Annotated in this window: 54 protein-coding genes and 1 tRNA gene (1 of these 55 running past the window's edge); 35 read left to right on the top strand and 20 right to left on the bottom strand. The window is 48.9% G+C overall.

Features of this window, described 5'->3' with window-relative positions; genetic code table 11:
• Nucleotides 1-600: 600 nt before the first annotated feature.
• Entirely contained in the window at nt 601-813 is a 213-nt protein-coding gene (locus B147_RS0109905) for a hypothetical protein (RefSeq protein ID WP_020587047.1), read from the bottom strand.
• 20 nt (nt 814-833) lie between these two features.
• On the bottom strand, nt 834-1,880 hold the full coding sequence (locus B147_RS0109910) for an ADP-ribosylglycohydrolase family protein (RefSeq protein ID WP_020587048.1): 1,047 nt from the start codon (nt 1,878-1,880) through the stop codon (nt 834-836).
• Between the two features lie 508 nt (nt 1,881-2,388).
• Here B147_RS0109910 and B147_RS0109920 point away from each other — a divergent pair.
• From B147_RS0109920 to B147_RS0109930, 3 genes are read left to right on the top strand one after another with little or no spacing between them, the layout of a single operon-like run.
• A complete protein-coding gene (locus B147_RS0109920; protein WP_020587050.1) occupies nt 2,389-4,074 on the top strand; it encodes an L-lactate permease in 1,686 nt (561 codons plus the stop codon).
• Nucleotides 4,075-4,084: 10 nt separating this feature from the next.
• On the top strand, nt 4,085-5,470 hold the full coding sequence (locus tag B147_RS0109925) for an FAD-binding oxidoreductase (protein WP_020587051.1): 1,386 nt from the start codon (nt 4,085-4,087) through the stop codon (nt 5,468-5,470).
• Between the two features lies 1 nt (nt 5,471).
• Complete coding sequence (locus B147_RS0109930; RefSeq protein WP_020587052.1) at nt 5,472-6,794, top strand: (Fe-S)-binding protein; 1,323 nt, start codon at nt 5,472-5,474, stop codon at nt 6,792-6,794.
• Between the two features lie 109 nt (nt 6,795-6,903).
• On the opposite strand, the gene B147_RS0109935 is transcribed toward B147_RS0109930, so the two are convergent.
• The gene (locus B147_RS0109935) at nt 6,904-8,370 is read right to left on the bottom strand and encodes a transglycosylase SLT domain-containing protein (RefSeq protein ID WP_245568988.1); all 1,467 of its coding nucleotides are present in this window, start codon (nt 8,368-8,370) and stop codon (nt 6,904-6,906) included.
• Nucleotides 8,371-8,634: 264 nt separating this feature from the next.
• Nucleotides 8,635-9,090, bottom strand: a complete 456-nt coding sequence (locus B147_RS0109940) for a hypothetical protein (RefSeq protein WP_157237838.1) — start codon at nt 9,088-9,090, stop codon at nt 8,635-8,637.
• Nucleotides 9,091-9,346: 256 nt separating this feature from the next.
• Here B147_RS0109940 and tsaA point away from each other — a divergent pair, with 256 nt between their 5' ends.
• Nucleotides 9,347-9,772 carry a tRNA (N6-threonylcarbamoyladenosine(37)-N6)-methyltransferase TrmO gene (gene tsaA / locus B147_RS0109945; RefSeq protein ID WP_020587055.1) on the top strand — a complete coding sequence of 142 codons (426 nt, stop codon included), beginning with the start codon at nt 9,347-9,349 and terminating at the stop codon, nt 9,770-9,772.
• 291 nt (nt 9,773-10,063) lie between these two features.
• Nucleotides 10,064-13,840 carry a hydantoinase B/oxoprolinase family protein gene (locus B147_RS0109950; protein ID WP_020587056.1) on the top strand — a complete coding sequence of 1,259 codons (3,777 nt, stop codon included), beginning with the start codon at nt 10,064-10,066 and terminating at the stop codon, nt 13,838-13,840.
• 22 nt (nt 13,841-13,862) lie between these two features.
• Here B147_RS0109950 and B147_RS0109955 read toward each other — a convergent pair whose 3' ends face one another.
• The 4 genes from B147_RS0109955 to eno all read right to left on the bottom strand — a co-directional run bounded on the left by B147_RS0109955 (nt 13,863) and on the right by eno (nt 17,982).
• Nucleotides 13,863-14,333, bottom strand: a complete 471-nt coding sequence (locus B147_RS0109955; protein WP_020587057.1) for an Lrp/AsnC family transcriptional regulator — start codon at nt 14,331-14,333, stop codon at nt 13,863-13,865.
• 27 nt (nt 14,334-14,360) lie between these two features.
• On the bottom strand, nt 14,361-14,975 hold the full coding sequence (locus tag B147_RS0109960) for an alpha/beta hydrolase (RefSeq protein ID WP_020587058.1): 615 nt from the start codon (nt 14,973-14,975) through the stop codon (nt 14,361-14,363).
• Nucleotides 14,972-16,609: a CTP synthase gene (locus B147_RS0109965; RefSeq protein ID WP_020587059.1), complete on the bottom strand. Its 1,638-nt coding sequence runs from the start codon at nt 16,607-16,609 to the stop codon at nt 14,972-14,974. The genes B147_RS0109960 and B147_RS0109965 overlap by 4 nt, the downstream gene beginning before the upstream one ends.
• A 95-nt stretch (nt 16,610-16,704) precedes the next feature.
• Nucleotides 16,705-17,982: a phosphopyruvate hydratase gene (eno, locus tag B147_RS0109970; RefSeq protein WP_020587060.1), complete on the bottom strand. Its 1,278-nt coding sequence runs from the start codon at nt 17,980-17,982 to the stop codon at nt 16,705-16,707.
• 427 nt (nt 17,983-18,409) lie between these two features.
• Here eno and B147_RS0109975 point away from each other — a divergent pair, with 427 nt between their 5' ends.
• The 6 genes from B147_RS0109975 to B147_RS0110000 all read left to right on the top strand — a co-directional run bounded on the left by B147_RS0109975 (nt 18,410) and on the right by B147_RS0110000 (nt 22,992).
• Nucleotides 18,410-19,078, top strand: coding sequence for an adenylate kinase (locus tag B147_RS0109975; protein WP_020587061.1), 669 nt, complete (start codon nt 18,410-18,412; stop codon nt 19,076-19,078).
• Nucleotides 19,079-19,320: 242 nt separating this feature from the next.
• Entirely contained in the window at nt 19,321-19,530 is a 210-nt protein-coding gene (gene rpsU, locus B147_RS31150) for a 30S ribosomal protein S21 (RefSeq protein ID WP_085931433.1), read from the top strand.
• A gap of 64 nt (nt 19,531-19,594) precedes the next feature.
• Nucleotides 19,595-20,902 (top strand): bifunctional folylpolyglutamate synthase/dihydrofolate synthase, encoded by a 1,308-nt coding sequence (locus B147_RS0109985; protein WP_020587063.1) that lies wholly within the window; start codon nt 19,595-19,597, stop codon nt 20,900-20,902.
• A 27-nt stretch (nt 20,903-20,929) separates the two neighbouring features.
• Nucleotides 20,930-21,005 (top strand) — tRNA-Arg (locus B147_RS0109990).
• Between the two features lie 15 nt (nt 21,006-21,020).
• A complete protein-coding gene (locus tag B147_RS0109995) occupies nt 21,021-22,274 on the top strand; it encodes a glycosyltransferase family 4 protein (RefSeq protein ID WP_020587064.1) in 1,254 nt (417 codons plus the stop codon).
• Nucleotides 22,255-22,992 carry a class I SAM-dependent methyltransferase gene (locus B147_RS0110000; protein WP_020587065.1) on the top strand — a complete coding sequence of 246 codons (738 nt, stop codon included), beginning with the start codon at nt 22,255-22,257 and terminating at the stop codon, nt 22,990-22,992. The genes B147_RS0109995 and B147_RS0110000 overlap by 20 nt, the downstream gene beginning before the upstream one ends.
• Here B147_RS0110000 and B147_RS0110005 read toward each other — a convergent pair.
• Nucleotides 22,964-23,497, bottom strand: a complete 534-nt coding sequence (locus tag B147_RS0110005) for an acyloxyacyl hydrolase (RefSeq protein WP_020587066.1) — start codon at nt 23,495-23,497, stop codon at nt 22,964-22,966. The genes B147_RS0110000 and B147_RS0110005 overlap by 29 nt on opposite strands.
• Nucleotides 23,498-23,824: 327 nt before the next feature.
• Between B147_RS0110005 and B147_RS0110010 the strand changes: the two genes are divergently transcribed.
• The 15 genes from B147_RS0110010 to B147_RS0110080 all read left to right on the top strand — a co-directional run bounded on the left by B147_RS0110010 (nt 23,825) and on the right by B147_RS0110080 (nt 36,655).
• The gene (locus B147_RS0110010) at nt 23,825-24,334 is read left to right on the top strand and encodes an RsbRD N-terminal domain-containing protein (RefSeq protein ID WP_020587067.1); all 510 of its coding nucleotides are present in this window, start codon (nt 23,825-23,827) and stop codon (nt 24,332-24,334) included.
• A gap of 54 nt (nt 24,335-24,388) precedes the next feature.
• Complete coding sequence (gene dsrM / locus B147_RS0110015) at nt 24,389-25,396, top strand: sulfate reduction electron transfer complex DsrMKJOP subunit DsrM (protein ID WP_020587068.1); 1,008 nt, start codon at nt 24,389-24,391, stop codon at nt 25,394-25,396.
• A 3-nt stretch (nt 25,397-25,399) separates the two neighbouring features.
• Nucleotides 25,400-27,058: a sulfate reduction electron transfer complex DsrMKJOP subunit DsrK gene (gene dsrK / locus B147_RS0110020; RefSeq protein ID WP_020587069.1), complete on the top strand. Its 1,659-nt coding sequence runs from the start codon at nt 25,400-25,402 to the stop codon at nt 27,056-27,058.
• Nucleotide 27,059: 1 nt separating this feature from the next.
• Complete coding sequence (gene dsrJ / locus B147_RS0110025) at nt 27,060-27,455, top strand: sulfate reduction electron transfer complex DsrMKJOP subunit DsrJ (protein ID WP_020587070.1); 396 nt, start codon at nt 27,060-27,062, stop codon at nt 27,453-27,455.
• Nucleotides 27,452-28,276 carry a sulfate reduction electron transfer complex DsrMKJOP subunit DsrO gene (gene dsrO / locus B147_RS0110030; RefSeq protein ID WP_020587071.1) on the top strand — a complete coding sequence of 275 codons (825 nt, stop codon included), beginning with the start codon at nt 27,452-27,454 and terminating at the stop codon, nt 28,274-28,276. Before dsrJ ends, dsrO begins: the two co-directional genes overlap by 4 nt.
• Nucleotides 28,277-28,287: 11 nt before the next feature.
• Entirely contained in the window at nt 28,288-29,445 is a 1,158-nt protein-coding gene (dsrP, locus tag B147_RS0110035) for a sulfate reduction electron transfer complex DsrMKJOP subunit DsrP (protein ID WP_020587072.1), read from the top strand.
• Between the two features lie 126 nt (nt 29,446-29,571).
• A complete protein-coding gene (locus tag B147_RS0110040; protein WP_020587073.1) occupies nt 29,572-31,269 on the top strand; it encodes a hypothetical protein in 1,698 nt (565 codons plus the stop codon).
• Nucleotides 31,270-31,400: 131 nt separating this feature from the next.
• A complete protein-coding gene (locus B147_RS0110045; RefSeq protein WP_020587074.1) occupies nt 31,401-31,751 on the top strand; it encodes a zinc ribbon domain-containing protein YjdM in 351 nt (116 codons plus the stop codon).
• A 102-nt stretch (nt 31,752-31,853) separates the two neighbouring features.
• Nucleotides 31,854-32,165, top strand: a complete 312-nt coding sequence (gene rplU / locus B147_RS0110050) for a 50S ribosomal protein L21 (protein ID WP_020587075.1) — start codon at nt 31,854-31,856, stop codon at nt 32,163-32,165.
• A 53-nt stretch (nt 32,166-32,218) separates the two neighbouring features.
• The gene (gene rpmA, locus B147_RS0110055; protein WP_020587076.1) at nt 32,219-32,473 is read left to right on the top strand and encodes a 50S ribosomal protein L27; all 255 of its coding nucleotides are present in this window, start codon (nt 32,219-32,221) and stop codon (nt 32,471-32,473) included.
• On the top strand, nt 32,470-33,483 hold the full coding sequence (gene obgE, locus B147_RS0110060; protein WP_020587077.1) for a GTPase ObgE: 1,014 nt from the start codon (nt 32,470-32,472) through the stop codon (nt 33,481-33,483). Before rpmA ends, obgE begins: the two co-directional genes overlap by 4 nt.
• 31 nt (nt 33,484-33,514) lie before the next feature.
• Entirely contained in the window at nt 33,515-34,159 is a 645-nt protein-coding gene (gene nadD / locus B147_RS0110065) for a nicotinate-nucleotide adenylyltransferase (RefSeq protein ID WP_020587078.1), read from the top strand.
• On the top strand, nt 34,156-34,548 hold the full coding sequence (gene rsfS, locus B147_RS0110070) for a ribosome silencing factor (RefSeq protein WP_020587079.1): 393 nt from the start codon (nt 34,156-34,158) through the stop codon (nt 34,546-34,548). The genes nadD and rsfS overlap by 4 nt, the downstream gene beginning before the upstream one ends.
• On the top strand, nt 34,538-36,082 hold the full coding sequence (gene gpmI, locus B147_RS0110075) for a 2,3-bisphosphoglycerate-independent phosphoglycerate mutase (RefSeq protein ID WP_020587080.1): 1,545 nt from the start codon (nt 34,538-34,540) through the stop codon (nt 36,080-36,082). Before rsfS ends, gpmI begins: the two co-directional genes overlap by 11 nt.
• A gap of 60 nt (nt 36,083-36,142) precedes the next feature.
• Nucleotides 36,143-36,655, top strand: a complete 513-nt coding sequence (locus B147_RS0110080) for a type I restriction enzyme HsdR N-terminal domain-containing protein (protein ID WP_020587081.1) — start codon at nt 36,143-36,145, stop codon at nt 36,653-36,655.
• Between the two features lie 206 nt (nt 36,656-36,861).
• On the opposite strand, the gene B147_RS0110085 is transcribed toward B147_RS0110080, so the two are convergent.
• From B147_RS0110085 to B147_RS0110125, 9 genes are all read right to left on the bottom strand, one after another.
• Complete coding sequence (locus tag B147_RS0110085) at nt 36,862-37,539, bottom strand: zinc ribbon domain-containing protein (RefSeq protein WP_020587082.1); 678 nt, start codon at nt 37,537-37,539, stop codon at nt 36,862-36,864.
• Between the two features lie 114 nt (nt 37,540-37,653).
• On the bottom strand, nt 37,654-39,678 hold the full coding sequence (locus tag B147_RS0110090; RefSeq protein WP_020587083.1) for a pyruvate carboxylase subunit B: 2,025 nt from the start codon (nt 39,676-39,678) through the stop codon (nt 37,654-37,656).
• 30 nt (nt 39,679-39,708) lie between these two features.
• Complete coding sequence (locus tag B147_RS0110095; protein ID WP_020587084.1) at nt 39,709-39,927, bottom strand: hypothetical protein; 219 nt, start codon at nt 39,925-39,927, stop codon at nt 39,709-39,711.
• A gap of 126 nt (nt 39,928-40,053) precedes the next feature.
• On the bottom strand, nt 40,054-41,607 hold the full coding sequence (locus tag B147_RS0110100) for an acyl-CoA carboxylase subunit beta (protein ID WP_020587085.1): 1,554 nt from the start codon (nt 41,605-41,607) through the stop codon (nt 40,054-40,056).
• Nucleotides 41,608-41,701: 94 nt separating this feature from the next.
• A complete protein-coding gene (locus B147_RS0110105; protein WP_020587086.1) occupies nt 41,702-42,451 on the bottom strand; it encodes a DUF6125 family protein in 750 nt (249 codons plus the stop codon).
• Between the two features lie 278 nt (nt 42,452-42,729).
• Nucleotides 42,730-43,575 carry a TrmB family transcriptional regulator gene (locus tag B147_RS0110110; RefSeq protein WP_020587087.1) on the bottom strand — a complete coding sequence of 282 codons (846 nt, stop codon included), beginning with the start codon at nt 43,573-43,575 and terminating at the stop codon, nt 42,730-42,732.
• A 2-nt stretch (nt 43,576-43,577) separates the two neighbouring features.
• Nucleotides 43,578-43,883, bottom strand: a complete 306-nt coding sequence (locus B147_RS0110115) for an AzlD domain-containing protein (RefSeq protein ID WP_020587088.1) — start codon at nt 43,881-43,883, stop codon at nt 43,578-43,580.
• Nucleotides 43,876-44,580 (bottom strand): AzlC family ABC transporter permease, encoded by a 705-nt coding sequence (locus tag B147_RS0110120; RefSeq protein ID WP_020587089.1) that lies wholly within the window; start codon nt 44,578-44,580, stop codon nt 43,876-43,878. Before B147_RS0110120 ends, B147_RS0110115 begins: the two co-directional genes overlap by 8 nt.
• 273 nt (nt 44,581-44,853) lie before the next feature.
• Nucleotides 44,854-46,602 carry a metallophosphoesterase family protein gene (locus tag B147_RS0110125; protein ID WP_020587090.1) on the bottom strand — a complete coding sequence of 583 codons (1,749 nt, stop codon included), beginning with the start codon at nt 46,600-46,602 and terminating at the stop codon, nt 44,854-44,856.
• Between the two features lie 565 nt (nt 46,603-47,167).
• Between B147_RS0110125 and B147_RS0110130 the strand changes: the two genes are divergently transcribed.
• The gene (locus B147_RS0110130; protein WP_026259598.1) at nt 47,168-47,485 is read left to right on the top strand and encodes a DUF5320 domain-containing protein; all 318 of its coding nucleotides are present in this window, start codon (nt 47,168-47,170) and stop codon (nt 47,483-47,485) included.
• A gap of 208 nt (nt 47,486-47,693) precedes the next feature.
• On the opposite strand, the gene B147_RS0110140 is transcribed toward B147_RS0110130, so the two are convergent.
• Together B147_RS0110140 and B147_RS31745 are read right to left on the bottom strand one after the other, a co-directional pair.
• Nucleotides 47,694-49,607, bottom strand: coding sequence for a tetratricopeptide repeat protein (locus tag B147_RS0110140; RefSeq protein ID WP_020587093.1), 1,914 nt, complete (start codon nt 49,605-49,607; stop codon nt 47,694-47,696).
• Nucleotides 49,608-49,865: 258 nt separating this feature from the next.
• The gene (locus tag B147_RS31745) at nt 49,866-50,111 is read right to left on the bottom strand and encodes a hypothetical protein (RefSeq protein WP_020587094.1); all 246 of its coding nucleotides are present in this window, start codon (nt 50,109-50,111) and stop codon (nt 49,866-49,868) included.
• Here B147_RS31745 and B147_RS0110150 point away from each other — a divergent pair.
• From B147_RS0110150 to B147_RS0110185, 8 genes are all read left to right on the top strand, one after another.
• Nucleotides 50,098-50,868 (top strand): nickel/cobalt transporter, encoded by a 771-nt coding sequence (locus tag B147_RS0110150; RefSeq protein WP_020587095.1) that lies wholly within the window; start codon nt 50,098-50,100, stop codon nt 50,866-50,868. The genes B147_RS31745 and B147_RS0110150 overlap by 14 nt on opposite strands.
• Before the next feature lie 194 nt (nt 50,869-51,062).
• Nucleotides 51,063-51,290, top strand: coding sequence for a FeoA family protein (locus B147_RS0110155; RefSeq protein ID WP_020587096.1), 228 nt, complete (start codon nt 51,063-51,065; stop codon nt 51,288-51,290).
• Entirely contained in the window at nt 51,283-53,775 is a 2,493-nt protein-coding gene (gene feoB, locus B147_RS0110160; RefSeq protein ID WP_020587097.1) for a ferrous iron transport protein B, read from the top strand. Before B147_RS0110155 ends, feoB begins: the two co-directional genes overlap by 8 nt.
• Before the next feature lie 43 nt (nt 53,776-53,818).
• Nucleotides 53,819-54,145, top strand: coding sequence for a hypothetical protein (locus B147_RS0110165; protein ID WP_020587098.1), 327 nt, complete (start codon nt 53,819-53,821; stop codon nt 54,143-54,145).
• Nucleotides 54,146-54,185: 40 nt separating this feature from the next.
• Nucleotides 54,186-55,004, top strand: a complete 819-nt coding sequence (locus B147_RS0110170; protein ID WP_020587099.1) for a DUF4198 domain-containing protein — start codon at nt 54,186-54,188, stop codon at nt 55,002-55,004.
• 163 nt (nt 55,005-55,167) lie between these two features.
• Nucleotides 55,168-56,112, top strand: coding sequence for an ABC transporter ATP-binding protein (locus B147_RS0110175; protein ID WP_020587100.1), 945 nt, complete (start codon nt 55,168-55,170; stop codon nt 56,110-56,112).
• Entirely contained in the window at nt 56,109-56,780 is a 672-nt protein-coding gene (locus B147_RS28075) for a hypothetical protein (RefSeq protein ID WP_020587101.1), read from the top strand. Before B147_RS0110175 ends, B147_RS28075 begins: the two co-directional genes overlap by 4 nt.
• Nucleotides 56,780-57,671: the 5' portion of a DUF4857 domain-containing protein gene (locus B147_RS0110185; protein WP_020587102.1), read on the top strand. It continues 392 nt past the right edge of the window; the window shows 892 of its 1,284 coding nt (coding positions 1-892); it begins with the start codon at nt 56,780-56,782; the stop codon falls past the right edge of the window. Before B147_RS28075 ends, B147_RS0110185 begins: the two co-directional genes overlap by 1 nt.

Here is a 57,671-nt window from a genome sequence, read left to right on the forward strand (position 1 = left end):
CGGAACGGGATTATTTTGTACGCAATGAAAGACGGCTTGATTTCCCCACTGTAAAAGCGTTGAATTTACCTATTGGCAGCGGTGCTATTGAAAGTTCAATTCGTAGGGTGGTGAATTTACGTCTGAAAGGTCCATGCACTTTTTNGTATCGGGAAAATGCAGAAAAAATGATTATGCTACGATCATACTTTAAAGCAGGGCGTTGGGATTGTTTGAAACTCATGGCAACCACGCACAATCCAATGCCGGCGGCATGACCGGGAAAATGGGAATGCGCCCTTCCCGGCCCGGTCCTTGGCCTGATATTTATCCAAAGAAAAATTATAAGGATATTAAGGAATTGATACCAAATTTTAAAAAATAAAAATTCCGGGACAGCATACCCAATTCCACGCCAAAGGCCGGAATAACGGCCATGGGCCGACCTGGTCTATCAACACCCAGGTTCAACCCACAACAAAATATGAAAGCAACTTAGCAACTTATTGGTACTTTTGTATAAAAGCTTTACCTGCAAAGTGTCAGTGATATAGTGGAGCGGTTGATAAAAAGGTAACAGACCCCCTATTATGCTCCGGCCTTCACCGGGGCGGTTTAGCTCTATATTTCAGGTTCTATCCATTCATAGTCATGTTCAAATTTTATAGCTATGGGATCGCTGGAAGAATCGTTATCCTCACCCTCTATCTCTACTATGTAAATACTACCAAATCCGTAACCAGCGTGTTCTGTAGCTTGTTTTTTTGCTTCAACCAAAGTTCTTGCGTTTGAAATAAAGGATATGCCCGTTTTATAAATAATTTTATAAGCCATTTTTTCTCTTCTTTATGTTTTTAGTGTGTTTTCTTATCATCTGCTATTTGATCAAACAAATCAACAGCAGTTTCTTCAATCAAACTTTTCAATTCAAGATTTAGAATCCAATTTTCAGGAATGACATCAATTCCATAGAGTGCCCCTAAAATATTACCAGTGATGGACCCTGTTGAATCACTGTCTCCAGAATGATTGACTGCCAGCAAAACCCCCTTTTTGAAATCGTCTCCAGCAACCAGTGAGCAATAAATACTTATACCCAGTGCTTCCTCAGCGATCCAGCCTTGTCCAATTCCCTTGATGATATCAGGTCCTGATGTTGTTTTATCCGCCAGCTCAATTGCGGTATAAATTGATCTTAACGTCTCTTCATTATTCGTGTTGCATTTCAAAATCGAAATTGAATCATCAATCGCAGTGGTAAGCGTTTCCCCTGAAATTAACCTGGAAAGGATCGAAGCAAAGGCTCCGGAAGCCAAATATCCGGTTGGATGGCCATGTGTCAGCGCAGCGCATTCACAACCTATTTGAAATGCTTTTTCCGCATCATCATATATAAGTCCCACCGGAGCCATACGCATAACCCCACCGCACCCCTTACTGTCGTTTACAGGATTGTCAATTGTGCCAAATTTACCGGATTTCAGAGCAGACAAGCAGCTGTTTCCTGGTGCTCTCAATGAAAAGAGCTCTTTATGTCCGGTTAATACCCCGTCAATAATTGAGCAGGTGCCATAAGCATTTATCAGATGTTCTTGACGACCTGTCTCTTGCGTATATAACCATCTTAAAAGCGCATGGTATACTGCCGAAATAATACCTGCCTCTCCCTGATATTCCTGTCTGACCCTGGATAGAATCAACCCTTCAGCGGTAAATAATGTCATTTGGGTATCATCCGTAATGCTGCCAGTCCGACCATATGCTTCGGAATAATCGGTCAAGCCCTCATTCCCAAATGAGGACTTGATCTGATCAAGAGACATAAATTCGATGGGTGCGCCTAAAGCGTCCCCAACAGCGCCACCAACCAGGCAGCCTTTAAAATATTCAAGCGGCTTCATGTTTCAATTCTTCTTTCAATAACTCATTTTATATAACGGCCATGGGCCGACCTAGTCTACCAGCACCCAGGCTCAACCAACCCACAACAAAGCTTGAAAAATCTGAGTAACTTACCCAGACTTTTTTATAAACAGCCATGGGTTGACCTGGTTTGTCAACTATTATTCGATACCGCTTTTAAATGGTCTTTGACGATGAAGGATATTGTCGGGCCAGTCGTTGTCCGATTTTCAAGACCGGTCGGGTTGAATAGTCCGTTTTTCCGGACTTTTGGTGGGCTTATTAAGTCGTTAAAAACGAACAAGCATCAAAATACTACATGTTTCCAAAATGTTATGAAATCCGGCACCATTTTTGTAATAGATGCACCAGGCATGCGGCAGGTGGGAATGGTTCCGCCGGATGGCCGCAGATATATTTAATGGCCCGGCGCGGTGCGTGAAACTGAACGGTACAGTACATCCAGCTCCTCGGGTCCCATATTTTCGGATAAAAAGGAGGAGTGGTTTGTCACTTAGCATATCAGCACTTATTGCGTTTATTCCCATTGCCCTGGTATTAATTTTTATGGTTGGCTTAAGATGGCCCGCCACCCGGGCCATGCCCCTGGCATGGCTGGTCTGCGCCGTGATCGGGGCAACCCTTTGGAAAATGCCGGCAGGCCTTGTGGCCGCCTCCACCCTGAGCGGATTCGGCAGCGCCGTCAACGTGCTGATCATCGTGTTCGGTGCCGTTCTCATCCTATACACCTTGAGGGAGAGCGGGGCCATGGAGACCATCTCCTACGGCTTTACCACCATTTCTGCCGACCGCCGGGTCCAGACCATTATCATCGCTTTTCTGTTCGGTGCCTTTATTGAGGGATCTGCCGGTTTCGGCACGCCTGCAGCCATTGCCGCACCTTTGCTGCTGGGCTTAGGATTTCCCGCCCTGGCCGCAGTCTGTGTCTGCCTCATGCTCAACTCCATCCCCGTCACCTTCGGCGCCGTGGGCACCCCCATCTGGTTTGGTCTTAAAAATCTCAAACCTGCAGTGGACGCGGCTGTCGGCCAGGGTGCCCCCGTGGCCTCCTTTGACGCCTTCATGCACCAGGTGGGCGTCTATTCCGCCCTGATTCATGCTGTCGCCGCCATTCTGCTGCCCCTGTTTGTGGTCTGTTTTCTCACCCGGTTTTTCGGCAAAAACAAGTCCTGGACCGAAGGTTTAGGTGTCTGGAAATTTGCCGTATTTGCCGGGCTGTGCTATGCAGTTCCCTATCTGTTCACGGCTGTTATTTTTGGTGTGGAGTTTCCTTCTTTACTGGGTGGGCTTATCGGGTTGGGGCTGGTGATCACCGGTGCCGGAAAAAAACTCTTTCTGCCCAAAGAGACCTGGGAGTTTGCCGACCGAGCCCATTGGGAAAAAGAGTGGGTGGGGGATATTGAACCGGGTTCCAACAACCTGACCCCGAAAATGAGCCAGTTGGCTGCCTGGACACCCTATATTCTCATTGCTTTGCTGCTGGTACTCACACGGCTCTCTTTTCTACCTTGTAAGGGATGGGTGACATGCTTTGTAATCTCCTTTCCCAAGATTCTGGGCTGGGAAACTGTTAATTTTACCATGAAACCGTTATACCTGCCCGGCGTGGTTCCTTTTATGCTGGTGGCGATATTGACCATATTCATACACCGGATACCCGGACCAAAGGTGGCCCTGGCCTGGAAGGATGCCATTATGAAAATGAAGAGCCCCACCATTGCACTGCTCTTTGCCGTGGCCATGGTGGAGATTCTTAAACAGTCGGGGCACGGTACGGCCGGGTATGCCTCCATGCCCCTGACCATGGCCCAGTTTGTGGCTGGGCTGTGCGGATCTTTATGGCCCATGGCAGCCTCCTATGTGGGGGCTTTGGGGGCTTTTATCACCGGGTCATGCACGGTGTCCAACCTGTTGTTTGCCGATTTCCAGTACGGCGTGGCCACCACCACCGGCGACAGCCATACCATTATTGTGGCCCTGCAGTCCGTGGGGGCGGCCATGGGCAATATGATCTGCGTGCACAACGTGGTGGCGGCATCAGCCACCGTGGGCCTGGTCGGCATGGAAGGCACCATTCTGCGCCGCACCATCATCCCCTGCCTGCTTTACGGACTTGTGGCCGGCATCATGGGAATGCTTTTTATTTACATCCTGTTTCCAGGGACTTTCTAGGAGAAGACCTATGAGCTTATCGTCATCTTTAATCAAAGAACTTCAACAAATCTGCGGAGAAAACGGGGTGATGACCTCGGAGGTTGACCGCCAGAATTATTCATACGATGCTGCGGTCCTTGAACCCACCATACCTGCCGCCGTGATCCGTCCGAACAGCAAGGAGGCCATTGGTAAAGTTATTTCTTTGTGCAACGACAGCGGCACCCCGGTGACTGTCCGGGGGGCTGGCACCAACCTGTCCGGGGGCACCATTCCGGACAAAAACGGCATTGTGCTGCTCACCAACCGGATGAACCGGATCATTGAACTCAACGAAACCGATATGCACGTCCGGGTGGAGCCTGGTGTGGTCACGGCAGATCTGGCCGCCCAAGTGGCAGCCAAGGGACTGTTTTATCCCCCGGACCCCGGCAGCCAGGCCGTCTCCACCATTGGCGGCAATGTGGCGGAAAACGCCGGTGGCCTGAGGGGATTTAAATATGGCGTAACCAAAGACTATGTCATGTCCGTGGAATTTTTCGATGCCCTGGGCCGCAAGGTCACCTCGGGGTCCAAAACCGTAAAATGCGTCACCGGATACAACCTGGCAGGATTGATGACGGCTTCCGAAGGCACCCTGGGTATATTCAGTGAAATTACCCTGAAACTGATTCCGCCGCCGGCCGCCTCCAAGGCCATGATGGCGGTATACGACAGTGTGGAGGCCGCCACCCAGACCGTGGCCGCCATCATTGCGGACAGGATAGTCCCCTGCACCCTGGAGCTCATGGATAATTTCACCATCAATGCTGTGGAGGATTTTTCCAACGTGGGCCTGCCCCGGGACGCCAAAGCCCTGCTGCTTATTGAAGTGGACGGGCATCCCGCCCAGGTGGCCGAGGACGGCGAAAAAGTTGAGCAGATCTGCAAAAAGCTTGGCGCCCGAGCCATCCAGGTGGCCCAAAATGATGCTGAAAAGGATAAGGTGTGGGAGGCCAGACGCGCCGCCCTGTCCGCCCTTGCCAGACTTAAACCCACCCTGGTCCTGGAGGACGCCACCGTACCCAGAAGCAAAATCCCGGCCATGGTCAGCGCCGTGGAAAAACTGGCCCAGAAGTATGATATCCCCATCGGCACATTCGGCCATGCCGGCGACGGCAACCTGCACCCTACCCTGTTGACGGACCGACGGGATGCTGCCCATTGGGACCGGGTGGAGCACTGTGTGGCCGACCTGTTTGATGCGGCCCTCTCTTTAGGGGGAACATTGTCCGGGGAACACGGCATCGGCATTGCCAAGGCCGGATTCATGAGAAACGAGGTGGGGCAGTCTTCCATTGACTTCTCCCGGACCATGAAAGCCGCCATTGACCCGAACAATATCCTCAACCCGGGAAAAATCATAGGACGATAAGATGCCAGAGCTAAACAAACTTGCAAAAAGTCTCAAAGAGATTGAAAACCAGCTCACGGACTGCATGAAATGCGGAATGTGCCAGGCGGTTTGCCCGGTGTTTAAACAGACCGGAGATGAGGGCGATGTGGCCCGGGGCAAAATTTTCCTTCTGGAGCGCCTGGCCGAACAGATGCTTACCGATGCCAAGGGGGCCAAAACCCGGATTGAAAAATGCCTGATGTGCGGCACCTGTGCCGCCAACTGCCCCTCGGGGGTGAAGATTCTGGAAATCTTTCTAAAAGCCCGGGCAGCGTTGACCGAATATATCGGGCTTTCTCCTGTAAAAAAACTGATTTTCAGGGGCATGCTCAAACATCCGGAGCGCATGGATGCCTTAGTTGAAACCGCATCTAAGTTCCAGAATATCGGCACATCCAAGGCCGACCCCGACCAGGGCACCCGGTGTGCCAAACTGTTGTCCGGGATAATCGGCAACAGGCATTTTCTGCCACTGGCCAAAACTCCGTTCCATAAAAAATACCCCTCGCTGAACACCCCGGCCGGACGTTCAGGGCTGAAGGTGGCCTTTTTCCCGGGATGTGTCACCGACAAGATGAACCCTGAAATCGGAGAAGCAGTGCTCAAGGTGTTCAAACATCACGGGGTGGGTGTCTTTATGCCTAAGGGCCAGGCCTGCTGCGGAATTCCCGCCCTGGCATCCGGTGAGCGGAACACCTTTGACACCCTACTGACCCACAATGCCGCCCTGTTTGCTAAAGAATCATTTGATTACCTGATCACACCCTGCGCCACCTGTACGGCCACCATTAAAAAAATCTGGCCCATGATGGCCCAAGAAAACACCATCGAAAAATTCAGGGCCGAACAGTGGGCACCCAAAACCATGGACATCAGCCAGTTTCTGGTGGATGTTCTGCAGGTGGTACCGGCACAGGATTCAGCCGCCGGCTCCGCATCCGTTGAATTCTCCGGGGGCACAGTGACTTACCACGATCCCTGCCATCTGGCCAAATCCCTGAAGGTGAAAAGCCAGCCCCGGGATCTGATCCGGGCCAATGCGGGGTGTTCCTTTGTGGAGATGGCAGGGGCAGACACCTGCTGCGGCAACGGCGGAAGTTTTAACCTGCAGAATTATGACCTGTCCAAACAGATCGGTATGGAAAAACGGCGGACCATCCTGGCCAGCGGGGCAGACACCGTTGCCACCTCCTGCCCTGCATGTATGATGCAGATCCGGGATGTGCTCTCCCAGAACCATGATGAAATAAAGGTCAGGCATGTGATTGAGATCTATGCCGATACCATTAAGAATTTTATATGATAGTCGCCAGCAACCAACTGGATTCTTTCTATATTTGTTGTGTTCCGAAGACTGGGTGTAGAGAGACCAAGGACGGCCATGGCCGTTAGTCGGTCGGCTCCGATGAATTTCACCGATAGCCAAGTGTCTCTGATTTTACCGGAGACACCTGGCTACCTGCAGCTGTTTTATGCCACAGATAATCTGAGTAAATTCTAAGACTTAATCCCCCTTCCAGGGGCGTGTCAGGCTGAATAGATCCCAGCACATCATGATTCCAATAGTAAATCAATGCAGGACTTAAATCTGCCCCCATTTGCCAAGGGCACAAAGAACAATCCGCACGAATAGTTTTGATAACCCGTTTACAAAATGTCTTAAGCGTTTCATTTTCCTGGGTGGCTAATGCCCGGGGGGTTTCGCAAACATTGCTGTTTCCATCCAGCACCCGGGTAGTCGGGGCCATACCCTTAATCTCAATCACATCACCAGGGTGCACCCCCTGCTTGACGACAAACCGATTACTGAATTTAAGCGCTTTCACGCTGGTACCAAAAACGGCGGCAATGCCGGGCAGATCATTATGGGTCTGGACAACATAACGAATTGTTTGAGGCAGCCCTTTGATTTTTGTGCCGCCGGACAGATGCGGCTCGGGATTTTTCGCCCAATCAGGATATTTTCTGATCATTTCAGCCGTCAAGGAAGAATACCCTATTTTTGTCAGCAGCATATACCCGTTGCTGCCGGCATAGGGATAAATTGATGTTGCATGTTGAAGGTCCGGATTCAGTTTATACAGGCTCGGAACCTTCTTTTTTAACGCTTTAACTGACATTGGGGACCGAAGAGTTTTGAACTCAAAGCCGGGGACCGAAAGCATGACCAATCTGTTTTGCTTAAGATATCGGTAAATCAATGCCGCAGCCAGACACTGGGGAATATACTCCCTGGAAAAAGGTCCCAAGAGGCTGTTTTGAAAAATCGGTTCGAATGTCCTTCCCGGATCGTCACCGCAGTTGAGTAATACATCCGCAACCATTTTGGTGCCGTGATGGTAACTGGCTAGGCTTAATACCGTGCTGGCAAACACCCTGCGGTTGTCCCGCAGATATTTAGCACATGCCACAGCTGATTTTTTATAATCCCTTCGCTCGTCCTGTCCATTTTCCCCGATCTTTAAGCCATAATGAACGGCGGTGGTATCCAGAAACTGGAACATTCCCAAGGCTCCGGCGTTGGACTGCGCGCCCGGACTAAAGCCGCTTTCCACAAACGGCAGGCCAAAGGCAACATCCTCGGCGATGCCGTATTTCCTGAATGCTTTTTTTATATCATACAGGTATTTTTCGCTTCGCCTGATCATCTTGTTTGATTTATCCACATTCTGAACCGTGTAGTATTTGATAAAATAGCTGACGTGCCGAACCAGTTCATCATCTACTTCAAATGCGGTTTCATCCCAGTCAGCCATCATTTCCGTCAACTGCTTTTCAACCGTATTAAGATCAAATGCAACATGTTTGAAATTCAGATTCACACGATTTTCCGCCATGACCGGGCTGCTCTGGAGCATGGCGCAAAAAATAAGTACCAAAAAAACAATGCCTGCTTTCATATTTTTAAAAAAAAGAGCGGATGATTTCATAAAAAAAGTTAGATATATTTGGGTTCATAACCTGTAGTTCTTGCCATGTCATAGCCATAAAAAGACTTTCTTCTTTATGCCGGTGGTCAGTCACGCGAAAATACGTTTCTATGCCTTGGCACTGTCGAAACAATAAACAATCCTTTAGGTTCCGTAAATGATTTCTTAACAAGGGCATTGAATCTGATGGGGTATCTTAGGGGGTAATCATGCCTAAAGATCGGCCTCATATTTATCAACATAACGGCCTTCTATTAATTCTTCTTCTCTCAAAAAATCGATAAAATTCTTTTTTATTTCTGATTTCAGATGAGAACCGATGGTAAAATCAAAAAAATTGGGGGGAGGGAACGAAAGATTAAGCATTTCATACATCTCATTAATTTGGAGGTCATCAGCATGTTCTGCAAATCTTCTATGGACCCATTTATTTGTGTTTAAATAAGAGTTATTTAATGCTTCCCATTCCGTTTTTAAATTCGCTGATTTTACATTCTTTTGATACGAAACTGAATTGATCAGCGTTTCGAAAATTTTTGCACATTGGCTATTCATATGTGACAATAAATACACATTTTTATCTCCAGGGCTGACATTAAATTTTTCCGAACTTTTTAAGGGGCGGGGTATTGGAAGATTTAAACGACTGCTCCAGACTTTCCAGAACAACTCTTTATTTTATTTCAACATCTCATACGGCAGTGTTGGATTTCAAATATTAATCACCATAAAAAAAACAACTGAATCACAGAGGCAAGTTTACGAAAAAATTATCACAAATATGATTTGAGGCACAACAAAACTTTTTTCTTTTATGAAAAAGCAGGTTGACGAACCTATAACCAGTCAAAATAATGTGCTAAGTTGACGTTTTGTTACCCCGAAAAAGAAATAAAATAACCGTAAACAAACATAGGTGGTTATAATGACAGACGATACAATCATTTCCTTCACGCCCATTGGTTTTGTTAAAACCAATGCAACAAAATTGCCCCGGCACTGGTCCGTGTCACAGGAGAAAGGCATTTTAGAGATCCATCCTGAATTTGCTCCTGCCCTGCGTGATATTGAAATCGGACAGAAAATTATGGTGCTTTTTCATTTCCACAAAAGCCCGGCATTCAATTCAAGCTATCTGTTCCAAACTCCACCCCACCGGCCCTCTTCCAGAGGCGTGTTCAGCATCTGCTCACCCATCCGGCCCAATGCCATCGGCATGAGTGTCGTTGAGGTGACAAGTAAAGATGAAGGGCGCATTGGGGTCAAACACATCGACATGATTGACGGCACGCCGATTCTGGATATCAAGCCCCTGGTCACGGGGCAGCGGGATTGCCCAAGCGCTGAATAACGGCCATGGGCCGACCTGACCTATCAACACCCAGGCTCTACCCACAACAAAATATGAAAGTAACTTAGCAACTTATAAGTACTTTCTATAACAGCCATGGGCTGACCTGACATATCAGCACCGAGGTGTAGCCCACAACAAAGTAAGAAAGTAATTCAACAACTTATTGGAACTTTCTTATAACAGCCATGGGCTGACCTGGTCCATCAGCACCCAGGCCCAGCCCACAACGAATGTTGAAAGATCTGAGTAAGTTACCCAGACTTTCTTATAAAAAAACAAGGAGTGCCCATGTCAGATCCCGCCAAATTCCGTTTTTCCGTTGACCGCGGCGGCACCTTCACGGATATCTATGCCGAAGTACCTGGGGAGCTCGGGTTCCGGGTTATCAAGCTGTTGTCCGAGGATCCCCAGAACTATCCCGACGCGCCCCGTGAGGGCATCCGGCGTATCCTGGAAGAGGTCACCGGAAAGCCCGTACCCAAAGCACAGTTCGACGCCGGTCCCATTGAGTGGATTCGCATGGGAACCACCGTAGCCACCAACGCCCTGCTGGAACGAAAAGGCGCGCCCAGCGCCCTGGTGGTAACCCGGGGATTCGGTGATGTTCTTCAAATCGGAAACCAGGACAGGCCAAAAATTTTTGATCTGGAGATCAAAAAGCCTGAGCTTTTGTACCGTGAAGTCATTGAAACGGACGAGCGCCTGAGGGTCCTGCGGGAGGATGAACACGCCTTGGCAGTGGAAGGCAAAATCGTGAAAGGGATTACCGGGGACCGCCTGGCAGTGATCCGTCCCCTGGATATAGCGGCCATGCGATCCGATCTTCAGGCTGTCTATGATCGGGGCATCCGCAGTCTGGCCGTGGTCCTCATGCACGCCTATGCCTGGCCGGAACATGAACGGATCATCGGCCGCCTGGCCCAGGATATCGGATTCACCCAGGTCTCTCTTTCCTCCCAGGTCATGCCCCGGGTAAAGCTGGTGGCCAGGGGCGACACCACCATGGTGGATGCCTACCTCAATCCGCATATTCGCACCTATCTCGACAGCTTTAAACACGGATTTAGGGACGGACTCGCCCATACCGGCCTTCTTTTCATGCAGTCCGACGGCGGTCTGGCCAGTGCCGACGGATTCACCGGCAGCCGCGCCATCCTTTCCGGGCCGGCCGGTGGGGTGGTGGGATATGCCATGACCACCTATAATTTCGAAGAAAAAAAACCTGTAATCGGATTCGACATGGGCGGCACCTCCACGGATGTCTCCAGATTCGGGGGGGAATACGAACTGGTATTTGAAACCCAAACCGCCGGAGTGCGCATCCAGGCCCCCCAGCTTCACATCAAAACCGTGGCCGCCGGCGGGGGCAGCCGCCTCTTCTTTGACAACGGCATGTTTCTGGTGGGGCCTGAATCTGCCGGGGCCCACCCGGGGCCGGTCTGCTACAGAAAAGGCGGATACCTGACGGTCACGGATGCCAATCTCGTGCTTGGTCGCATTCAACCCAAGCACTTTCCACATATTTTCGGACCCACTGAGGATCAGCCCCTGGATGTGGAAGCGGCCCGTAAGGCCATGACTGCTTTGACAGAAGAAATCAACACGTATTGTGCCGCTGCCGGGCTGCCGTCCATGACAATGGAGGAGGTTGCCCTGGGCTTCATCCGGGTGGCCAATGAGGTGATGGTCAGACCCATCCGTGAAATTTCAGTTATGCGGGGGTTTGATATCAAGGATCACGTGCTGGCCACATTCGGAGGCGCAGGTCCCCAGCATGCCTGCGCCGTTGCCCGGTCCCTGGGGATATCCAAAATTTTCATCCACCGGTTTTCCGGCATTCTCTCAGCCTACGGCATGGGCATGGCCGATGTGGTCACGGAGCGGCAGCAGCCCTCGGCCGCCGTATTATGCCCCCAGGCGCTGAAAGACGCTGAAACGGTTTTTGAGCAGCTGGAAGGAGATGCGCGCCGGGAACTGCAGGACCAGGGATTCTCTGCAGAGGCCGTTGATACCACCCGGTTTCTTAACCTGCGGTACCACGGAACAGATACGGCCATCATGATCTGCCGGCCTGAAGACCATGACTATGCTGCGGCCTTCAGGGCCGTCTACCGCAGGGAGTTTGGATTCGATCTTGCCGGTAAACAAATCCTCATCGATGATATCCGGATACGGGCCAGAGGCAAAGCAGCAGGACTGCACCGGATCAACGTTCCAAAGGCAGAAGGGACGCCGAAGGTGTTGGACACGGCCCAGTGCTGTTTTGAAGACGGCCTGCACAAGACCCGCATCTATGACCTGGAAGAACTTGCCGCCGGTCATGGCATTACCGGCCCGGCCATTCTGATTCACCAAACATCCACCATTCTCATCGAACCCGACTGCACCGCAGCCATTACCCGAAACGGCGATGTGGAAATCAAAGTCGGATCGGGCACCTGCAATCAAGTCGGCACAAAGCTTGACCCGGTCCAACTCTCCATCTTCAGCAATCTTTTCATGTCCATTGCCGAACAGATGGGGCGGATGCTCCAAAAGACGGCTATCTCCACCAATATCAAGGAGCGCCTCGATTTTTCCTGCGCCCTGTTCGGGCCCAATGGCGAACTGGTAGCCAACGCACCCCATCTGCCAGTCCATCTGGGAAGCATGAGCGACGCGGTAAAGGCGCAGATCCGGCTGCAGGGAAGCGAGCTTACACCCGGGGATGTGTTGGTATCCAACCATCCGGCAGCAGGGGGCAGTCATCTGCCCGACATTACGGTCATCACCCCCGTGTTTAAGGACGACCGGGTGATTTTCTGGGTAGCGGCCCGGGGTCATCACGCCGATATCGGCGGCATCTCACCCGGCTCCATGCCCCCCAACTCCCGTAGCCTTGAGGAGGAAGGGGCCTGCATTACCTCGTTCAAGTTGGTGGAGAACGGCATTTTTCAAGAGAAGGGCATTTCAAAACTGCTGCTTGCGCCGGGCAAACTCTCCCCGGCACCGGGGCGCCCTGCCATTTCCGGTACCCGTCTTCCGGCAGATAACATCTCTGATCTCAAGGCCCAGGTTGCCGCCAACCAAAAGGGAATCGAACTGGTGCTGGAGATGGTGGATCACTACGGTCTTGATGTGGTCCACGCATATATGAAGCATGTCCAGGATGCGGCTGAAGAGGCGGTACGCCAGAGGCTCATAGCCCTTTCCGAATCCAAAAACATGGCCGAACGAGACACGATCCGTGCCAAGGACTATCTGGATGACGGCAGCTCCATTGCCCTGGCCCTCACCATTGACCGGAAGGACGGCAGCGCTATATTTGACTTTCAAGGCACCGGACCCCAGATCTGGGGAAACTGCAATGCCCCCAAGGCCGTTACCAAATCGGCCATCCTTTACTGCCTGCGATGCCTGATTGAAAAAGACCTGCCCCTAAATCACGGCTGCCTGATCCCCATTACCGTCAAGATCCCCAAGGGCTCTCTGCTTGACCCTTCTGCCGATGCGGCGGTGGTGGGCGGCAACGTGCTGACCTCCCAGCGAATCACCGATGTGGTCCTCAAGGCATTCGGGGTGGCTGCCGCCTCCCAGGGCTGCATGAACAACTTTACCTTCGGCAATGACCGGTTCGGCTACTACGAAACCATCGCCGGCGGGGCCGGAGCCGGCCCGACCTGGCACGGCCAGACCGGGGTACAGACTCACATGACCAATACCCGCATTACCGATCCGGAGATCCTGGAACGGCGATACCCCGTACTTCTCAGGGAGTTTTCCATCCGCCGGGGGTCCGGTGGCCGGGGCCGGTTCAACGGTGGAGACGGCCTTGTGCGTGAGGTGGAATTTTTAGAGCCCCTCAATGTAGCCATCCTTTCCGAACGCCGGGTATTTGCCCCCTACGGACTGGAAGGCGGTGAATCCGGCAAAAAGGGAAGCAACCTTTTCATCAGAAAAGACGGCACTGCAATTTGTATGGGCGCTAAAAATGAAATCGCGGCGCAACCCGGCGAGCGTTTCCGTATCATGAGCCCCGGCGGCGGAGGATTCGGTGCGCCGGCAACGGATGAAAAAACAGATTAACACAATTGGAATGAATAGGATTCTAACTGTCATCCCCGGCCTCAAGGACAAAAATTTTTTTATCCTTGAGGCTGTCAATGACAATTGAGGACTGGATGCTCTGGATGCCCTGTATTTGGGTCAATTTTTGGTTCATGAATTCTGCATAGGCCTTAATGTCCTTTGCAACAACTTTAAGAATAAAATCATGGGCACCGGCAATCTGGTAGCACTCCACAACCTCATCAAGTTCCGCAAATTTTTCCTTGATCAAAGGCACCGAAGACAACTTACTCAAGCTCAGTGTAATGCTGACAATAACCATGATGGGTAATCCGACCTTTTCCGGATCCACCACCGCCGTGAAATGGGAGATCACACCGGCTGCTTCAAGGCGCTTGACCCGTTCCAGGGTGGCAGGTGCTGAAATCCCCACCATCCGGGACAACTTGGCATTGGTAATTCTCCCGTTTTCCTGGAGAATGTTCAGGATTTTCTTGTCAATCCGGTCCAATTTTCGTTTCCCCAATGCATCAAAGAGTCAGGACCGCAGGTAGTCTGAAAAAACACCACCCAACTTATCCAGGGCCCCGACATAAAAATGATCCACATCGGAAAGGACCTCTACCCGGGGGGAAATTTTCCATTTAGATAGAAGATCATGCACCAGAAAATCAGGGGCCAAATCATCATTTTCACCCGTAACAATCAGTCCTGTATTAGGCATATGTTCCACCTGGTCAAAACTCAACAAGGCTGCCGGCGGCGAGATCATTATATGATCACAGACATCAACACCGGCACTTACGACATGGGCATTTACCCATGCGCCAAAGGAGTAACCGGCAAGGAAAAGCTGATCATAGCCCTGGCCGGATAAAAAAGCCAAACAGCTTCTGACATCATCCTGTTCGCCCCGGCCATTGTCGAATGCCCCGGAACTGCCCCCGGCCCCCCTAAAATTAAAACGCAGGGTAGCAATTCCGGCAGATTGAAAGCACTCAGCCATCCGGCATATGACCGGCACATCCATATTTCCGCCATAAAGGGGATGGGGGTGGGACAGTACCACAGCTTTTTGGGTTTCCTGACGGTTTAAACATCCCTCAAGACGGATAGCGTCCGCGCCGGTGATGGTAATGAATTCTTCACTCATTTTTTATTTTTCAGGGCAGCCCTGATAAATGCTTTAAAAAGTGGATGGGGAACCATGGGTTTGGACTTGAATTCCGGATGAAACTGGCAGCCCAGAAACCACGGGTGATCTTTAAGTTCCACAATTTCCACTAGATCATGATCCGGAGATGTTCCTGAAATAACAAGTCCGGATTCCACCAGTTTATCCTTGTATTCATTATTGAACTCAAACCTGTGGCGATGCCGCTCGGAGATATTTTCAGTCTTGTAGGCATTCATGGCAAAGGTGTCTTCAACCAGAAGACAGGGATAGGCACCTAAGCGCATGGTACCGCCTTTATCCGAGGATTCATCCCGTTTCTCCACTTTACCGGTCTGTTCATCCACCCACTCTTTCATCAGGTAGATCACCGGATAGGGCGTGTCGGCATCAAACTCCTCGCTGTTGGCATCTTCGAGCCCTGCAAGATTGCGTGCAATATCAATCACGGCCATCTGCATGCCCAGACAAATACCGAAAAAAGGCACTTTATTCTTACGGGCATACCCGGCAGCAAGAATCTTTCCTTCAATCCCCCGGGAACCAAACCCGCCCGGAACCAAAACACCATCGACCTTGGACAGCACACCATCCACATTCTCCTTTGTCAGGGTGGAGGAATCCACAAATTGCAGATTTACCTTGGTGTCATTGGAGATACCGCCGTGGGTCAGTGCCTCGTTCAGGCTTTTATAACTCTCGGTCAAGTCCACATATTTGCCTACAATGGCGATGGTGACATGATACCTGGGATTTTTCAGACGCTCCACCATTTCCCGCCAGCCTTCAATGCGCGGTGCCCTCGCCCATATGTTCAATTTTTTGAGAATCATGTCCCCCAGGCCTTCTTCATTGTAAACAATGGGCACATCATAAATGCAGTCCACATCCTTGGCAGTGAATACGGCTTCAGGGCCTACATTGCAGAACAGGGCAATTTTGTTTTTAATATCCTGGGTCAAAAGGCTCTCCGTACGGCACAAAAGAATATCCGGCTGGATACCGATGCTGCGAAGCTCCTTGACGCTATGCTGGGTGGGTTTGGTTTTTACTTCACAGGCGGTTTTAATATAGGGCACCAGGGTCAGGTGAATGTAAATCACGTTGGAAGGGCCGGCATCGGCCTTGAACTGGCGGATGGCCTCAAGAAAGGGAAGGGATTCAATGTCCCCGATGGTGCCGCCGATTTCAACAATCACCACATCGGTGTTATTGGAAACCAGGCAGATGGCCCTTTTAATCTCATCCGTAATATGGGGGATTACCTGAACGGTCCCTCCCAGGTACTCGCCCCGGCGTTCTTTGGTGATTACCTGGTCATAAATTTTTCCTGTTGTAAAATTGTTGTTCTTACCAAGTTTGGCATTGGTAAACCGTTCATAATGCCCCAGGTCAAGATCGGTCTCCGCACCGTCGTCGGTGACAAACACTTCACCATGCTGGAAGGGGTTCATGGTTCCAGGGTCGACGTTTATGTAGGGATCCAGTTTCTGGATGGTTACGGTCAGCCCCCGGCTTTCCAGAAGCATACCAATGGCCGCCGACGCCAGTCCCTTGCCCAATGATGATAACACCCCGCCTGTTACAAAAATATATTTAGTTATCTCAGCCATCCAATACTTACTCCCACACTTTTTTAATCATAAAGGTGAGGCATTCATAAAAATAAACGTCTCACCTTTTGCTTACCTGACAAATGAAAAAAACATTATTTCAAAACAAACAGATCTTCCGGAAAAACCGCGCATTCAGCCAGTTCCTCTTCTATGCGGATCAGTTGATTGTATTTTGCAACACGGTCACTTCGTGACATGGATCCGGTTTTTATCTGTCCTGAATTTACGCCCACGGCAAGGTCGGCAATAAAACTGTCTTCGGTTTCACCGGATCTGTGGGACACCACGGTGGTATATCCCGAGTCCTTGGCCATCTGGATGGTATCAAGGGTTTCGGTCACAGTGCCGATCTGGTTCAGCTTAATCAGAATGGAATTGCCCACACCCCGTGCAATACCTTCTTTAAAAATATCCGGATTTGTAACAAATACATCATCGCCCACAATCTGAATCCGGTTGCCCAGACGCTGGGTCATGATTTCCCAGTTATCCCAGTCCCCTTCCGCCAGACCGTCTTCAATGGAAACCAGAGGATATTTGTCAATCAGGCTTTCATAATAGTCAATGAGTTCAGCAGGGGAAAGTTCCCTATTTTCAGAAGCAAATACATACTTGCCGTCTTTGTAGAACTCGCTGGCTGCAGCATCCAGGCCGATACCGATATCCTTGCCTGGACGATAACCGGCAGCTTCAATGGCGGTAATAATGTTTTCAATGGCCTCTTCATTGGACCCAAGGTCCGGAGCAAATCCGCCTTCGTCACCTACGCCCGTAGATAGCCCCTTGCCTTTCAGTATCTTTTTTAGATTATGAAAGGTTTCGGCGCCCATGCGGACCGCTTCAGTTATATTTGCTGCCCCAAAGGGAAGAATCATAAATTCCTGGATATCCAGGTTATTGGCGGCATGTGCACCGCCGTTGATGATATTCATCATGGGAACAGGCATAATCCGTGCATTGATGCCGCCGATATGGCGGTACAACGGAATCCCGTTGGCTGCGGCTGCAGCCCTTGCGGCGGCCATGGAGACGCCCAAAATAGCGTTGGCACCCAGCCGTGATTTGTTTTCGGTTCCGTCAATGTCGATCATGGTCCGGTCCAGTCCGGCCTGATCCATGGCATCATAACCGATGATCTCCGGTGCCAGGACTTCGTTGACATTAGCTACGGCATTGAGAACACCCTTGCCCATAAAACGGTTTTCAGCCTTGTCACGAAGCTCAAGCGCCTCCCTTGTACCCGTTGAGGCTCCGGAAGGTACGGCAGCCCGCCCCTGTGCGCCGCAGGCCAGGGTGACATCCACTTCAACCGTAGGATTCCCTCTTGAATCAATAATTTCCCTTGCCCTGACATCAATCAGTTCCGTCATTTTTTCACCCCTTATTTTATATGTGGATAAATTATTTTACGTTTACACCGAATTGTCCGAATTAAGAATTCCCCCTTTAATATCAATTTGCCGGGGTACATTCAAGGTCTTATGCCATTTTAATTTGGCAAGCTTGTGCCGGCTTTTTAATACATTTTTTCCGGTTCATTGGAAGAAAATCAAAGCATATACAGCACATAAAGGAAGGCTGCAATACCTTGACAAAAAAAGGGCAGTCCTATATTAAGATTTGCTGATACAGTGATGGGCAGATCTTAATTTTTTCATAACAAGAACGCCCTGCACCAGACCATGAAAGAACGCCATAGGCGTAATTCGTTCTTTCATTATTAAATTATCACAAATTTTTACTATGTCGGACGTGTCCCGACAGGACATGAATATAAACCAATCTCAAGGAGTGAAGATGAACATTTTATTTTTCGGCCCCAACGGCAGCGGCAAAGGCACCCAGGGAAAAATCCTGAAAGACAAATACAACATTGCCCATGTTGAATCCGGTGCGATTTTCCGCGACAACATCAAGGGTGGTACCGAACTTGGCAAAAAAGCCAAGGCGTATATCGACGCAGGCGATCTGGTGCCTGATGATATCACTATCCCCATGATGATCGACCGTATCAAAAAGGACGACTGTAAAAACGGCTGGCTGCTCGACGGTTTCCCAAGAAATAAAGTGCAGTCCGAAAAACTTCATGCCGCACTCAACGAACAGGGCATCAAACTTGACTACGTTATCGAAATGCTTCTGGATCGTGAAATTGCCAAAAACAGAATTATGGGCAGACGGCTATGCGAAAATGACAACAACCATCCCAACAATATTTTCATCGACGCCATCAAGCCTGACGGAGATAAATGCCGGGTATGCGGCGGTGCACTGAGCACCCGTGCCGATGACCAGGACGAGGCTGCCATCGACAAACGCCACTCCATCTACTATGATACCGACACCGGTACCCTGGCATCTTCTTACTACTTTAGAGATCTGCCCGATGCGGATTTCAAATACGTCACCCTGAACGGCGAGCAGGCACTGCCCGACGTAACAGCAGAATTGATCTCCAAGCTGTAAAACACTATATAACCCGGACGTACCCCAACAGCGCGTCCGGGTTATATATTCACACCACTCATTTTTTACTTGCCTTAACGTATTCAATTTGTTAAAAGTCCCCTTTATAAATATTTATGTGAAAGTCACAATAAACTTTTAAATCACTTTCATATTTTGTTATGGGTTAAGTTCTAATTTCAAGGAACCACATCAATCCATGACTGCTATATTTAAATTTATATTGAAAGGGGCGATGCTGCTTGAAAGAAATTACTGTCACAGTTATTGATAATGACGTTGAAAAAGCGTTGCGTATTCTGAAGAAAAAAATCCAGAATGATGGGCTGTTCAAACGTCTCAAGGTAAAGAAACATTTCGAAAAACCTTGTCAGTACAGAAGACGTAAGATGAGAGAGGCAATGAGAAGACAAAGAATTGCCGCCTCAAGATCACGCAGAAGACGTAGCTAAGCATTAAAAATAACCCGGCATGTCAAAGTGACTGATATGCCGGGTTTTTTTGTGGACATCTTTCATGACACCCCCCGCATATAAGCTGTGCCTGGAAAAAATTTACAAACTGGGCCGGTTCGGTATCAAGCTTGAGTTGGATACCATTTCAAACATCCTTTCACAACTCAACACCCCCCAGAATAACTACAATATGGTCCATGTGGCCGGAACCAACGGCAAGGGGTCAACGGCTACCTGCATTGCGTCAATCCTTGGTGCTGCAGGATTTAAAACGGGTATCTATACAAGCCCCCACCTGGTCCGATTTAACGAGCGGATCTGCATAAACGGGCAACAGATAAGCGATGCAGATGTGGTCAGCGCGTACAAAGCAGTGAACGCTGCAGACAATGGATTACGCCGGGCTACTTTTTTTGAAATTGTCACGGCCATGTCATTTTACCATTTTGCCAAAGAACAAGTGGAATGGGCGGTCATTGAAACCGGCATGGGCGGCAGATTCGACGCCACCAACATTATTACGCCAAAGGTCAGTGTTATCACCAACCTTTCCATTGAACACACCGACTACCTTGGACATACCATCAGGGACCTGGCCCGGGAAAAAGGCGGCATCATAAAACCAAGGGTGCCCGTAGTTACGGCCGTATCCCAGCCATCGGGAATAGACAGACTGACTAAGATTGCAAAAGACCGGGGGTCCGCCCTTTACCGATTTAAAAAGGACTTTTCCATCCGCAAAACCCCTGGCCGGCCAACATATAATTACAAAGGACTCTATCAAAATTTTAGAGGCCTGACCAAACCGTTACCCGGAGAACACCAGCGGGAGAATCTCTCTTTGGCCCTGGCTGCCGTTGAACTTATTTTTGAAGAAAACAAAAAAACTGATCCACGATATCAATTGTCCCAAAAACTGGTTCAAAAAGGTCTTGACCGGGTTTATTGGCCGGGACGTCTTGAAAAAATCATGGATCAGCCCTTGGTCATCCTGGACGGGGCCCACAATCTCAAGGCATCTGTTCTGCTGGGCAAATACCTCAACCGGACTTTAGGAGATAAAAAGCTGACTCTTGTCATCGGCATCCTGGATGACAAACCCTATGAAGCCATGTTGTCCCAACTTTTGCCCAGGGCCCAGCGGGTTATTGTTACCAAAGCCAAGATCAATCGCAGCATTGAACCCGCGGTGCTGGCCGCATCAATCAAAAAAATTTTCAAAGGGGAACCACAGATTATCGACGACGTAAAGGAAGCTGTATCATACGCAATTTCAAAGAGTTGTAATGACGATGCCATATGCATTGCAGGTTCCCTTTATGTGGCAGGCGAGGCTAAGGAAAAATTTGATATGGATTTTATTAACTAATATGATATAACAGCCCCGTAACTTTGCGCGCCCGTAGTGCAGTGGATAGCACGTCAGCCTCCGAAGCTGAAGATCGCTGGTTCGATTCCAGCCGGGCGTACCATCTAAGATCCCTTCCATGAAACCATTTTATAGAACAGGCCTACGCATTGGATTGATTTCTTACCGGTCCAACCCCCATTGCGGGGGACAGGGTGTTTATATTCGTCATTTAAGCCATGCGTTGTCCGATCTTGGCCACCGGGTGGAGGTCATTGCCGGCCCCCCGGACCCTTTAGTCAATGCTGGTGTCAACCTGACCATGCTCGACACCCTGGATTTGTACAACCCTGAGAATCTGTTCCGTACGCCAGGCATTGAGGAACTCAAAGACCCTGTCAACCTCATTGAATGGCTTGACGTTTGCAGCATGGGATACCCCGAACCCATGACATTCGGTATGCGGGTGAAACGCTACATGAAGGGCCGGACAAAAAGTTATGACATTATCCATGACAACCAAAGCCTTTCCTATGGTATGTTGTCCCTTGCCCGGGACTTGCCCGTAACCGCCACCATCCATCACCCCATAACCGTGGACCGGAAACTTACGGTCAAAGCCACCAGGTCTTTTTATAAAAAGCTTAAAGCCCTTCGCTGGTATTCTTTTATCGGCATGCAGAAACGTGTTGCCCGAAAAATACCGTCCATTATCACGGTATCCGACAGTTCCAAAACAGATATTGCCAAAGAATTTAACATCCCGGCGTCAAGACTTAAAACGATTCCCATCGGTATTGATCTGGATAATTTTTTCCCCCTGGATCATGTAAAAAAAGAAACCGGTCGCCTGATCGTCACCAACAGTGCGGATATGCCCCTAAAAGGCTTGTACCACCTTCTTTACGCACTTAAAGGGGTACTAAGAAACAAAAATGTCTCCTTGACCGTCATCGGGACCCCCAAAAAAAACGGCGGCATCGAAAAGCTGGTTAAAAAACTTGATCTTGGTCGCCATATCGACTTTACCGGCCGCATTGATCACCAGCGGTTTGTCCGGGAGTATGCCAAAGCCCAGATTGCGGTGGTGCCTTCCATGTACGAAGGGTTTGGTCTGCCGGTTGGAGAGGCCATGGCCTGCCGGGTACCGGTGATCTCCACAACCGGCGGTGCGTTGCCCGAAGTGGCCGGGGATGCGGCCAAACTTGTGCCCCCCGGGGATGCCAAGGCACTTGAAAAGGCCATCATTGAACTGCTTGACGATGAAAATCAGCGTGAAAACCTGGCCTGCCGGGGCTATGAACGGGTAACAACTGAATTTACCTGGGAAAAATGCGCCATGCGCACGGCCCAGGTATACCGGGAGGTGATCAATGATTACCATGGACTTTAAACGGTTGGACATTGCCCCCGGCAATCGGGTTCTGGATATCGGGTGCGGAGAGGGACGCCACACAGTCAGGGCCTGCCGTGAATCCGATGTGATCTGTATTGGTGCGGATTTTGGATTCAACAACCTTATCGCCACCAAAAGCAAACTTAAATTTCATGAAGAAATCAATGACTTGTCCTGCAGAGAGTGGGAGTTGTCCGCCATGGACATCACGGCACTGCCTTTTAAGGATAACAGTTTTGATGTGGTGATCTGCTCAGAAGTTCTGGAACATATCCCGGATGACGAAAAGGCTGTTTCAGAACTGATCCGAATTGTCAAACCGGGTAAAATGATAGCAATAAGTGTTCCCCGGGCCTGGCCCGAATGGATCTGCTGGCAGCTGTCGGATGAATATTACAACGCCAACATGGGTCATGTAAGAATCTACAGCAAAAAAGAGATTATTGAAAAAATTCGGAACAAAGGCCCCAAATATCTGGGGTGTCACTATGCCCACAGCATCCACAGCCCCTATTGGTGGCTCAAATGCCTTGTGGGACCAACCCGCACGGATTCGCTTGCCGTAAATCTCTACCACAAGCTTCTGGTATGGGACCTAATGAAAAAACCCGCGCTGACAACCCAAATTGACCGCCTGCTTAACCCGGTGCTTGGAAAAAGCTTGGTTCTGTATTTCAGAAAACAGCTTAAAAGTACCAGGCCAGGGTTCCGATGAGGATATCAATGCCGTCGTTAGGCTCTTTTAACCCGGCGTTGGAATAATGCATGTAGCGAAAACTGATATCCACATTTTTAATTCTGACACCGACCCCCACCCTGTCTTCAAACTGAAAATTTGAGGACAGCTCTCTGTTATTAATTGTATAATCGTCCAGATAGGCAAGGCCGATCCCCGCCTCTATATACGGGTACCAGGTTGCATTTTCCACATGAAAGACATATTGAAAAACCGGAGACAATGCAACTGCATTAACCTCCTCACCGCCGTTTTCCCAGCGGTTATAGGACAGTTCAAAGTAACCGTCTACATGACCGGTTTTGCTCTCAATCCATTTTACATTCCACTGTTTTAAAAGCCCTGCGCGATAAATATCAATGTTGTCCACACTTTGACCATATCCCAGTGAAACGCCCCATCCGTCGAGCCCGGAAAGGTTTTGGGCTGCAGCACAGGTACTTGTACCAATAAAACAAATCAACAGAAACAGAAGTCTTTTCATTTTTATCCTTTCTTGCGCTTGCGAAACTTGTTCTGATACCGGGAGACACCTTACCGGCAGCATTAGATATAAAGGTGATAGAAGTAGTGAATACACTATTCTCACGCAAAAATAAATATTTGACCCAATTTTTTCCCAAGGAAAAATCATCAGAAACAATGTTGTCCCACGAACAAAACGAAAGCCCTAAACACAGCAACTTTCATTCGGAAACCAAAGCAGGTTTACCCTTGACATAAAATTGGGGGAAGTTTATATCCTTCTAACAATTGCGCAAATTAACCCGTTGACATTTTATAAATATTGTAAATTAAAGATTACTACACATTGAAACAGACTATAGAAAAAAACCGGAATCAACTGCTGGACAGCTGGTTTCATGCCACCATCAATACCTATCCTGAAGAATCTGCAAGAATTTTGGGTAAAAAATCCGATCGTTTTGACAATCCTATTGGGGCCGTCACCCGGGAAACCCTTGAAGATGTTTTAGAACTTATTACAGAGAATTTCAGCAGGGAAGGTCTTGAAAAAGCCCTGGACCCGGTCATTCGCATTCGTGCGGTTCAGGCATTCGACCCTGCAAATGCCGTAAGTTTTGTATTTGCATTAAAAGAAATCGGTGAAAGCATCATTGAAAAGGCAGATATACTAGATTTTTATCGCCTGGTGGACGAAATAGCCCTGGCTGCTTTCAACCGGTACATGAAATGTAGAGAGGATATTTTCCTTTTAAAGGCAACGGAGAGCAAACGACGCATCCATAAGGCCTTTGAAAGGGCAGGTTTAGTAGCGGAGCTGTCAGAGGAGGACCTCTTAGGCTCCAAACAATCTTAACATGTATGACGCGATAATGGCGGGTCATACATAAAATAATGAGGTGGTTATAACATGAATCAAAGGTACTTGATCCCCCTTACTGCTGTCTTTCTGCTCTTCCTGTTGGCTTACACAGGGGTTGAGGGACTCGGGCTTCAGGTGGTCTTTGGTGTACTGATTCCGTACCTGGCAGTTGCCGTATTCCTGATTGGCTTTGTGATCAAGGTTAAGGATTGGGCAGCGTCTGCCGTGCCGTTTAGGATTCCTACAACCTGCGGCCAGCAGAAATCATTGCCATGGATTAAACAGAACACCATTGACAACCCGAACACATCTACCGGCGTTTTTGTAAGAATGCTCCTGGAAATTTTTGCTTTCAGGTCATTGTTCAGAAACACAAAAGCGGCGTTCAACCGGCATGCATCCAACAAACTCTCCTACTCCTGGGAAATTTTTCTATGGGTAGGCGCGCTTGCATTCCATTACGCATTCCTGGTGGTTCTTCTCAGGCACTTAAGATTTTTCACGGCGCCTGTTCCCGGATGCATTAAGTTAATAGAATATCTGGACGGCATTATTCAGGTTGGTCTCCCCGGGCTGTTTGTTTCCGGACCCGTCCTGTTGCTGGCAGCGCTCTTTCTCTTAAGCCGCAGAGTTTTTGATGCAAAAGTCAACTACATCTCCCAGGCTGCTGATTATTTCCCCTTGTTCCTGATCATCGGCATTGCCGCCACCGGCATTGCCATGCGCTATTTCACGAAAGTGGACATCATCGGCATCAAGGAACTGACCATGGGATTGGCTACATTCCATCCCCATATTCCTGAAGAAGTCGGCGGGCTGTTCTACGGCCATCTTTTCCTTGTGAGCATTCTGTTTGCCTATTTCCCCATGAGCAAATTGATGCACATGGGCGGCATCTTTTTGAGCCCCACCCGGAACATGGCCAACAATACCCGGGCCAAACGGCATATTAACCCCTGGAACTATGATGTGCCCATCCATACGTATGAACAGTATGAGGACCACTTCAGAGACAAAATGATTGAAGCCGGCCTGCCGGTGGATAAAAAGGAGTGATAGATGGCTGACGAACTTACACCGGATGAAGCATTAGACAAAATTGACTATCGTCCCCGGTCTAGCTCCGAGCCCAGCAACTGGCTGGATACTACCAAATCTGTTCAAATCCGGCCCGGCATGTACTGCTATGCAGCCAAACCGGAAAGTGTTCAAACACTGGGCCTCCCCAATGCCAGGCAATGGAATCCCCTGGATGATGACTGGAAATTGCCGGAAAACTGGCAACAGATCCTGCACGAGGGAATCAAAGAACGGCTGGAGCGTTTCCGTACCTTTAAAGTATTTATGGATATCTGTGTGCGTTGTGGCGCCTGTGCAGATAAATGCCATTTCTTTTTAGGCACCGGCGATCCCAAAAACATGCCGGTACTGCGGGCTGAGTTGCTGCGGTCTATTTACCGTAATGACTTCACCTTTGCCGGCAAGATCCTGAAAAAAATCCCGGGGGGTAAACGTCTGTTAGGTTCCAGGGAATTGAGCCTGGAAGCCCTCAAGGAGATGTGGTACTACTTTTTTCAATGTACCGAATGCCGGCGATGTTCAGTGTTCTGTCCCTACGGCATTGATACGGCCGAAATTACCATCATAGGCCGTGAGCTGCTCAACCTGATCGGGCTGAATATTGACTGGATTGCCACACCGGTTTCCAACTGTTACCAGACCGGTAACCATCTGGGCATCCAGCCCCATGCCTTCAAAGACATGCTGGAATTCTTTGTTGAAGACATTGAAGATGTCACAGGCGTTGACTGTACGCCTCAGTTCCAGAAAAAAGGCGCGGACATTCTTTTTATCACCCCGTCAGGCGACGTATTTGCCGATCCCGGTACGTATACCTGTCAGGGTTATATGATCTTGTTCAAATATCTCAAAGAAAAATACGGACTGGATGTCACCTGGTCAACCTACGCGTCCGAAGGCGGCAACTTCGGGTTCTTTACCTCCCACGAAACCATGAAACGGCTCAACGCCAAAATGTACGCCGAAGCAAAACGTCTGGGCGTCAAGTGGATTCTGGGCGGGGAATGCGGTCACATGTGGCGGGTCATCAACCAGTACATGGATACCATGAACGGCCCTGCCGACTTCCTTGAAGTGCCGGTGAACCCCATCACAGGCACCCGGTTTGAAAATGCCGCATCCACCAAGATGGTTCATATCACCGAATTTACGGCTGATTTGATTAAACACGGCAAGCTGGAACTCGATAAGAGCCGCAATGCCAACCGTATCTTGACCTTCCACGACTCCTGTAACCCTGCCCGCGGCATGGGACTGCTGGAAGAACCCAGGTATGTTATCAAGGCATGCGCAGACGAGTTTTATGAAATGCCTCCCAACACCATCAGAGAGCAGACATTCTGCTGCGGTTCCGGTGCCGGACTCAATGCCGGTGAAAACATTGAACTGAGAATGGCCGGTGCCCTTCCCCGGGCCAATGCCGTTAAATATGTTCATGAAAAATTCGGGGTTAACTCTTTAGCTACCATCTGCGCAATCGACAGGGCAGCCCTCCCCACCATGTGTGAATACTGGGTGCCTGAAGTCGATGTCATCGGCGTTCACGAACTTGTGGGCAACGCATTGATTCTGCCGGGTGAAAAGGAAAGAACCGAGGACCTGAGAATGGAACCCCTGCCCGGGGTAGAGGAGGAATAAGATGAGTAAAAACATGATTATGGCAGGACTTGCGGTATTCGTGCTCGCCGTTCTTTCTCCGTTCTGGTTCAATTTGATCACAACCACACAGGCAGCGCCTAAACCCGAACTTCTGGGAAAGGCTGCCGAGGCTAAAAAATGTGTTCTGGACAAATATGAAATGCGGGCAGAACATATGTACCTGCTGGATGTGTGGCGGGATTCTGTTGTACGTAATGGGGACCGCAAATACACCGGAACCAACGGCGAAACCTTTAACATGAGCCTGTCCACAGGTGAAAACTCCTGTCTGGGCTGCCATGAAGATAAAGCGAAATTCTGTGACAGCTGCCACGACTATGCCTCTGTGAGCCCCTATTGCTGGGATTGTCACACCAACCCCAAGGAGATTAAATGATGATAAAGAGCAGAAGAAGCTTTCTTAAAGTAGCGGGTATTGCTGCCATCGGAATGGGTGCTGCTCCGGTAATGAATCTTGCCGCATCAGAATCCCACGGCAGCGCCCAGCCCGAAATAGCCAGAAACGAAGAGGCAATGCATGCCGAACGCTGGGGTATGGTCATTGACACCTCTAAGTTGAGCGAAGAAGTTGCTGAAGCGGTAAAGGAAGCCTGTCATAAAGCCCATAACGTACCGGATTTCACCATGGAACCGGATGCTGAAAAATTCCCCGGCACCCGCCCGGTCAGGGATGGACAGGAAATCAAATGGATCTGGGACGAACATTTCCACTATGCCTTCCCGGATAAGGAAGATGAATTTTTGGCTGAAAAATTCCATGATCTTCCCTTCCTTGTGACCTGCAACCATTGTAAAAACGCGCCCTGTGTCCAGGCATGCCCCACCCAGGCAACATTCAAACGGGAAGACGGCATCGTCATCATGGACTTCCACCGCTGCATCGGCTGCCGCTTCTGTATGGCGGCCTGCCCCTACGGCTCACGGAGTTTCAACTTCAGAGACCCGCGTCCCTTCATTGAAGAGACAGCCCCGGGGTTCCCCACTCGGACCAAGGGTGTGGTTGAAAAATGCAACCTGTGTGCCGAACGTCTGGCTATAGGTGAGCAGCCCCATTGTGTGGAAGCAAGCGAAGGCGCCATCGTCGTCGGAGATCTGGAAGATCCTGAATCTGAAATCAGACATCTTCTGGCCGAACATTATACAATCAGACGTAAACAATCCCTGGGTACCGAACCCAGTGTTTACTACATCGTTTAAGAGAGGCGACTATGCTTGAGATAGCTATTAAAGGAAGTAAAAAATATTGGTTGTGGATCGTCCTTTTGCTCGCTGTCATGGGCGCAGGCGGCCTTGCCTACGTCGACCAGTTCCTGAACGGTCTGCAGATCACGGGCATGAGCCGGGACGTCTCCTGGGGATTTTACATCGCCAACTTCACCTTTCTTGTGGGTGTTGCCGCAGGTGGTGTTATGGTGGTCATTCCCTATTACCTGCATGATTATGAACGGTTCCACAGGATCACGATTTTAGGTGAATTCCTGGCGGTTGCCTGCCTGATCATGTGCCTGCTGTTCATTGTTGTTGACTTAGGCCAGCCCATTCGTATGCTGAACGTGCTGCTATACCCCACCCCCCACTCCATGCTCTTTTATGACATGATTGTTCTCAACGGGTATCTGTTTTTGAACATTCTTGTGGGCTGGAAAGTGCTTGAGGCAGAAAGAAACCAGGTTGAACCTGTTTGGTGGACCAAACCCCTTGTTTTGATATCCATCCCCTTTGCCATCGGCATCCATACGGTAACTGCTTACCTGTACTGTGGCCTGCCCGGTCGTGGTTTCTGGCTGACGGCCATTTTAGCCCCAAGATTTTTGGCATCTGCCTTTGCGGCCGGCCCTGCGTTCCTGATCATCCTTTGTTACATTATCAGAAAGTTCACCAAGTTTGATCCAGGCTGGGAAGCCATGCAGACCTTATCAAAAATTGTCTGCTACGCCATCATTGCCAACCTGTTCTTCTTTGCTTGTGAGTGTTTCGTGGTTTACTACTCCGGTATCCCCAGCCATCTGGCCCATACCCAGTACCTGCTGTTCGGCCTGCACGGCCACAACATGATGGTGCCCTGGATGTGGAGCGCTCTGATCCTGATGGGTGTAGGCGCCATTTTCCTGGTGATCCCCAAACTGAGAAACAACAAAGCACTGTTGCCTGTCACCTGTGCCATGGTCTTTTTCGGTGCCTGGATCGACAAGGCGCTGGGCATGATCGCTGGTGGTTTTGTTCCTTCCCCGCTACACCATGTGAGGGAGTATGCCCCCACACTCCAGGAAGGGATTATTGCCTTGGGTGTATACGGCGCAGGCTTTTTTGTACTGACTATCCTGTACAAACTTGCCACTACAGTTAAAGAAGAGGTTCGCGGATAGTTTAAGACACGTTTATCTGCAATATTTACCTGATATTTTAAAGGGGGCTTTTTCATAGAAGCTCCCTTTTTATTTTACCATGAAGGCCATAAAGCGCATGAAGAATATACCGGAAGATGAATCTTCATGTCCTTCATGCGCTTTATGGTTTTGAATTATAACCACATTAATTTTATGATACCAACATCGGAATCTTTTGTAGAAAACCTGAAAAACAGGATTCTTGCGGCTCTTTTTTCCAAAGAAACAGATCAGCTGAAAATCCTAATAGAACATGCCACAGATACAGCAAAAAATCCTGAACTTAGCGAAACAGATGAAAAGTATTTGCGCCAGACCTTGACCGCCCTTCTCAGGCACAAACATCTGCTTGATAATGCAACCGGTTTAAAGCAACAGACAAAGCATCTTAAAATGCTGCTTGCAGACAAAGTCCGTCAGGCTGATCCCGGCCACATGGAATATAAATATTGGGAAAATCAACTGGACATCTCCCCCTGGCAGCGCACCTACATATTCAGTCAGGCCATTACCTTCCAGATGACGTCCGGCTGCTCCAATTTCTGTCGGCGATGCAATGAATGGGCGCTACCAAAAGTCCGGGGGCATTTCAGCTATGATGCGGTCAATACATTTATTGAGACATTTATGACTCATGGAAACAAGGACTTAGCCCTCTACGGCGGATCGGACCCACTGGACTGGTGTGATGAAACCCATGATATCACCCATGTGCTGAACCGCTTGGCCGAAACCAGCCAATTCAGTCTGCTGACCAAAATACCAAGGGGAAAAGGGGAACTTGCAAAAGCGTTGACCAAGTCCGGTATTCCACTGTCTGTCAGCCTGACCGACCGCAACAGAAACAGAATTCTTAGTATTGAAAAACAGATGGGGCAATCCTTTACCAAGCAACATGCCACAGCCGATCTTTTGATCCCTGCAGGACTTGATGAAGACTTTACCACGGTCAAGCCCTCCATTACAGACAGCTACGGCACGGAAATTTCCCTTGACGGATGTTTTGCCGTCATCCCCGCATTTACCAGCGCATTGCACCCCTTTGGCCATAAAAAAATCAGGATTACCTCCAAAGCCACATTTATCCCCAGAAAAAAAATCGGCCGCCCTGCCCTTTTAGTGGATTATTTCAAACCCCTTGAAGTATTTACAGAACAAGGACCGTCTATTCTACCTGCGCTTTTAGACGTTCAGGTGGAAAACATCCTCTTTGATAACGGCAGTGATGAACTGACCCCACCGGGCATGAGAAGCATCAGGGAATATTTTGATGTTTTTTCAGACAAGGCCCGGCTTAAAAGAAAAAGCCTGACTCCTTCGGTGGTTAAACGGATAAAAGCCAAGTATCTGTACAATACCTGTTTCCGAAATCTCAGACCGGAAAACAAGGCAGCCATGAAAAACGAAATCCTTGATCATGTCCGGTTTACAAGAAAAGATATCGTGGCACAGGCAAGAACCTGCAGTATCTCTTTTTTTCTTGCCTCCATTTATGCCTATATTCAAAACCAGCCCATAAAATGCCGGATTATCCGTCATCTAACTAGGCAGGAGTATATGCAGCTTGGGGTACTTTTCCGATACCTTGATCTCTCCTCTCCCATTGCAGAAAGGCTTGAAGACCCGAACACCGACCCATGGCTTCTATTCAGGTATTATGCCCTGGCCCTTGTCCACGAGGGGTCCTTAAAACTGGTCAACCAGTTTATCCGAACCTGTCCCGCCGCCTTTCATCCCCAAAAAGACCGGTTTATACCTGCAAATAAGATTAAACGGTCATCGAAGTTGACAAAAACTGTTTGACTCAAATCAAGCGCCACTGATATACACACAGCATATAATACAGTCTTCATTTGCCTTTCATCGTGATACGTGTTTCACTGCATGAAAAAAATTTTTAAACCAATCTATAAAATCAACCAGGAAAATTTGCTATGTCAGCTGAAGAAAATGTATGTCCCAAATGTAATTCACCTTATGCCTATACCGATGGCTTGTTGTGGATATGCCCTGAATGTGCCCATGAGTGGACACCGGATCAGGCTTGTGATACCCCCTCGGAAGATGCACCACGATTCCTTGATGCCAATGGTAATCCGTTGCAGGATGGTGATACAGTGACCACTATCAAAGATCTTAAGGCCGGCAAGGACACAATGAAACTGGGGACGAAGGTAAAAAATATCAAACTTCTTGATGACCCGGTAAACGGCCACGATATTTCCTGTAAGATTCCAGGGTTTGGCGCCATGTACCTTAAATGTTCCGTTGTTAAAAAGGCGTAGTGGAAAATCAAAAATCAATTGACAATAAAGGCAAATAATTATATCATGCAGAGTTTTTTTAAGTATCCGATATATGATGTCAGATTGTAAGGAGATAAACCCATGTATGCAGTAATCAGAACCGGGGGCAAACAATACAAGGTCCACGAAGATCAGGTTTTAAAAGTCGAAAAACTTGAGGGTAGTGAAGGATCGCAGATTGAATTTAATGATATCCTTTTATATTCCGATGGTGAGACCGTTACCTTAGGCGCGCCCCAGGTTGAAAATGCAAGCGTCAAAGCGATGATTGTGGAACAGGGCCGGAGCAAAAAACAGCTTGTATTCAAATACAAACGGCGCAAAGGCTACCGGAAAATGAGAGGGCACAGACAGCATTACACTGAAATCAGAATTGATTCCATTTCAGCTTAAGTGTTTGTCAAGGTATATTAAATTTGTAACGTGTTAATGAAAGAGAGCGAAACATGTCACATAAAAAAGCAGCAGGCAGTTCAAAAAACGGTCGTGATTCAAACGCCCAACGGCGGGGCGTAAAAAAATTCGGTGGAGAACAAGTTACTGCCGGTAATATCATTATCAGACAGTGCGGCACCAAAATTCATCCCGGCAATAATGTCGGTATGGGCAAAGACTATACCATTTTTGCCAAGATTGACGGTGTCGTGACCTTTGAAAGAAAAGGTCGTGACAGAAAAAAAGTCAGTGTTTATGACGCGTGAAATTTGTTGATGAGGTCATTGTTACGATCAGGTCCGGAAGCGGCGGTGCAGGATGCGTCAGTTTCCGGCGTGAACGTTTCATTGAAAAAGGCGGGCCTGACGGCGGAGACGGCGGCGATGGGGGGAATGTTATCCTCCGGGTGGATCCTTCAAAACGGACCCTTTATGAATATCGCCGCCGGAAACGTTTAAGTGCACAGAACGGATCACCCGGCCTTGGTCGGCAGAAGCATGGAAAAAACGGCAGCCACTGTTATCTATCACTTCCACCTGGGACCATTGTTTTTGATGCCCAAACCTCAGAGGTCCTTGCCGACCTCACTGATCCCGACAAAGAGATAATAATTGCCCAGGGCGGCATGGGCGGACGGGGCAATAAACGGTTTGCGACATCCACCAACAGGGTGCCCAGATTCGCCCAGCCCGGAATTCCGGGCGTTGAGATGAAGCTTCGCCTGGAGCTTAAACTCATGGCGGATGTCGGGCTTGTGGGGCTGCCCAATGCAGGTAAGTCCACTCTGATTTCGGCCATGTCTGCGGCCCGTCCCAAAATTGCCGACTATCCCTTTACCACACTGACCCCCACCATCGGTATGGTGGAAGCGCCCTTTGGTGAACCCTTTGCCGTGGCCGACATTCCCGGACTGATTGAAGGTGCCCATGAAGGGGTGGGACTTGGGATAAAATTTCTTAAACATATTGAACGTACCGGTATTCTGGTGCATCTTATTGATTCCGGCGGCATTGATCCGGAAAATCCGTTGGCACAGTTTCAACTTATCAACAATGAGCTGTCAATGCACAGCGATACTCTGGCAAACAAAACCCAGGTTGTGGTGCTCAACAAGCTTGATCTTACGGGCACAGAAAACCGGGTTGAGGCCTTCAAAAACGCTTTGCCTGATCAGACTATTTTTACCATCTCCGCAGCCACGGGCAAAGGCGTTAAATCTTTGATCAAACACCTGGCTCAACTGCTTCAAGCATCAACACCTGAAGACAAGGAATAGTGCCGGGCAATGTTTTACGGACACAGCCAAAATGAATGCAGGACTTTTCGGCGGCACATTCAATCCGATTCACAACGGCCATTTGGGAATTATCCAATATGTTAAGGCGCAGTACGCCTTTGACACAATCATCCTTTATCCGTCTGCCCTGCCCCCCCACAAACCGAACCTGAACCTGGCCTCCGCCCGGGACCGGCTAAAAATGGTAACAGACGCCGTAAAAAATCTGGGCGGATTTCAGGTATCCGACATTGAGCTGCAGCGAAAAGGTCCGTCATTTACCATTGATACCATATCCCAGTTTAAACGTGTCTTTGGCAGCCAGGCCCGTTTTCATCTGCTTTTAGGCTCTGACGCTTTTTTTGACACGCCCTCCTGGAAACAGGCCCATCAAATTTTTGGGGCCCTCCCCGTGATCGTGATGCAACGGGGTGAAAAAACCGGAATGGCACCTTTTGCATCCTTTATTGACGAACACGTTTCAAAAGGCTACAAGCTTAAAAACGATAATATTTTTGTCCATGACCGGCTTTATCCCATCCGCATCTGCAATGTGCCTAGAATTGATATTTCCTCGACACAGATACGGAACCGAATCAAAGCCGGTAAATCAATCTCAGGACTTGTACCTGAAGATGTTGAGACTTTTATCAGAACAAAGGATTTATATAAATGATCGTCCTCGAAGAGGAATATATCCCCTATCTTGCTCCTATATTTGACCGAAAACCCAGAAGCGTAACCGCACTGATGGTCGGTAAACTCACCTCTTATACAGACATGGTGGTCATTGTAGAGGCCGGATCAAGCAGACAGGTCACCTCACTTTCCGAACACATTATAACATCCCTTAAGGAAGCAAAGATAAAGGCGACAGGTACAGAAGGCATCAAGGAGGGCCAGTGGGCGCTTCTTGATTTCGGGCACCTGATCATCCATGTTTTTGAATCCGAAGCCAAGGCATTTTACGACTTAGAAGGACTGTGGAGTGATGCCGATCCGGTTGACCTCTCCGGATTTGGTACACAGACAGAAACAGACATGGAGAATGACGATGAGTTCTGAAAAAAAACCGGTCAATATCTTGATGATACTTGACGGATGGGGCATCAACCATTCGGAAGAAGGTAATGCCGTAGCGGCAGCCAATACACCGTTTCTGGATATGCTTTCGGTAAATTTCCCAAGCACAGCCCTTAAGTGCTGCGGCGAGGCAGTGGGCCTTCCCGAGGAGACCATGGGCAACTCTGAGGTAGGCCACATGAACATCGGGGCCGGCAGAGTTGTGGCCCAGGATTTTGTCCGAATTAACACAGCCATCCAAGATAATAGTTTTTTTTCTACCCCGGCACTGGTGTCTGTCATGGATAAGGTCAAACAAGCCGATAGAAGCCTTCATTTTTTGGGACTGCTTTCCGATGGTGGAGTTCACTCCCACATCAACCATCTGTTCGCTTTAATAAAAATGGCAAAGGATAAGGGCATTACCAAAGTTTTCATCCACCCCATTATGGACGGCCGGGATACGTCTCCCACGTCAGGCATTGGTTTTTTGAAACAGCTTGACGAAAAAATCCAGGAGATTGGCACAGGAAAGGTCGCCACCATGACCGGCCGCTTCTGGGCCATGGACCGGGACACCCGCTGGGAACGGGTACAAAAAGCCTATGAACTTTATACCCAAGGCAAGGGCGTTGATGCTTCCGATCAAAGTCCTATCCAGGCCATCCAGGCCGCCTATGATAGGGAAGAAACCGATGAATTCATCAAACCGGTTAGCTTTTGTCCGGGCAATGAAGGAAACATTGAACAAGAAGATGGCGTCATTTTTTTCAACTTCCGGGCTGACCGGGCAAAGGAGATCACCCGGGCATTCACGGAGAAAACCTTTGACGGGTTTAAGCGTACCGTAAACCCCACACTCTCCGATTTTGTGTGCATGACACAGTACGACGAGCAATTTGATCTACCCGTAGCCTTTGGCCCCCAGCATCTGGACAAGATTTTGGGGCAGATTTTAAGCGAGCATAAAATCCCCCAGCTTCGCATTGCAGAGACTGAAAAGTATGCCCACGTCACCTATTTTTTCAACGGTGGAGATGAGGCTGTTTTTGACGGAGAGGAGCGCATACTCATCCCCTCTCCCCGGGATGTGGACACCTATGACCAGAAGCCTGAGATGAGTGCAGACAAAGTGGCGGACAAAGCCTGTGAACAAATTCGTTCAGGCAAATTTCAATTTGTGGTGCTTAATTTTGCCAACATGGACATGGTGGGTCATACCGGTATATTTGATGCGGCAGTCAAAGCATGTGAAACCGTGGACCGCTGTGTAAAAAAAGTGGTGGAAGCTATCTGGGAAACCGGCGGCACAGCCTTTATCACCGCAGACCACGGCAACTCCGAACAAATGCTGGCCCCGGACGGGTCTCCTCATACGGCCCATACCTTAAATCCGGTAAGGTTTATTGTTGCAGCCAAACCCACCCCTGCCGTTACGCTTTTGAGCGGCAAGCTTGGGGATATTGCGCCAACCATACTCAAGGTGCTCGGCATGGATCAGCCTTTGGAAATGACGGGCCAGTGTCTAATCCGTTGATCTTTTCCAAAAGTTAAAGACGATATTAATAATAATTTTCAATCTAACAGTTTATAAATTATGATATTTGATCAAGTCACCGACTATATTACCGGCAAAGAGATAGACAATGTCGGCGCTGAAGCCAGCCGCCAGATTTTTGAAAAATTCTTGGTTGAAACCAAGGGATACGCCAAATCGGATATTCTTGTGGATGTGCCTTTAACCGTTCAGTTCAAGGGTGAAGACTATCCATCCGTGATCGATCTGATTGTAAGTGTGGAAGGCCGCCCCTTTATGGCTATCACCTGTGTGGCAGGGTCCATTGGATCCTATGAAAGGGAAATCCTGGCCGGTGCCAGACTGGTCTATGACCATATTATTCCCTTTGCCGTATCCACGGATGCCAGGAATGCCATTATCAAGGACACATGCACGGGAAAAACTATAGGACAGGGACTTGACGCAGTTCCGGATCATTCCAAGGCTCAGGCCCTGTTAAACGAAATTAAGGACACGCCCTTTGATCCGGGGAAAAGAAGCGGTGAAATGATTATTTACAGATCTTTCAACCTGGAAAAGATCAACAAATAAAGACTAAGGACTCGCGCAAAAATAACTTTGCGCGAGTCCTAACCGTCAAGCAAGGTCTGAATTTCGGGAATGGTGAAATTCAAACCCTCCAGGTCCAGGTGTGTACGGCGTCACACACAAACTTGAGCATCATTCTTTTAGTGTGCCTCAACGCCCTGTTTTTACGGGGGGCTTCCCCAATGACGCTCCTGCATATCGCTGCTTTCTTATGCCTTTGGCACATCTTTGCCGCAATGTTTGCATACGGTGGCCCGATTCTTAATAATCTCGGCACAAAAAGGGCATTCCCGGGTGAAATGACGTGCATGGAGCTGTTCAATTGCTTTTTGCACCCCTTCCTGCAACACCGGGGTCGGAAACTTATGGTTAATCAGGTGCTCCACAGCCGTGGCATCACCTAATTCCCCCACCATTTCCACCGCTTTCAATCTTGCTTTAGGCGGAATATTGGGGTCCAGGCAGATCTTTAAAATCTCATCCCAGTCTTTGGAAATATAATAATCCGTGAGAATGGAAAAGGTCTTTTTCAGCAGTTCTTTCTGGGCTTGCTCCGCCACAAGGGCTGCATCATCCATAACAGATCCTGTGCCCCCGATGGGACTGAATACGGGCATGTATTCAAAATGGTCGGCGCCGGGTTCGCAAAAGCACCGGTAAGAGGCGGGGGCTTCCATGGATTCCATCAAATGCTCCCATCCTTTTTTATACGACGGGCAGTCATCATTAAAACAGACAAACAGATAGGGGGTTTGCCACCCCAGACCATCCGAAAAATTAATGGGCGGAATCTCCCACAGGGTCATTTCTTCATTACAATGCGGACAATGGGGCTTGTCCATTTTTATATATTTTTCAAGCAGTTCTTCTTTGGTTTCAAATGCCATTGTATTCTCCTTATGATAATTGTGCCGGATTACAAACCCGCAGCATCTACCATAATAAGCACAGAGGGGTGGTTGTCAAACCACCCCTCTGTTGTGTTTTAGATAATCGTGAGATTATTCTATGATTGCCAGCACATCATCCTTGGCCACAGAATCACCTGATTTAAAATTGATGGCAGTGATCGTTCCATCGGCTGTTGCCGGAAGGATATTTTCCATCTTCATGGCCTCAATCACCACAACGGTATCGCCTGCATTCACTGTATCCCCCACATTTTTCTCATACTTGACAATCATGCCGGGCATGGGTGCCAGAACAGGTGTGCCGGAACCAGCAGCCGCAGCAGGTTTGGGTGCGGCTGCGGTCGATTTTGGTGGAGTAGGCTTTGGGGCCGGTGCTGCCGCCGGGGCAGCCGGGGGAGCTGCAGGGGGGGCTGGTGAAGCCACAGGCGGTGCTGCAGGGGTAGCCGCAGCAAGCGCAGCATAGGAGATCACAGGAGAACCGCCTACTTCATCGACACCCACCTCAAAACATTCACCGTCAACAAATACATTAAAGGTTCTGGCAAACTCGCTTTTTTCAGGAAGATCCGCAACCGGCTCAATGAGTTTGCCGGCCTTAGCCTTTTTAATCATATCCTCCTGTTTTTTAACATCTTCCAAGGTAATGGGTTTGACGGCATCAGGCACCTGCTCTTTGCCATACTTCTGCATCAGGTATTTTTTGCCGGTTACGGGGAACAGGGCACACAGGATAAGATCCTCCTCATCCACGGCCAGATCGCCAATCTCTTCCCTGGCTTTTTCAAGTTCCGGCGTCAACACCTCAGCCGGGCGGCAGGTAATGGGGTCGTCTCCCCTTTCATAGTCCTTGAGCGCTTTTTTCTGCAATTGGGCATCAATGGGGACTGCCGTTTTTCCATACAGGCCGTAACACAGATCCTTAACCTGGGCCGTAATCATCTTGTAGCGCTCTTCCTTGGTATCAAACAGCACATTGTTCACTGTCTGGGTACCCACAATCCGGCTGGTGGGCGTCACAAGGGGAATCTGCCCTAATTCTTTCCTGACCCTGGGAAGTTCTTTGTACACCTCATCAATTTTATCCAGAGCATCCATTTCCCGAAGCTGTTTAATCAAGTTGGCACGCATGAAGTCCGGTGCCTGGTTCAGGAGCACATCAATATCGATCAAGGAAACGCGGCTGTCATCCAGCAGGTGTTTATACTTGGGTATTACCTCTTTTTCCAGGGTCTCATTAATCCGGGTAAGGGCATTGATATCAAATCCCGTATCCCGGTTGGTACCCAAAAGACTCATTACAAAAGGCTCAAGTGCGGCATGGGATGTTCTGTAAGCATAAGGCGTCATGCAGGTATCAATGATGTCAATCCCAGCCTCTACAGCCTTGAGATGGGTCATGGGGGACATGCCCGAAGTAAAATGGGAATGCAGGTGGATCGGGGGTTTGACTTCAGCTTTCAGCGCTTTTACCAGCTCAAAGGCGTCATAGGGAGCCATCAACCCGGCCACATCCTTGATGCAGATGGAGTCGGCTCCCATATCCTCAAGGGCTTTGGCTTTTTTTACATAATAGTCCAGGTTATATATCCCTTTGCCCAGGCGGGGCTCTGTCAGGGTATAGCAGATGCAGCCCTGGAAATGCGCCCCGCACTCTTTCATCACAGGCACCACAGTTTCAAAATTTCTGTAATCATTGAGCGCATCAAAGGTTCTGAAAATATCCAATCCGTTTTCCACGGTCTTTTTAACAAAAAGTTCGGCCAGATCATCGGCATAGTTACGGTATCCCACAAGTTTCTGGCCGCGCAGCAGCATGGAAATGGGGGTTTTCTTGAAATACCGTTTCAGGGTGCGAAGCCGCTGCCAAGGATCTTCATTGAGATACCGGTGCATGGTATGAAAAGAGGCACCGCCCCAGACCTCCACAGCCCAGAAACCGATTTCATCCATCTGCTCGGCCACAGGGATCATATCTTCGGTGCGGCCCCGGGTGGCAAACAATGACTGATGGCCGTCCCGCAGGGAGAGATCCTGAATTTTCAGGGGATTTTTTGCCTTGGGTCGTGCTTGGGAATAATCCATCTCAACCATTTTAACTTCATTGTGATCGGTCATAATATCCTACACATAATTTCTTTTATTTTATCATTTAAACATTCTTTGCCGTATCATTGCGTTGGCATTCATAATCGCCTGCCGTCCAGAAAGGCCCCAAAGGTTCATCTGCCCAACCGGGGCAGAAGTTAAAGATTTGGCAGCAGCATCGGCAGCCTGGCTTTGCATCGCAACCACGGCGGCCTCCTCTTCCGTTCTAATATACATGTGAACGGCAGCCATGGCAGCAGCCAATCTTTTATTTTTCATGAAAAAGGTCTCCTTGACTTTTTAAACGATTTTTATAAAACGCCCTGTAATATATAACGATTTGCAACTTTCGTTGTGGGCTGTATAAGGGGTGAGAAACCAAAAAACAAGAACAGCCCATAGCAGTTAAACCGGAATATTTCCGTGTTTCTTAGCCGGCCTAAATTCCCGTTTGGTTGCCACGGCCTCAAGGGCATCTATAAGTCGTGGCCGGGTTTCACTCGGCTGGATCACCGCATCCACATATCCCCTTGCTGCGGCACAATAGGGATTTGAAAACTGGGTATTATACTCTTCAATTTTTTGCTTGCGCGTGGCTGCGGGGTCTTCGGAATTTTTTATCTCCCTTGCATGGATGACGTTTGCAGCGCCTTCAGCCCCCATGACGGCAACCTCGGCCATGGGCCAGGCAAAGGCCATATCCGCACCAAGATGTTTGGAGCACATGGCGATATATGATCCGCCGTAATCCTTTCGTGTGATCAGCAAAAGCTTGGGCACTGTGGCTTCGGCGTAGCACCATAACAGTTTTGCCCCGTGCCGGATGACCCCGCCCCATTCCTGGTGGGAACCGGGCAGATATCCGGGCACATCGGCAATGGTGAGCAAAGGAATATTAAAGGCATCACAGAACCGGATAAATCGGGTGGCCTTGTCGGAGGCATCAATATCCAGGCAACCGGCCATGATCATGGGCTGGTTGGCAATGATACCGATGGGCCGGCCGTTGAGCCGGGCAAAACAGACCACAATGTTTCTGGCAAAATACTGGTGGGGCTCAAAAAAATAGCCGTCATCCACAATGGCGGCAATGACCTGTTTGACATCATAGGCCTGGTTGGATCTATCCGGAATAATGGTGTCAAGGGACGGGGCCATGCGATACGGGGAATCGTCTGTGGGTTTGATCGGGGGATCTTCCATATTGTTGGACGGCAGAAAGGATAAAAGCTGCTTGATCTGCTCAATGCAGTCCTCATCAGACGCACAGGCAAACTGCGCCACCCCGGACTTTTCGTTATGGGTCATGGCACCGCCAAGCGCTTCAAAGGTGATTTCCTCGCCGGTGACCGCCTTGATAACATTAGGACCGGTGATGAACATATACGAGGATTCCTTGACCATGAAGATAAAATCAGTCATGGCCGGAGAATACACCGCTCCGCCTGCCGTAGGGCCCATGATGGCCGAAATCTGCGGAATCACACCGGAAGCCGCGGAATTACGAAAAAATATTTCGCCGTAACCGGACAAAGCATCAATGCCCTCTTGAATCCGGGCACCGCCGGAATCGTTCATGCCGATAACTGGGACGCCGGATTTAATCCCTAAGTCCATGACCTTACATATTTTTTTGGCCTGCATTTCTCCTAGTGATCCGGCCGAGGCCGTAAAATCCTGGGCATAGGCAAATACCAGACGACCGTTTACCTTTCCATGGCCCGTGATTACGCCGTCTGCGGGAATTTCCTTGGTTTCCATGCCAAAATTGGTGCACCGGTGGGTCACAAACATGTCCAGTTCCCTGAAGGTGCCGGCATCAAACAGCAGGTTTAGACGCTGTCTGGCGTTAAGTACGCCCTTTTCACGCCGTTTGGCCAAAGCTTTTTCACCGCCCATGGCCTTGATTTTTTTCTCTTTTAGCCTTAATTCCTGAATTTTGTCGGAAGTGACTCCCATAATTCACATTTCTTCTTAAAATTATATAGTTGTAGAATGGATTTATTTAACTGTTTTTTTAACTGAAGTAACCTAACGCGTCGGGATTAAAACATCACTGTGTCAGGGTAAATCGCCATGCGCAGAACCAGGTTTCAGGATGGGGATCCGGTGGACACCCGATACATTCGGTTTTAATTCTCTCATCAACGCCTTCGGCAAAACGGGCGTACTCAACAAGACCGCCGGACTTGCAGGGATAATCATCCAGGCCCTTTCGCACCCTTGCCCGCTGAACTCTGCATTCATTCATTTGAAAAACAAAACTATCCTGGGTCTCTTCCACAATGCTCTGCTCATTGATGAATGCGTACATCCTGAAATTCAACGCTCTTTTAAGCCCCTCAAGTCCCGGATGTTTGCCCAGACCCAGAATATTTTTTATTCTGTGGGCTTCAAAGGGGGAGAAACGGGCCCAGCAGGAGTCATTGCACCGTTTGGCATCGTTCATGCCGTGCTCGAACTCCACAGCCTGGAACCAGACCCCGTCATTGGCCAGCCAGGCTTTTCCCACGGCTGCCATCAATTTTTCGGTTGTTGCGTCATCCAGTGACATCAACGCTTTGGGCATGCCCTGCTCCAGTTCAAACTCCAGAGTGCGGGACAGATGTTTCATGAGAATGGAAATTGAAGATTGTGTGGCCGTATCCAGCGCGGCAAGCGCCTTTTCCATGCCCATCTGATGCTGAACCTCGTTGAACCAGAGGCCGTAATGGACAACAATACGGGTAAACATGTCGATCAGCTGTTTTTTCTGCATATCAGGGGTAAGGTCCTGAGCTTGGAACGGAGTGGAATCTTGCATGAATCGTCCTCCTTGTTAAACGGTTGCTCACAAATTACTCAAAGTCTTTCCTTGTGTCAAGATCCTTTGTTCACCGGAACAGGGTATCCTCATATAGCTCGTTTTAATGTTTTTTTCCACGAAGGACGCGAAGTTCACGAAGATATCAGGGACTTAAGCTTCATGTCCTTTGTGATCTTCGTGGTGAAATAAAAAATAAAACTTATTTGAGATTTACATTACTTTTACATCCCAATAGGTTAAGTCTTTGTTGGAGGTCTATGGGGCCATTCATGTAGTTACTCAATAAGTTCACGAAACGCCTCCAACTCTTTTTTGGAATAGTGAAAAAACCGGTCATGGACATTATCGGCAAAGGTTTCAAATTTCTCATACCCTGCCCTGTCCAGGGAAGCCGAATAAAGATTGACCACCAGGTCATGGGCAATATAATCTTCGCTGACCTCAATAAATCCTTCATCCCGGGTCCAGGTGGCCTTTGAGTCCGCCCCCCGGGACATAACACCGGAAACGGCATGGCAGCGATCCACGATCACTGATAAAAAACGCTCTTTTTTCTCAGCCATGTACCGCTGGAGCCTGCGGTGGGGGACAAGGTCCTCATAAACATTATCTGAGCCGAAATAGATGCCGCGAAGCATCACGCCCCTGGCAAGGGCGGCATCCAGCTCCCCGGTCAACAGGCAAAGTTCTTCATCCCAGATGGACACCGCAATTCGCTCTTGGGCTCCCTTGATCAGGACAGCCAGAAAAGACAGGATGTTGTCCCGCCCCTGGATCACAACCAGCCGGTTATCCTGTTTCGGTTCCCGGTACAGCCGGCCTGCATACTCGGTTAAATCCTGAAAAATTTCCTGGAACCGGGATCGAAGCTTTCTGATAAAAATTTCCGGGTCCATGGGGGTATATGCCTTTGACTTTCCGTCATCCTGTTCAAACACCATCTGCTTTTCAATCAGACTTTTCAGCACTTCATAAATCCGGGAGCGGGGAATACCCGATGACTTGCTCAGGGCATATCCGTTCAGGGGATACTCTTCTAAAAGCGCCAGATATGCCTTGCATTCATAAACCGAAAACCCTAACGCTTTCATATGTTCGGTGATCTGTTCGGCCTTATCCATAATTAAAGACTTAACACCAGCCAGGCTACGGCCACGGACCCAAGCACGGGGACAATGATGCCCCCTCTAAAAAGGCCGTAAATCAAGGTAAAGCCCATGCCTGCAACACCGGCCCAGGGCAGATCCGGCGTGGCAGTCAAAGCTCCCGGGATAATCAGGGCACCGATGGCAGCCACAGGGATGCACTTTAAAAAAGCATCCAGACGGGCGGGTATCCGGGCTTTTCTGAAAAAAAAGAAAGGGGCCAGCCGCGGAAGATAGGTTACAGCTGCCATGCCGAAAATCAGAGGGATCAGACTCCTATCCATGGGTATTTTCTTCCTTTATAAAACCAGGGTTAAAAAAGGCGCCTGCAGACGCTATCACCAGGATGCAAACGATAATGCTCCATCCCTTTGGCAGAACATTCGCTGAAACCAGAAACCAGTTGAACAGCCCGGAAGCAACTGCCAGAACAAGAGAACGCAAAGAGCTTTTCAGTTCCGGCATAAGAATGGCCAAAAGAAGCGCATACAGCGCCACGCCCATACTCTGGGTGAGAATGTCAGGCATAAATCGTCCCAGCACAAATCCCGCCAGGGTGCCGGATACCCAGCCGGTATAAGCGGTCAGTTCCAGGAGCATGACAAACTGCCGGGTCAGCTTTTTTGGGGTAAAAGACATCACCGAAAAAGTTTCATCAGTCACGCCAAATGCCATGGGAAGATAATATTTTACCGTTTTTTCACAAATCCGGGTGGACAGATAGGCGCTCATGAGAAAGTGCCTAAAATTCACCAGTAGGGTGGTCAGGATAATCCCCACCGCTCCCATGCCCGTGGCCAGCAGATTTAAGGCAATAAATTGGCTGGCACCAGCAAAGACAACAATGGAAAACAGCATGGCTTCCCCAAATGTGGTGTCTGTGGTTCTGGCCAGAATCCCAAAAGCTACGGCGGCCGGAAAATATCCGATAAAGATGGGAATACCGGATTTCAGGGCGTCCCGGGTGTCTGAGTGGGTCATCGATATGTTCTCCAGAGCAAATTTAGTGACTATTATAGTAACTACTATTTTCAGTCAAGTCAAAACACGCATCCGTGTTCAATTTTTCATACTGCTTTACACGACACCGGATCGTTGATGCGGGTTTTCTAAAAACGATCGGGTAAAAAGTTCCCAAAGGCAGAGAATGGCTTAAAACACTTTTACCCAAATACGACCGGGCCACCTGGAGAGGATCAGGCGGCCCGGCATGAAACGGAAAAGGGAGAAAGAGATTATGAACTATTTTTTCCGTTAGGATTGGAATGGTTGTTTGAAAGGGTCGAAAAAGCTTGATTTGTTCCCTTTATGGCTTGTTCTCCCATGTTGTTTTGTAAATTCAATATGTTTCACAACAAAGTCCCCTTCATGATTAATAACCGCCCATGCAGTCTTTGATCCGGGATCTACGCCATAGGTGCCAAGGCCATACCTTGAATTATAGGGGCCTTTGACAAATGTTTTTGCGCTGTCCCCTGTATTCAGATCAACTGCATTCACCCACTGGCCATTTCCATCCCTTGCCGAAATGGCCAGGCCGCCCTTCATGAATATTGACCTATCAATCTTTTTGTGATCAAAGGAAATTGAAAGCGCATAGGTATCGGTTGCCCGGCTTTTGTCTTTGGCGGGAAGCGGTGTGTCTGCGGAACGCCACAGGCTTAAATTATCGGTCATCCCCCACAGGGAAAAAATCATGCCGGCGGCATTATCAGTTGCGGCAGGCTGGGCCCAGCCGGTGTTCACGCATTTAACCAGACCACGACCGGTGGAATCGGTTTTTGTGTTGCTGTTTGTACCGTCAAGAATTTTCGCAGTGGTACCGGCATTGCTGCCGATTACGCCGGTATAGTCGTCGCCCTGTTTAATTTCGAACCGGTCTCCGTTGAGGCTATAGCCGAATCTTTCCCTCAGGTAGAACATTGAAAGGGAAGGACAACAGTCCAGGTGAAGAGATCCGTAATCCTGACCATGGTTTGCAGAATAAAAATCCACTGTCACCCTGGGACCGTCAATGGTGACAATGTAATAACCAATGGTGTACAACTCTTGCTGGAGCGGGGTTTCCCCCTGATCATCCCTGGATTTGGGCGTATAAAATTTATAACTGTTGGAAGCTGTAATGATCTGGGGGACCTTATAGGCTCCGTCGCTGGTGGAAACAAGGGAACGGTGGTGCATGTGGTCATGGCCGCCCATGTAGTATCCTGTACCGTGGCGGTACAGGCTGGTTATAAATGCATCCCTTGCTGTGGTATTTGAGGTCACATTGCCGCCAAACAAATTATCTTTATGGCTCTGGCCAATCAGATTTTTATGGGAGAAAACAAAGGAATGAAAGCCTTGGGGTGCAGAGGAAAGCATATCATCCACCCACGGAACCTGGTCCACCGCATTGTTGTTATGGTCATCTTCATGTTTGCTGTTAAAATTTGAACCATCCTTCCGGGTAAATTGATCAATCATGATACAGCGGACATTGTTGTAATCAAACGTGTAACTCAAGCCATGCAGCTCCTCATTGTAAGCAGCCTGGATATTTTCGGCACCGAACAGATTATCATAGCCACGGGTCTGGGGAAAAAGTTCCGGGAATTTTCTGGCGGCAGAAGCACTGGATTCATGGTTTCCCCGACAAGGGAAAAAACCGATACCAGCATCGTAAAGAGCCTGGGTATGATTTGCACGGGTGGGCATGGTGCGTATACCCCATACACGTTCATCGTTGCACAGGTCCCCGACCTGAATAACAAATTTGCAGCCATGGTCAATAAACTGCTGATTTAGGACATCAATAATTCCCGTGGCACAGGTCATTTTTCCGCCGGAACGCCCTTCCCACTGGGTGTCGGACATAACGCCGAAGCACCAGGCATCACCGGAAAGGGCAGCATTGGCTTTGCCCATGCGGAAAAAGGGCACATTTAGGGTGGAAAGTCCGATACCGGCCAGACCGGCAGCGCTATATTTTAAAAATTGCCTTCTGTCCATTGTCTTTTTCATCTATCAGCTCCTTGGCCCAAATATTTAAGCCCGCCCGAATCACAAGCTGGTTGAAAAATTTTATACATAATTTCTGTTAAAAAAATGTGTTCTCACCATTAGTTTTCGCTTAAATGCTGCATGCTTAATTTTGAGATCCGGCAGGCTAACTAATATCTCAACCAATTATGATTGAATTTGTTCAATTTACTATTCACCAGTTGCATTACTTTCATGGTTTATTGCGGATTGAGCCTGGATAATAATTGACCAGGTGGTCCCATGGCTGTTAGATGGCACAATAGCATCACTATTGTGAGGAAAGTGTGAAGAATGTCCCAATAATTTAATCAGCTTGGAATATCAATAGGGTTAAAGGGAGTTGGCATAGGGATCGGCCTGACTTGGGTTATGTAAAAATAATGATCATTTGACCATTATTTTTCTTGACAGCACCTTATGAAGATCCTATATTATGATCAAATGATCAAAACAATCAACGGCGCCGGCCGATGAAGATACGGCTGGCACTGTAACCGACAGGGTGGACAACCCTGATAAAATAAAAATGAAAGGAGAAAATATCATGCCAGGATTTAATCAAAGAGGACCACAAGGATTAGGACCCATGACCGGAAGAGGCCAGGGGATTTGTGCAAACCGCAACACGACCGGGGCCGGATACGGAACGGGTTATGGTGCAGGTTATGGCGGCCGGGGATGCGGCCGGGGATTTGGCGGCGGCCGGGGTATGGGTCGCGGCTTGGGCCGGGGATTTGGCCCTGCGGCTGCTCCTTTACCTGGGGCGGCAAATGAAACCGCGCTGCAGGACAGGGCCAGGATGCTGGAAGAGGAACTCAACGCCATTAAGGCACAGCTGAATACCATGTCCGAAGACAAATAATAATTAATACATCCCGGACGAAAGGAAATCCCTTTCGTCCAGATTATCTACAAAAAAAAAATCAGCCGTCGGTTGGCAAATCCGACGGCTGATTTTTCAAGGATAATAAGGAGGTTATGCAGCCAGTTTTTCAATTCAAAAAGTGGCGTTAAATACAACCTACCATAATTTTATCATTTGTCAATTAAAAAGTTTTATAAACATAACTTTATCTAATTTTAGCTAAAATGCGAGATGCCCATTTGGCATCACCCAGACGGCCTGAAACGCTGGTGCCCAACTGGGACAATGTATCGTTGCTCAAGGCGTTGACTTCTGCCTCTTCATATACAGCCGCCGCATTCTCGGCATCCTGAGCGTCGACCAAAAAGGCTTCAGCCAAAAAGATCTGATCGCTGAATTCGGTCAGCTTCTGGCGGCCCAATACCAACAGTTCTGAGAGGATGGTCTTGTCCGCAGTCTGCTGTTTAACCAATGTTAGCAGACCGGCATAGTCCTGTTTGGTGCGGCAAAGGCCTTCAGCGGATTTATACAGTGCCATAGCTCCGTCCTTATTTCCAAGCAGGTTCAAGGTAGCACTGCCTGCAAAGGTAAAATCGTAAACGGTTTTGGCTTTGCCGGCTACACCACTGATAAGTTTTTGGGCCCACTCTTTATCATTGAATTTCTCAATGGCCACAGCGGCAAGTTTCATCAGATCACCGTTTCCGGAAGCTTTTGACTCTAAGCCTGAATAGATCTGTTTTACCCAGGCACTGTCCCCGAGTGTATCCTGGATGGCAGTGGTCAGGGTATTGTAATCGCCATAGCTTTTGCATTTATCCAGAAGTGCCGTATAGATCTCTTTGATCCATTCCGCATCATTGAGATCAGCATGGATGGCAGCTGCAAGCTTGATAAAATCGCTGAAATGAATGGTAAGGTTTTCTGACTTTTTGTACAGTTTGGCTGCATAAAATTTATCACCGGTTTCTTTAAATACTTCACCGGCCAGAATGCGCATGGGTGCGCAGTTTTTAATTTCATTTTCCCGTAGGGCAAAATCATCGTACATTTTACCAAACTCTTCACGTTTGGCTTTCTGGAAAGCAATGGAGTCTGTCCATGCTTTATCGTCCTTGGCCACGTCAAGAATGGCATCAGCGGTTTTAAGGAAATCCGCATTATTTTTCACGGCAGCCTGGGCTTGTTTCAATACGGGCAGGGCAGCGGCGGTATCACCCAGGTCCTTGGCCATGGCCACGGCCAGGGAAACCAACTGACCACAGTCAGGATTGGTGGCAGCCGCTTTCTGGTAAACGCCGGAGGCAAACGCTGCGTCACCGGTATTATCAAAACTTGCTTTGGCCAGTTTCAGGTATTCGTCAAACTTTTCATACTTGTCTTCGGCTTTCTTATATACAGACAAGGTAAATTCATTGTCATCCAGCTGCGCCTTGACGATTTCGGCAAACTTGAGCAGCTCATCCCCTTTTTCCAGGGAGCCGGCAGCTTTTTCATAAATGGCCCGGGCAAAATCCTTATCCCCCAGATCTTTTATGGCGCCTGCGGCAAGGGCGCTGAATCCGTCAGCAGTTTTGGCGGCATCAATACCTTTTTCGTAAATTTCCTTGGCTTTGTCCTTGTCCTTGGTGGTATCCAGAATGGATTTGGCAAAGGAGACAAAATCTTCGGGCTGGGTACATTTTTCAAAGGCCTTATCCATAACCTGTTTGGCCATGTCCGGATCAGTTTTAGCAAGCTCGTTGCTCAGATTGAGGAAATCGGTGAGCTTGGTGCATTTGCCCATGGCAGCCTCATTCATCTCCTTGGCCATGTCTTCCAGGCCAAGCTTGCCTGCAGCAGTGCCAAGGCCTATGAAATCCGCAGCGCTCATGCACAGCATTTTGGCGTTGGAAAGAAAATTGCCCACCACGTCATCGTCACCGATAATCTCTTTGGCCGCCTCGGCATAAACCACAGCCTCGTCATAGGTCTGGGCCCACTCGGCACCCTCTTCCATCAACTCAACTGCCCAGTCCTTGTCATCCAGGCCTGTTACGATCTCTTTGGCCACACCAATGTATTCTTCCGGTGAATCACAGCTTTCCGCTTTCTCTTCCAATTCTTCTTTGAGTCCCATAATCTCTCCTTATTTGGTTTTGTTTAATGATTTACGGGTATTATTCATCGATCAATTATATTCAACGGCAACTATTTTCAACGGGTAACGCCCGTTTGCACTCATTTATTCCATGGAGCGGCACTATAAACTTCCACGACTCTAATAACATACTGATATAAAAACAGACAATGGGGATTTTGAATAAAGTTAAATTTTTTAGGGTATTGAAAAAATAATACCCATCACATATAAGCCTTTTATGGTTCCTGAAATTTCTTACAGTCTGTTCCCAAGCCCACCTTTTCTTAGGCGATTTTTACCTGTTTTACTCATTATCGGCAGTATTGCATGGGGCATTTTTTTTGTCACATCCGGCACAGCCAAGGCAAACCCATTTACACGGAAAAACATAAATCCTGTGCCCCAACACCAGGATGATTCTTTGCAACCGCCACCAAAGGTTTCCAAATCCCCAACGCCGAACTCTGCGGCCCCAGGGTTGAATATTATGGAACGAATCATCTTTTTCCAGATGAAAATCAAGGAAAAAATGACCGTCCTCATCAAGCAGGCAAAAAAGACCGGAAAAAGCGGCCCGCTTTTATGGGTTTTGGCAGCAGCCTTTGTATACGGAATGGTACACTCTGCCGGACCCGGCCACGGCAAGGCCCTTGCCCTGTCTTATATTATATCAATTAAACCCACGCTTCCCAGAGCCCTTGCCTTTGGCAATATCCTGGTCATCAGCCATGGAATGTCCGGGGCGGTACTGATTTTTTGTGTCAAATTTCTTCTGCAGACATCCATTTCAGGCACCCTTGCTTCAGTCACCCGGACCACCCAGGTTACAAGTTATTCGCTGATTATTGTTTTAGGCCTATTTCTTTTTTTGCGCAAACTGCCGGTATGGAAAAAATTTAAACAGGATCGTGACATGCCCGCTGAAGATACCCGGACAACCATGGACATTAAATCGATTTTGCCCGCTGTTCTTATCGGTATGATTCCCTGCCCCGGCGTTGTGTTGGTTGTTCTGTACTGCCTGTCCATGGGATTGCCCGGATTCGGCATGATGATGGCCTGCGCCATTACTCTTGGTATGGCCTCAACGCTGTCTTTGGTCATACTGGCTGCCATGGCCGGAAAAGCCGCCCTTCTTGGCCCCCTGCCCCGGCGTTTCTCTTTTGCACAAAATGCAGGAGATATACTTGAAGCCCTGGCAGGTTTAATTCTATCCGCCCTATCCCTTATGTTCCTGCTCACAGTCTTAAAGCCTTAAAGACATACTGTCGAGTCCGACAAAATTCAAAAAACCATTGACAAAAAGTCTAATTAATGAAAATAAGTTGTTCGTTTGTAGGTTAGACTAAACTAACAATTATTTTATCTAATTAGTCTTCATACCTGTCAAGACAAAACATTGTTGCGTTAAAAAGTATGAAAATAAAGAAAAATTTAACTGAGAGGATAATTATGACGCTTGATAAACTTAAACCGGGCAACAGCGGAACAATCAAAAAGCTGTCCATCAAAGACAAACTCGGCCAACGGTTAATGGATATGGGTATTTATCCCGGTCTCACCCTGAATGTTGTCCGTAACGCTCCCCTTGAAGATCCCATGGAAGTGGAGATCGACGGTTATTTCATCAGTTTGCGCCATGATGAAGCCCGGTTTATTGAAATGGAAAAAAATGAGTGATCGATTATTGGTCGCCCTGGCTGGCCAGCCCAATTGCGGAAAATCAACGGTTTTCAATGCCCTGACCGGTGCCAAGCAGCATGTGGCAAACTATCCCGGGGTCACCGTGGACAAAATGTCCGGGTGGTACAAACATGGAGACACTCGGGTGGATGTGGTAGACCTTCCCGGCACCTATTCTTTAACCTTCTACTCCCCGGAAGAACGGGTATCAAGGGATTTCATCCTCAATGAAAAACCCGATGTCGTGGTCAATGTCATGGACGCCTCAAACATCAAGCGCTGCCTGTACCTGACATTCCAGGTCATGGAAATGAGAACCCCCATGGTTCTTAACCTGAACATGATGGATGTGGCGGATAACCGGGGGGTAATCATAAATGTAGAGGCACTGACCCAAATTTTGGGCATACCTGTGGTGGCCACGTCCATGAAACAGGGCCGGGGAAAACAGGAACTGTTCGACGCCATTGCAGACACTGGGCACAACAAAACATCCCATGCCCTGTTCAAGGTGGACTACGGCCCCATGGAAGGCGGCATCAGCAATATATGTGACATGATTCAGGAGGATTCGGGTGATCTTAAAGCATATCCGGCTCGCTGGCTTGCCATCAAGCTCATGGAAGGGGATGAAGAGGTCCGGAAACTGATCATGGAAAAAGGTGCCCAGGGCGCGATAATCCTTAACCATGTAAAAAAGTTGAGAAATCAATTTGAGTGCGAACATGACCAGGATACGGCATTTGCCGTGGCCCAGGCCAGATATGCGGCAGCCGACAAAGTGGCTGCCGGCTGCCTGACCCTGCCGGCTGAAAAGAAAAAACCCCTGTCCGACCGGATTGACGCCGTGGTGTGCCATAAATTCATGGGCCCACTGGTTCTTGTGGCTGTTATCTGGCTGCTGTATTACCTTTCTATCGTCCAGGGATACAACCTGACCAACTACACCTGGCCGCTTCTGGCCAAGCTGCGAAATTTTGTGGCCGCCGTTGTCCCGGACCCGGGCTTCATTGATGTGCCCCTGATCTCGGCCTTTGCGTTGTGGCTGATGGATTCGGTGAACGCCTTACTGAATTACATCCCCATTTTCTTTATTCTTTTCGGTCTGATCGCCATCATGGAAGACAGCGGCTACATGCCGAGAATGGCGTTTATCATGGACCGGCTTTTCAGCCGGTACGGCCTTCACGGCCAATCCACCCTGCCCATGGTACTTGGCGGCATTTATGTAGGGGGATGTGCCGTGCCCGGTGTCATGTCCTGCAAGGGTATCCCGGATGAGCGGTCCAGGCTCACCACCATTTTGATCATTCCCATGCTCAACTGCCTGGCCAAGGTGCCCCTCTACGTGCTGTTGATCAACATTTACTTTGCCGCCCACAAGGGTCTGGCCATGTTTTTTATTTCCACCATCAGCCTTTTGATGGTACTGCCTGTCTCCAAGCTGTTAACCACTACCGTGCTCAAGGACAAACCCACCTCTCCCTTTGTCATGGAGATGCCCCCCTATCATCTGCCCACGGTCAGGGGGGTTGTGGGCCGGGCCCTGGAACGGGTATGGATGTTCATTAAAAAAATTACCTCCATTGTAGTGGCACTGGCAGTTGTGATTTTTATTCTTTTGCAATTTCCCGGCATTTCGCCCCAACGCCTCGCCGAATTTAAAGTCCAAAGAGATCAAGCCATTACCAAATTCCGAAACAGCATTACCCAAACGACCTATGCTGAAGCCCTGGCCGGTGACAAGCTTATGGAGATGGTGCTCTACTGGGAAAGCTATAAGAATAAAAAAATGTTGGCAAGGGATGCCGATGCTACAGCCGCACTGAACACCGAATTCCAGAAAATCAATCCGCAATTTTTCCTCATTGCCCAGCCCGGGAAAGACAAGGTAGCCAAAAAGGTAAACAGGTCCTTTAAAAAGCTGTTCAAAACCCGGAAAGGACTGTTGCGGGAAATGCGCAAGGAAAGAATAGATGCAAGTTTTCTTGGCAAAATGGGACGGGCCCTTGAGCCTGTAACCCAATTTGCGGGATTTAACTGGCGGGTCAATGTGGCACTGCTGTCTGCATTTGCCGCCAAGGAAAGCTCCGTGGCGACACTGGGCGCCTTGTATGAACAGGATGACGATAGCGGAGACGGCTCCCTGGAATCCCGCATGGCCAAAAGTGAAGAAGGATTTACACCGCTTCATGCCCTGGCCCTGATGATGTTTATGGTGCTTTATCCGCCGTGTCTGGCTACCTCCATTGCCGTTAAGCTGCAGTCCGGATCAGTCAAGTGGATGCTGTTCGGGATGTTTTACCCTATGGTGCTGGGCATCAGTGTGGCCACGTTGATATTTACCGGCGGCACCCTTCTGGGTTTAAGCGGACTTCAGGCCATGGGCGTCTTTTACGCAATTGCTTTGGGCATAACCATTGCCACAGGATTTATAAAAACAAAATCAGAATTTGAACATGCCCGGCAGGCCATTGTCTGAACGACCTGTCAGCGCAAATTTATAAATTAACAAGGAGAGAAAAATGAAACTAAGATTGACTGTATTAATTTTTGCCGCCATGGTGTTTGGCTTCTTTATAACCCCGCTGTGCCAGGCCCACACACCTTTGTGTTCCTGCTATGACAATGGTGACGGGACTGTGACCTGTGAAGGCGGGTTTTCCGATGGGTCTTCGGCTGCAGGCGTCCAGATGCGCGTTGAGGACGGAGCAGGAAAGGTGCTGATCCAGGGCAAAATGGATGACGACAGTGAGTTCACCTTTGACAAGCCCGCAGGCGACTACAAGGTACAGTTTTACGCCGGGGAAGGTCACGAAATCACTGTAGACGGCAAGGAAATCACCGAATAGCTAAATTTTTGTATACTCAAAATTTCTAAAGGAGAAAATCTTGAAGATCAAACATCTTATCACCACCATCAGCACCCTGGCCATCATAGCGCTTACCGTACCGGCATTTGCCCATTTTCAAATGATCTATACCCCTGAAAGCGCCTTAAACAAGGGGGGAAAAATTCCTCTGGCCATCGTTTTCACCCACCCCTTTGAAGCAGGCCACACCATGGATATGGGTACACCGGAACAATTTTTTGTCATGCGGTCAAGGGGAGAAAATACCCCTAAAAAAGCGGATCTTCTGTCAACCCTGAAACCCATTAAATGGACCAGCCTGACCAATGCCGGCGCTGCCTATGAAACTGAATACTCTGCCAGGGGCGGAGACCACATCTTCTGCCTGGTACCCGCCCCCTACTATGAAGCCGGCGAAGACGCCTATATCCAGCAGTCTACCAAAATGATTGTCAATGTAGGCGGCGAGCCCGGCGCCTGGTCAGAACCCATAGGTCTTGACTGCGAGATTGTTCCCCTGTGCAAACCCTATGACCGTTGGACCGGGAACGTATTTCAGGGCAAAGTGCTGTTCAAAGGCAAACCTGTGGCCGGTGCTGAAATCGAAATCGAATTCTTAAACCATCAGCCGCTGCTGGACAAAAAAGCCTTTGCCAAAGAAGCCGCTGCTGTTGCCCCACAGGATGCCTTTGTACTGCAGACCATTCTTGCCGATGACAACGGCGTATTCACCTTTGGCATTCCCAAGGCCGGATGGTGGGGATTTGCAGCTTTAGGCCTTGATCCCGATGGGTCTTTTAAAGACAAGGAATGCTCCAGAGACGCAGTAATCTGGATTCAGGCCAAAGATATGAAATAAGCAATGGAATAAACAACCAAGCTTGCCAGTGCCGGCTCTTGTTCTTCCCTTAAATAGAATATCATTTTTTCTCCCAATGATATTCAAAACAAGGGCCGGCACTTTCCAGTTTTAAACATCCCACTATAAAGCGCTTTGTTTGTGGTGCCCCGGAACAGATCTTATGCATCCTGTTATCTATGTTAACCATCTTTGCCACCGTTACGGCAGCCATTATATCTATAATGACCTGAACTTTTCCATTTCCCCTGGAAAAATATACGGCCTTTTAGGCAAAAACGGTGTAGGCAAAACCACGCTGATCAAAATTCTGATGGGATTTTTGCGGCCTGTGTCCGGTACCTGCCAAGTGTTCAACGAACCGTCCCATGCCCTGACACCTGCCGTCCGGGCCAGGATTGGGCTCTTATTTGAAGGCCATGTATCCTATGAATTCATGTCCATCCGCCAGATCGAAAAATTCTACGCCAGGTTTTATCCTGACTGGGATGCCGGTATCTACTACCGGATGGTCGAAAAATTAAATCTTAGCCCCAATCACCTTATCCGGCGAATGTCCAGCGGCCAGCGCTCCCAGGTGGTGCTCGGACTGTTGATGGCCCAGCAACCGGAACTATTGATTTTAGACGACTACTCCATCGGGCTGGATGCAGGTTTCCGAAGGCTTTTTCTCGATGAGATGCGCAACTATTTAGCCGGCGGCAACCGCACTGTGTTTTTAACTTCCCATGTGATTCAGGATATGGAAAAGTTTGTGGATGAAGTTATTTTCCTGGAACATGGGGGGAATGTGATGAACATCCGCCTTGATGCGTTTAAAAGACAATTTTCCTGCTTCCGGCTACCGGTTAGGACCAACACCAACGTCCCGGATAACGGTTCAAATCAGGGTATCCGTCCGGACATGCCCAAAGAAGAATTGCTTGAAGCCTGTCCCATGCTCAAAAACATTGAGATTCACCCCACCCACTGGGATCTATTCACATTTGCGCCTAAAGAAGATCTCTTCCCCGGGCTTGATGCGGCCGGTATCTGCGGCAGCCTGCTTGAACCGGTATCTTTAAGTCTGGAAGATGCATTTATCGGTTACACAGGAAGGTATTCATGATTCAGGCCATTTTCAGAAAAGAGTTTTTTAAAATCCGGGTCATGTGGCTGCTGGTGTTCATTGCCAACCTTGGCCTGTTAATACACATCTGGATCTGCACCCGCCAACTGTTTATTCTGGATCATGCTGAGGTGGTCTGGTACCGGGTGCTGCAACTGGGACAAATCCATTTTGAACACCTGAAATATGCCCCACTGCTTTCCGGTATCCTGATCGCCTGCTTCCAGTTTCTTCCCGAAATGTGGGGGGAGCGGTTCCGGCTCTCATTACACCTGCCCGTGTCCGCCGGTTTCGTGGCCATGGGTCATCTGTTGGCAGGGCTCTTTGCCTATGCACTGGTAGGACTGGCAGACCTTGGCGGCCTCTGGCTGATCACCAGTATCTATCTTCCCTCACAAGGTATCATGGTCAGCCTGCTCACGGCACTGCCCTGGACCATGGCAGGCATCTGCGCGTATCTTGGTATAGCCCTGACCCTGCTTGAACCTGATTTCCGGCTTAAAGCCCTAAATCTGGCACTGACAGCCGGTATGGCCGGCTGCTATCTGCTCAATACCCGGCCCGGGGCATTTGGCCCAAGCCTGCCCGTGCTCATTGTGCCCTTGGCGTTGATGGTGCCTGCGGTCATGGTGCCTGTTTTCAGGTTTCGATACAGGAGAATGGGATAATGAACCGCTTTGCCCTTGCGGTATACGCCTTTTTAATTATCCTGGTTTCTGCGGTTTACCTGCCCATGCTCTATGACAAATTGTTTACGAATGAGGTGGAAAAAACCCATCTGTTTTACAGCCCGGTAAGCCATGATTTTATTTTGAAGGAAAAAATTGTGGGAAAGGTACCCGAAGCGGCCCAAGGCATGGCCGAGGATCATCACAGCAATATTGCCTACCTCAAGGCTGACGGCACCTATGTACCGCGCAAGACCTTTGAACAGCACCTGCCTTTTATTTTTTATAAAAACATGGAGATCTGGGGGCTTTTGCCCATTACTTTAAACGGACGCACCTTTGATAAGAATGCCATCAAGTCGGACCGAAGGGTGATGGAACTCAAGGCCCGGGACCTGGTGGGCAGATCACCTGAAGTCCCTTTTTTTCCGTTGCTTGAATTCAATCCCGGACAGGCCAGGCTGGTTTTTCCCGAGGACCGGTTCCGTATGACAAATACGGCCATGGAGTTCATCTATGCGAAAACAAACACCCTGGACACCGTTTTAACCAAAATGTACACCATCACCCTTAAAAAAAAGGGGTTTAAATTCCCGGCCCGGTCGGTGAACGGTAAGTTTACCGTGCTTAAACCCTTTGACGAAGGAATTTTTATTGTGGACCGTGATTACCGTATTTTCCACATTAAACGAGTGGATGACAAACCGTTAATCAGGCAGACACCCATTTCACCGGATTTGAAAATCAGAGCCATAAAAATATCTGAGAACAAACAGAAAAAATACTATGGCCTTGCCCTTGCCGGAGATGGCCGCATCTTTCTTTTAGGGTATGATAACTACCGGCTGACGCCCATCCCTTTAACCGGGTATGACCCGGACCGTATGGATT

The sequence above is a fragment of the Desulfobacter curvatus DSM 3379 genome, from assembly GCF_000373985.1.
Classification (GTDB): domain Bacteria; phylum Desulfobacterota; class Desulfobacteria; order Desulfobacterales; family Desulfobacteraceae; genus Desulfobacter; species Desulfobacter curvatus.

Bases quoted from the DNA above. Each gene is read 5' to 3' on its own strand.
- B147_RS31745 (WP_020587094.1), bottom strand. From the start codon at position 50,111: ATGATTCGTTCCATAATATTCAACCCTGGGGCCGCAGAGTTCGGCGTT.
- B147_RS0109925 (WP_020587051.1), top strand. From the start codon at position 4,085: ATGAGCTTATCGTCATCTTTAATCAAAGAACTTCAACAAATCTGCGGA.
- B147_RS0110150 (WP_020587095.1), top strand. From the start codon at position 50,098: ATGGAACGAATCATCTTTTTCCAGATGAAAATCAAGGAAAAAATGACC.
- B147_RS0109910 (WP_020587048.1), bottom strand. From the start codon at position 1,880: ATGAAGCCGCTTGAATATTTTAAAGGCTGCCTGGTTGGTGGCGCTGTT.
- B147_RS0110130 (WP_026259598.1), top strand. From the start codon at position 47,168: ATGCCAGGATTTAATCAAAGAGGACCACAAGGATTAGGACCCATGACC.
- rpmA (WP_020587076.1), top strand. From the start codon at position 32,219: ATGTCACATAAAAAAGCAGCAGGCAGTTCAAAAAACGGTCGTGATTCA.
- B147_RS0110005 (WP_020587066.1), bottom strand. From the start codon at position 23,497: ATGAAAAGACTTCTGTTTCTGTTGATTTGTTTTATTGGTACAAGTACC.
- B147_RS0110175 (WP_020587100.1), top strand. From the start codon at position 55,168: ATGCATCCTGTTATCTATGTTAACCATCTTTGCCACCGTTACGGCAGC.
- gpmI (WP_020587080.1), top strand. From the start codon at position 34,538: ATGAGTTCTGAAAAAAAACCGGTCAATATCTTGATGATACTTGACGGA.
- B147_RS0110090 (WP_020587083.1), bottom strand. From the start codon at position 39,678: ATGACCGATCACAATGAAGTTAAAATGGTTGAGATGGATTATTCCCAA.
- feoB (WP_020587097.1), top strand. From the start codon at position 51,283: ATGAGTGATCGATTATTGGTCGCCCTGGCTGGCCAGCCCAATTGCGGA.
- B147_RS0110140 (WP_020587093.1), bottom strand. From the start codon at position 49,607: ATGGGACTCAAAGAAGAATTGGAAGAGAAAGCGGAAAGCTGTGATTCA.
- B147_RS28075 (WP_020587101.1), top strand. From the start codon at position 56,109: ATGATTCAGGCCATTTTCAGAAAAGAGTTTTTTAAAATCCGGGTCATG.
- B147_RS0110120 (WP_020587089.1), bottom strand. From the start codon at position 44,580: ATGACCCACTCAGACACCCGGGACGCCCTGAAATCCGGTATTCCCATC.
- B147_RS0110125 (WP_020587090.1), bottom strand. From the start codon at position 46,602: ATGAAAAAGACAATGGACAGAAGGCAATTTTTAAAATATAGCGCTGCC.
- dsrP (WP_020587072.1), top strand. From the start codon at position 28,288: ATGCTTGAGATAGCTATTAAAGGAAGTAAAAAATATTGGTTGTGGATC.
- tsaA (WP_020587055.1), top strand. From the start codon at position 9,347: ATGACAGACGATACAATCATTTCCTTCACGCCCATTGGTTTTGTTAAA.
- B147_RS0109960 (WP_020587058.1), bottom strand. From the start codon at position 14,975: ATGAGTGAAGAATTCATTACCATCACCGGCGCGGACGCTATCCGTCTT.
- dsrJ (WP_020587070.1), top strand. From the start codon at position 27,060: ATGAGTAAAAACATGATTATGGCAGGACTTGCGGTATTCGTGCTCGCC.
- B147_RS0110155 (WP_020587096.1), top strand. From the start codon at position 51,063: ATGACGCTTGATAAACTTAAACCGGGCAACAGCGGAACAATCAAAAAG.
- eno (WP_020587060.1), bottom strand. From the start codon at position 17,982: ATGACGGAACTGATTGATGTCAGGGCAAGGGAAATTATTGATTCAAGA.
- B147_RS0110095 (WP_020587084.1), bottom strand. From the start codon at position 39,927: ATGAAAAATAAAAGATTGGCTGCTGCCATGGCTGCCGTTCACATGTAT.
- dsrO (WP_020587071.1), top strand. From the start codon at position 27,452: ATGATGATAAAGAGCAGAAGAAGCTTTCTTAAAGTAGCGGGTATTGCT.
- dsrM (WP_020587068.1), top strand. From the start codon at position 24,389: ATGAATCAAAGGTACTTGATCCCCCTTACTGCTGTCTTTCTGCTCTTC.
- B147_RS0110115 (WP_020587088.1), bottom strand. From the start codon at position 43,883: ATGGATAGGAGTCTGATCCCTCTGATTTTCGGCATGGCAGCTGTAACC.
- dsrK (WP_020587069.1), top strand. From the start codon at position 25,400: ATGGCTGACGAACTTACACCGGATGAAGCATTAGACAAAATTGACTAT.
- B147_RS0109930 (WP_020587052.1), top strand. From the start codon at position 5,472: ATGCCAGAGCTAAACAAACTTGCAAAAAGTCTCAAAGAGATTGAAAAC.
- rsfS (WP_020587079.1), top strand. From the start codon at position 34,156: ATGATCGTCCTCGAAGAGGAATATATCCCCTATCTTGCTCCTATATTT.
- B147_RS0110040 (WP_020587073.1), top strand. From the start codon at position 29,572: ATGTCCTTCATGCGCTTTATGGTTTTGAATTATAACCACATTAATTTT.
- B147_RS0110100 (WP_020587085.1), bottom strand. From the start codon at position 41,607: ATGGGAGTCACTTCCGACAAAATTCAGGAATTAAGGCTAAAAGAGAAA.
- B147_RS0110105 (WP_020587086.1), bottom strand. From the start codon at position 42,451: ATGCAAGATTCCACTCCGTTCCAAGCTCAGGACCTTACCCCTGATATG.
- rplU (WP_020587075.1), top strand. From the start codon at position 31,854: ATGTATGCAGTAATCAGAACCGGGGGCAAACAATACAAGGTCCACGAA.
- B147_RS0109950 (WP_020587056.1), top strand. From the start codon at position 10,064: ATGTCAGATCCCGCCAAATTCCGTTTTTCCGTTGACCGCGGCGGCACC.
- B147_RS0110000 (WP_020587065.1), top strand. From the start codon at position 22,255: ATGATTACCATGGACTTTAAACGGTTGGACATTGCCCCCGGCAATCGG.
- B147_RS0110045 (WP_020587074.1), top strand. From the start codon at position 31,401: ATGTCAGCTGAAGAAAATGTATGTCCCAAATGTAATTCACCTTATGCC.
- B147_RS0110165 (WP_020587098.1), top strand. From the start codon at position 53,819: ATGAAACTAAGATTGACTGTATTAATTTTTGCCGCCATGGTGTTTGGC.
- nadD (WP_020587078.1), top strand. From the start codon at position 33,515: ATGAATGCAGGACTTTTCGGCGGCACATTCAATCCGATTCACAACGGC.
- B147_RS0109905 (WP_020587047.1), bottom strand. From the start codon at position 813: ATGGCTTATAAAATTATTTATAAAACGGGCATATCCTTTATTTCAAAC.
- B147_RS0109985 (WP_020587063.1), top strand. From the start codon at position 19,595: ATGACACCCCCCGCATATAAGCTGTGCCTGGAAAAAATTTACAAACTG.
- B147_RS0110080 (WP_020587081.1), top strand. From the start codon at position 36,143: ATGATATTTGATCAAGTCACCGACTATATTACCGGCAAAGAGATAGAC.
- B147_RS0109975 (WP_020587061.1), top strand. From the start codon at position 18,410: ATGAACATTTTATTTTTCGGCCCCAACGGCAGCGGCAAAGGCACCCAG.
- B147_RS0109995 (WP_020587064.1), top strand. From the start codon at position 21,021: ATGAAACCATTTTATAGAACAGGCCTACGCATTGGATTGATTTCTTAC.
- B147_RS0109965 (WP_020587059.1), bottom strand. From the start codon at position 16,609: ATGGCTGAGATAACTAAATATATTTTTGTAACAGGCGGGGTGTTATCA.
- B147_RS0110110 (WP_020587087.1), bottom strand. From the start codon at position 43,575: ATGGATAAGGCCGAACAGATCACCGAACATATGAAAGCGTTAGGGTTT.
- B147_RS0110085 (WP_020587082.1), bottom strand. From the start codon at position 37,539: ATGGCATTTGAAACCAAAGAAGAACTGCTTGAAAAATATATAAAAATG.